At 58.9% G+C, this 55,223-nt stretch carries 59 protein-coding genes (1 of these 59 only partly in view); 25 read left to right on the top strand and 34 right to left on the bottom strand.

Annotated features, from left to right (window positions below):
* The 3 genes from uvrD to KT71_RS00850 all read left to right on the top strand — a co-directional run.
* Positions 1 to 674, top strand: partial view of a DNA helicase II gene (uvrD, locus tag KT71_RS00860; protein WP_008293408.1) — the final stretch only. The gene continues 1,480 nt to the left of window position 1, outside the view; 674 of the gene's 2,154 nt are visible here — the last part of the coding sequence; the start codon falls outside the window, past its left edge; its stop codon occupies positions 672 to 674.
* A gap of 60 nt (positions 675 to 734) precedes the next feature.
* Positions 735 to 1,904 (top strand): TRAP transporter substrate-binding protein, encoded by a 1,170-nt coding sequence (locus KT71_RS00855; RefSeq protein ID WP_023659762.1) that lies wholly within the window; start codon positions 735 to 737, stop codon positions 1,902 to 1,904.
* A gap of 183 nt (positions 1,905 to 2,087) precedes the next feature.
* Positions 2,088 to 3,833: a serine hydrolase domain-containing protein gene (locus KT71_RS00850; RefSeq protein WP_169729133.1), complete on the top strand. Its 1,746-nt coding sequence runs from the start codon at positions 2,088 to 2,090 to the stop codon at positions 3,831 to 3,833.
* 45 nt (positions 3,834 to 3,878) lie between these two features.
* Here KT71_RS00850 and KT71_RS00845 read toward each other — a convergent pair whose 3' ends face one another.
* From KT71_RS00845 to KT71_RS00835, 3 genes are all read right to left on the bottom strand, one after another.
* Positions 3,879 to 4,280: an acyl-CoA thioesterase gene (locus tag KT71_RS00845; protein ID WP_008293411.1), complete on the bottom strand. Its 402-nt coding sequence runs from the start codon at positions 4,278 to 4,280 to the stop codon at positions 3,879 to 3,881.
* A 107-nt stretch (positions 4,281 to 4,387) separates the two neighbouring features.
* Entirely contained in the window at positions 4,388 to 5,746 is a 1,359-nt protein-coding gene (locus tag KT71_RS00840) for a TRAP transporter large permease (RefSeq protein WP_008293412.1), read from the bottom strand.
* Positions 5,746 to 6,261, bottom strand: a complete 516-nt coding sequence (locus tag KT71_RS00835; RefSeq protein ID WP_040362571.1) for a TRAP transporter small permease subunit — start codon at positions 6,259 to 6,261, stop codon at positions 5,746 to 5,748. Before KT71_RS00835 ends, KT71_RS00840 begins: the two co-directional genes overlap by 1 nt.
* 137 nt (positions 6,262 to 6,398) lie before the next feature.
* Between KT71_RS00835 and yaaA the strand changes: the two genes are divergently transcribed.
* From yaaA to KT71_RS00815, 4 genes are all read left to right on the top strand, one after another.
* Positions 6,399 to 7,181 (top strand): peroxide stress protein YaaA, encoded by a 783-nt coding sequence (gene yaaA / locus KT71_RS00830; protein WP_008293414.1) that lies wholly within the window; start codon positions 6,399 to 6,401, stop codon positions 7,179 to 7,181.
* Positions 7,182 to 7,256: 75 nt separating this feature from the next.
* Complete coding sequence (locus KT71_RS00825) at positions 7,257 to 8,729, top strand: flavin-containing monooxygenase (RefSeq protein WP_023659760.1); 1,473 nt, start codon at positions 7,257 to 7,259, stop codon at positions 8,727 to 8,729.
* A gap of 2 nt (positions 8,730 to 8,731) precedes the next feature.
* Positions 8,732 to 9,334 carry a DUF938 domain-containing protein gene (locus KT71_RS00820; RefSeq protein ID WP_008293416.1) on the top strand — a complete coding sequence of 201 codons (603 nt, stop codon included), beginning with the start codon at positions 8,732 to 8,734 and terminating at the stop codon, positions 9,332 to 9,334.
* A 46-nt stretch (positions 9,335 to 9,380) separates the two neighbouring features.
* The gene (locus KT71_RS00815) at positions 9,381 to 10,376 is read left to right on the top strand and encodes an HAD family hydrolase (RefSeq protein ID WP_008293417.1); all 996 of its coding nucleotides are present in this window, start codon (positions 9,381 to 9,383) and stop codon (positions 10,374 to 10,376) included.
* A gap of 61 nt (positions 10,377 to 10,437) precedes the next feature.
* Here the strand turns inward: KT71_RS00815 and KT71_RS00810 are convergent, their stop codons facing one another.
* From KT71_RS00810 to KT71_RS00800, 3 genes are all read right to left on the bottom strand, one after another.
* Entirely contained in the window at positions 10,438 to 11,595 is a 1,158-nt protein-coding gene (locus tag KT71_RS00810; protein WP_008293418.1) for a GNAT family N-acetyltransferase, read from the bottom strand.
* Between the two features lie 13 nt (positions 11,596 to 11,608).
* A complete protein-coding gene (gene ubiA / locus KT71_RS00805) occupies positions 11,609 to 12,499 on the bottom strand; it encodes a 4-hydroxybenzoate octaprenyltransferase (protein WP_008293419.1) in 891 nt (296 codons plus the stop codon).
* 92 nt (positions 12,500 to 12,591) lie between these two features.
* Positions 12,592 to 13,209, bottom strand: a complete 618-nt coding sequence (locus tag KT71_RS00800) for a chorismate--pyruvate lyase family protein (protein WP_040362569.1) — start codon at positions 13,207 to 13,209, stop codon at positions 12,592 to 12,594.
* 145 nt (positions 13,210 to 13,354) lie between these two features.
* Between KT71_RS00800 and KT71_RS00795 the strand changes: the two genes are divergently transcribed.
* Entirely contained in the window at positions 13,355 to 14,734 is a 1,380-nt protein-coding gene (locus KT71_RS00795; protein ID WP_008293421.1) for an FAD-dependent oxidoreductase, read from the top strand.
* Positions 14,735 to 14,781: 47 nt separating this feature from the next.
* Here KT71_RS00795 and recG read toward each other — a convergent pair whose 3' ends face one another.
* On the bottom strand, positions 14,782 to 16,842 hold the full coding sequence (gene recG, locus KT71_RS00790) for an ATP-dependent DNA helicase RecG (protein ID WP_008293422.1): 2,061 nt from the start codon (positions 16,840 to 16,842) through the stop codon (positions 14,782 to 14,784).
* A 59-nt stretch (positions 16,843 to 16,901) separates the two neighbouring features.
* Between recG and KT71_RS00785 the strand changes: the two genes are divergently transcribed.
* Positions 16,902 to 17,789, top strand: a complete 888-nt coding sequence (locus tag KT71_RS00785) for a Rossmann-fold NAD(P)-binding domain-containing protein (RefSeq protein ID WP_008293423.1) — start codon at positions 16,902 to 16,904, stop codon at positions 17,787 to 17,789.
* Here KT71_RS00785 and KT71_RS00780 read toward each other — a convergent pair.
* The 5 genes from KT71_RS00780 to KT71_RS00760 form a co-directional block, all read right to left on the bottom strand.
* A complete protein-coding gene (locus tag KT71_RS00780) occupies positions 17,757 to 18,140 on the bottom strand; it encodes a RidA family protein (RefSeq protein ID WP_008293424.1) in 384 nt (127 codons plus the stop codon). The two genes, KT71_RS00785 and KT71_RS00780, sit on opposite strands and share 33 nt — an antisense overlap.
* Before the next feature lie 46 nt (positions 18,141 to 18,186).
* A complete protein-coding gene (locus KT71_RS00775) occupies positions 18,187 to 20,304 on the bottom strand; it encodes a RelA/SpoT family protein (RefSeq protein WP_008293425.1) in 2,118 nt (705 codons plus the stop codon).
* Positions 20,305 to 20,540: 236 nt separating this feature from the next.
* Positions 20,541 to 20,801: a DNA-directed RNA polymerase subunit omega gene (rpoZ, locus tag KT71_RS00770; protein ID WP_008293426.1), complete on the bottom strand. Its 261-nt coding sequence runs from the start codon at positions 20,799 to 20,801 to the stop codon at positions 20,541 to 20,543.
* 219 nt (positions 20,802 to 21,020) lie between these two features.
* Complete coding sequence (gene gmk / locus KT71_RS00765) at positions 21,021 to 21,641, bottom strand: guanylate kinase (RefSeq protein ID WP_008293427.1); 621 nt, start codon at positions 21,639 to 21,641, stop codon at positions 21,021 to 21,023.
* Between the two features lie 100 nt (positions 21,642 to 21,741).
* Entirely contained in the window at positions 21,742 to 22,605 is an 864-nt protein-coding gene (locus tag KT71_RS00760; RefSeq protein ID WP_023659757.1) for a YicC/YloC family endoribonuclease, read from the bottom strand.
* A gap of 75 nt (positions 22,606 to 22,680) precedes the next feature.
* On the opposite strand from KT71_RS00760, the gene rph reads away from it, so the two are divergent.
* Positions 22,681 to 23,403: a ribonuclease PH gene (gene rph, locus KT71_RS00755; RefSeq protein ID WP_023659756.1), complete on the top strand. Its 723-nt coding sequence runs from the start codon at positions 22,681 to 22,683 to the stop codon at positions 23,401 to 23,403.
* A 118-nt stretch (positions 23,404 to 23,521) separates the two neighbouring features.
* Here rph and KT71_RS00750 read toward each other — a convergent pair whose 3' ends face one another.
* Positions 23,522 to 24,283, bottom strand: a complete 762-nt coding sequence (locus KT71_RS00750) for an exodeoxyribonuclease III (RefSeq protein ID WP_008293430.1) — start codon at positions 24,281 to 24,283, stop codon at positions 23,522 to 23,524.
* Positions 24,284 to 24,379: 96 nt separating this feature from the next.
* Between KT71_RS00750 and pyrE the strand changes: the two genes are divergently transcribed.
* Both pyrE and KT71_RS00740 read left to right on the top strand, forming a co-directional pair.
* Positions 24,380 to 25,036 carry an orotate phosphoribosyltransferase gene (gene pyrE / locus KT71_RS00745; protein WP_008293431.1) on the top strand — a complete coding sequence of 219 codons (657 nt, stop codon included), beginning with the start codon at positions 24,380 to 24,382 and terminating at the stop codon, positions 25,034 to 25,036.
* Positions 25,037 to 25,072: 36 nt separating this feature from the next.
* Entirely contained in the window at positions 25,073 to 25,738 is a 666-nt protein-coding gene (locus tag KT71_RS00740; protein ID WP_008293432.1) for a hypothetical protein, read from the top strand.
* Between the two features lie 41 nt (positions 25,739 to 25,779).
* Here the strand turns inward: KT71_RS00740 and slmA are convergent, their stop codons facing one another.
* The 4 genes from slmA to coaBC form a co-directional block, all read right to left on the bottom strand.
* Entirely contained in the window at positions 25,780 to 26,505 is a 726-nt protein-coding gene (gene slmA, locus KT71_RS00735; RefSeq protein ID WP_008293433.1) for a nucleoid occlusion factor SlmA, read from the bottom strand.
* A gap of 90 nt (positions 26,506 to 26,595) precedes the next feature.
* The gene (argB, locus tag KT71_RS00730; protein WP_008293434.1) at positions 26,596 to 27,501 is read right to left on the bottom strand and encodes an acetylglutamate kinase; all 906 of its coding nucleotides are present in this window, start codon (positions 27,499 to 27,501) and stop codon (positions 26,596 to 26,598) included.
* Between the two features lie 45 nt (positions 27,502 to 27,546).
* Entirely contained in the window at positions 27,547 to 30,069 is a 2,523-nt protein-coding gene (locus tag KT71_RS20975; RefSeq protein ID WP_008293435.1) for a phosphomannomutase/phosphoglucomutase, read from the bottom strand.
* A 130-nt stretch (positions 30,070 to 30,199) separates the two neighbouring features.
* Positions 30,200 to 31,405 (bottom strand): bifunctional phosphopantothenoylcysteine decarboxylase/phosphopantothenate--cysteine ligase CoaBC, encoded by a 1,206-nt coding sequence (gene coaBC, locus KT71_RS00720; protein ID WP_008293436.1) that lies wholly within the window; start codon positions 31,403 to 31,405, stop codon positions 30,200 to 30,202.
* Between the two features lie 133 nt (positions 31,406 to 31,538).
* Between coaBC and radC the strand changes: the two genes are divergently transcribed.
* From radC to KT71_RS00695, 5 genes are all read left to right on the top strand, one after another.
* Positions 31,539 to 32,213 carry a RadC family protein gene (radC, locus tag KT71_RS00715; protein WP_008293437.1) on the top strand — a complete coding sequence of 225 codons (675 nt, stop codon included), beginning with the start codon at positions 31,539 to 31,541 and terminating at the stop codon, positions 32,211 to 32,213.
* Between the two features lie 237 nt (positions 32,214 to 32,450).
* Positions 32,451 to 32,687 (top strand): 50S ribosomal protein L28, encoded by a 237-nt coding sequence (rpmB, locus tag KT71_RS00710; protein ID WP_008293438.1) that lies wholly within the window; start codon positions 32,451 to 32,453, stop codon positions 32,685 to 32,687.
* A gap of 43 nt (positions 32,688 to 32,730) precedes the next feature.
* Positions 32,731 to 32,886, top strand: coding sequence for a 50S ribosomal protein L33 (gene rpmG, locus KT71_RS00705; protein WP_008293439.1), 156 nt, complete (start codon positions 32,731 to 32,733; stop codon positions 32,884 to 32,886).
* Between the two features lie 178 nt (positions 32,887 to 33,064).
* On the top strand, positions 33,065 to 33,877 hold the full coding sequence (gene mutM, locus KT71_RS00700) for a bifunctional DNA-formamidopyrimidine glycosylase/DNA-(apurinic or apyrimidinic site) lyase (protein WP_008293440.1): 813 nt from the start codon (positions 33,065 to 33,067) through the stop codon (positions 33,875 to 33,877).
* A 52-nt stretch (positions 33,878 to 33,929) separates the two neighbouring features.
* Entirely contained in the window at positions 33,930 to 34,313 is a 384-nt protein-coding gene (locus KT71_RS00695) for a hypothetical protein (RefSeq protein WP_008293441.1), read from the top strand.
* A 38-nt stretch (positions 34,314 to 34,351) separates the two neighbouring features.
* On the opposite strand, the gene coaD is transcribed toward KT71_RS00695, so the two are convergent.
* Positions 34,352 to 34,837, bottom strand: coding sequence for a pantetheine-phosphate adenylyltransferase (gene coaD / locus KT71_RS00690; protein WP_008293442.1), 486 nt, complete (start codon positions 34,835 to 34,837; stop codon positions 34,352 to 34,354).
* Between the two features lie 136 nt (positions 34,838 to 34,973).
* The gene (rsmD, locus tag KT71_RS00685) at positions 34,974 to 35,546 is read right to left on the bottom strand and encodes a 16S rRNA (guanine(966)-N(2))-methyltransferase RsmD (protein ID WP_008293443.1); all 573 of its coding nucleotides are present in this window, start codon (positions 35,544 to 35,546) and stop codon (positions 34,974 to 34,976) included.
* A gap of 87 nt (positions 35,547 to 35,633) precedes the next feature.
* On the opposite strand from rsmD, the gene ftsY reads away from it, so the two are divergent.
* The 6 genes from ftsY to trmB all read left to right on the top strand — a co-directional run bounded on the left by ftsY (position 35,634) and on the right by trmB (position 40,616).
* Positions 35,634 to 36,659 (top strand): signal recognition particle-docking protein FtsY, encoded by a 1,026-nt coding sequence (ftsY, locus tag KT71_RS00680; protein WP_008293444.1) that lies wholly within the window; start codon positions 35,634 to 35,636, stop codon positions 36,657 to 36,659.
* A gap of 52 nt (positions 36,660 to 36,711) precedes the next feature.
* Complete coding sequence (gene ftsE / locus KT71_RS00675) at positions 36,712 to 37,389, top strand: cell division ATP-binding protein FtsE (protein WP_023659753.1); 678 nt, start codon at positions 36,712 to 36,714, stop codon at positions 37,387 to 37,389.
* On the top strand, positions 37,379 to 38,368 hold the full coding sequence (gene ftsX / locus KT71_RS00670) for a permease-like cell division protein FtsX (RefSeq protein WP_008293446.1): 990 nt from the start codon (positions 37,379 to 37,381) through the stop codon (positions 38,366 to 38,368). Before ftsE ends, ftsX begins: the two co-directional genes overlap by 11 nt.
* A gap of 279 nt (positions 38,369 to 38,647) precedes the next feature.
* Positions 38,648 to 39,490 carry an RNA polymerase sigma factor RpoH gene (gene rpoH, locus KT71_RS00665; RefSeq protein ID WP_040362561.1) on the top strand — a complete coding sequence of 281 codons (843 nt, stop codon included), beginning with the start codon at positions 38,648 to 38,650 and terminating at the stop codon, positions 39,488 to 39,490.
* 39 nt (positions 39,491 to 39,529) lie between these two features.
* Positions 39,530 to 39,910, top strand: coding sequence for a DUF423 domain-containing protein (locus tag KT71_RS00660; RefSeq protein ID WP_008293448.1), 381 nt, complete (start codon positions 39,530 to 39,532; stop codon positions 39,908 to 39,910).
* A 4-nt stretch (positions 39,911 to 39,914) separates the two neighbouring features.
* Complete coding sequence (gene trmB / locus KT71_RS00655) at positions 39,915 to 40,616, top strand: tRNA (guanosine(46)-N7)-methyltransferase TrmB (RefSeq protein WP_040362081.1); 702 nt, start codon at positions 39,915 to 39,917, stop codon at positions 40,614 to 40,616.
* Here the strand turns inward: trmB and hemW are convergent.
* The 8 genes from hemW to KT71_RS00615 all read right to left on the bottom strand — a co-directional run bounded on the left by hemW (position 40,613) and on the right by KT71_RS00615 (position 46,906).
* Positions 40,613 to 41,797 (bottom strand): radical SAM family heme chaperone HemW, encoded by a 1,185-nt coding sequence (hemW, locus tag KT71_RS00650; RefSeq protein WP_008293450.1) that lies wholly within the window; start codon positions 41,795 to 41,797, stop codon positions 40,613 to 40,615. The two genes, trmB and hemW, sit on opposite strands and share 4 nt — an antisense overlap.
* Before the next feature lie 14 nt (positions 41,798 to 41,811).
* Positions 41,812 to 42,450, bottom strand: a complete 639-nt coding sequence (gene rdgB / locus KT71_RS00645; RefSeq protein ID WP_008293451.1) for an RdgB/HAM1 family non-canonical purine NTP pyrophosphatase — start codon at positions 42,448 to 42,450, stop codon at positions 41,812 to 41,814.
* On the bottom strand, positions 42,443 to 42,907 hold the full coding sequence (locus KT71_RS00640) for a DUF4426 domain-containing protein (protein ID WP_023659750.1): 465 nt from the start codon (positions 42,905 to 42,907) through the stop codon (positions 42,443 to 42,445). The genes rdgB and KT71_RS00640 overlap by 8 nt, the downstream gene beginning before the upstream one ends.
* 19 nt (positions 42,908 to 42,926) lie before the next feature.
* Positions 42,927 to 43,517, bottom strand: coding sequence for a methionine biosynthesis protein MetW (metW, locus tag KT71_RS00635; RefSeq protein ID WP_008293453.1), 591 nt, complete (start codon positions 43,515 to 43,517; stop codon positions 42,927 to 42,929).
* The gene (metX, locus tag KT71_RS00630) at positions 43,517 to 44,647 is read right to left on the bottom strand and encodes a homoserine O-succinyltransferase MetX (protein ID WP_008293454.1); all 1,131 of its coding nucleotides are present in this window, start codon (positions 44,645 to 44,647) and stop codon (positions 43,517 to 43,519) included. The genes metW and metX overlap by 1 nt, the downstream gene beginning before the upstream one ends.
* Before the next feature lie 15 nt (positions 44,648 to 44,662).
* Positions 44,663 to 45,250: a YggT family protein gene (locus KT71_RS00625; protein ID WP_008293455.1), complete on the bottom strand. Its 588-nt coding sequence runs from the start codon at positions 45,248 to 45,250 to the stop codon at positions 44,663 to 44,665.
* A gap of 82 nt (positions 45,251 to 45,332) precedes the next feature.
* Positions 45,333 to 46,151: a pyrroline-5-carboxylate reductase gene (gene proC / locus KT71_RS00620; protein ID WP_008293456.1), complete on the bottom strand. Its 819-nt coding sequence runs from the start codon at positions 46,149 to 46,151 to the stop codon at positions 45,333 to 45,335.
* A 65-nt stretch (positions 46,152 to 46,216) separates the two neighbouring features.
* A complete protein-coding gene (locus KT71_RS00615) occupies positions 46,217 to 46,906 on the bottom strand; it encodes a YggS family pyridoxal phosphate-dependent enzyme (RefSeq protein ID WP_008293457.1) in 690 nt (229 codons plus the stop codon).
* A gap of 119 nt (positions 46,907 to 47,025) precedes the next feature.
* Between KT71_RS00615 and KT71_RS00610 the strand changes: the two genes are divergently transcribed.
* On the top strand, positions 47,026 to 48,060 hold the full coding sequence (locus tag KT71_RS00610) for a type IV pilus twitching motility protein PilT (RefSeq protein ID WP_008293458.1): 1,035 nt from the start codon (positions 47,026 to 47,028) through the stop codon (positions 48,058 to 48,060).
* 51 nt (positions 48,061 to 48,111) lie between these two features.
* A complete protein-coding gene (locus tag KT71_RS00605; protein ID WP_023659749.1) occupies positions 48,112 to 49,221 on the top strand; it encodes a PilT/PilU family type 4a pilus ATPase in 1,110 nt (369 codons plus the stop codon).
* Position 49,222: 1 nt separating this feature from the next.
* Here the strand turns inward: KT71_RS00605 and ruvX are convergent, their stop codons facing one another.
* The 7 genes from ruvX to ahcY all read right to left on the bottom strand — a co-directional run bounded on the left by ruvX (position 49,223) and on the right by ahcY (position 55,135).
* Positions 49,223 to 49,624: a Holliday junction resolvase RuvX gene (ruvX, locus tag KT71_RS00600; protein WP_051403784.1), complete on the bottom strand. Its 402-nt coding sequence runs from the start codon at positions 49,622 to 49,624 to the stop codon at positions 49,223 to 49,225.
* Positions 49,625 to 49,647: 23 nt separating this feature from the next.
* Positions 49,648 to 50,217 carry a YqgE/AlgH family protein gene (locus tag KT71_RS00595; RefSeq protein WP_023659748.1) on the bottom strand — a complete coding sequence of 190 codons (570 nt, stop codon included), beginning with the start codon at positions 50,215 to 50,217 and terminating at the stop codon, positions 49,648 to 49,650.
* A gap of 65 nt (positions 50,218 to 50,282) precedes the next feature.
* Positions 50,283 to 51,134, bottom strand: a complete 852-nt coding sequence (locus KT71_RS00590) for an energy transducer TonB (protein WP_008293462.1) — start codon at positions 51,132 to 51,134, stop codon at positions 50,283 to 50,285.
* A 3-nt stretch (positions 51,135 to 51,137) separates the two neighbouring features.
* Positions 51,138 to 52,094 carry a glutathione synthase gene (gene gshB, locus KT71_RS00585; protein ID WP_008293463.1) on the bottom strand — a complete coding sequence of 319 codons (957 nt, stop codon included), beginning with the start codon at positions 52,092 to 52,094 and terminating at the stop codon, positions 51,138 to 51,140.
* Between the two features lie 58 nt (positions 52,095 to 52,152).
* Positions 52,153 to 52,890, bottom strand: coding sequence for a 16S rRNA (uracil(1498)-N(3))-methyltransferase (locus tag KT71_RS00580; protein ID WP_008293464.1), 738 nt, complete (start codon positions 52,888 to 52,890; stop codon positions 52,153 to 52,155).
* A gap of 9 nt (positions 52,891 to 52,899) precedes the next feature.
* Positions 52,900 to 53,736, bottom strand: coding sequence for a methylenetetrahydrofolate reductase [NAD(P)H] (gene metF, locus KT71_RS00575; protein ID WP_008293465.1), 837 nt, complete (start codon positions 53,734 to 53,736; stop codon positions 52,900 to 52,902).
* 7 nt (positions 53,737 to 53,743) lie between these two features.
* On the bottom strand, positions 53,744 to 55,135 hold the full coding sequence (gene ahcY / locus KT71_RS00570; protein ID WP_008293466.1) for an adenosylhomocysteinase: 1,392 nt from the start codon (positions 55,133 to 55,135) through the stop codon (positions 53,744 to 53,746).
* Positions 55,136 to 55,223: the final 88 nt, after the last annotated feature.

Here is a 55,223-nt window from a genome sequence, read left to right as displayed (position 1 = left end):
ACCACGAGAAAGAAAAGGGCGAGAAAGGTCTTGCCCGGGTGGAGAACCTTGAGGAACTGGTCAGTGCCGCACGGACCTTTGTTCCCGAGGGTGACGAGCTTTCGCCGCTACAGCAGTTTGTGGACAGCGCTGCGCTGGATGCTGGCGAGGGTCAGGCAGACCCTCATGAAGACAGCGTGCAGTTGATGACATTGCACTCGGCCAAAGGTCTGGAGTTTCCCTTGGTGATCCTGGCGGGCATGGAGGAGAACCTGTTTCCTCACCGTATGTCCATCGAGGAGCCGGGTCGTTTGGAAGAAGAGCGGCGTCTTTGCTACGTGGGTATCACCCGGGCTATGGAGCGGCTGATTCTCACTTATGCCGAGAGTCGGCGTTTGCATGGCAGTGACAGCTACAATCCGCCTTCGCGCTTTGTGCGGGAGATACCCTCGGAGCTGGTCAACGAGGTGCGCCTGCAAACGAAGATTAGTCGTCCCGTGAGTCAGTTGTCGGGCAGTACCCCGGCGGCTGATACGGGGCTGAACCTTGGTCAGCGCGTGTACCACCAGATGTTTGGCGAGGGCGTTGTTCTGAACTTTGAAGGACGCGGAAGCAATGCACGGGTCGAGGTGAACTTTGCCTCCGAGGGCACCAAGTGGCTGGTGGTGCAGTATGCAAAGCTGGAGGCGCTGTAAGCGCATCATTCTCCACAAAAAAATAAAAAGGCCGAAACAACGGCCCGAGGCAAAAGTGATATGAGTAAGGCATCAGGGATTAACCGCGAGGCGTTGGCAGTATTGTTACTGGCGGCGGCACTCGTATTGCTCATCGGCTTGTGGGCCTTCGAGCGGGTAGCCGATGATCGGGCGGCGGGGCCGGGAAATGACGGCCAGCTGGGTCAGGGTGGCGACAATATCGAGTGGAAGCTGGTAACCACCTGGCCCAAAAACCTGCCGGGCCTTGGGCACACGCCGGAGGTTTTTGCGCAAATGGTCCGGGAAATGAGCTCGGGTCGCTTGAACATTCGCGTATATGGAGCCGGTGAAATTGTTCCGCCCTTTGAAGTCTTTGACGCCGTGTCTTCCGGCGTTGCCCAGGTGGGTCACGGGGCCAGCTATTACTGGAAGGGCAAAATCCCCTCCTCGGTTTTTTTCACCGCCGTGCCCTTTGGCATGACCGCGCAGGAAATGAACGGCTGGCTTCACTACGGCGGCGGCATGGAGATCTGGCGGGAAGTGTACGCACCCGCGGGTCTGGTGCCCTTTGCCGGCGGCAGCAGCGGCGTGCAGATGGCGGGGTGGTTTAACCGCGAGATTAAATCCCTGGATGACCTCAAGGGATTGCGCATGCGTATCCCGGGTCTCGCCGGCGAGGTGTTCAGCGCCGCAGGCGGTGAAGCCGTGCGTATTCCCGGGGGCGAGGTCTACACCGCCTTACAGACGGGGGTGATCGATGCCGTGGAGTGGGTGGGGCCCTACAACGATCTGGCTCTGGGACTCCATGAGATTGCGGAGTATTACTACTACCCCGGCTGGCACGAGCCGGGCTCCATGCTTGAGTTTATTGTGAATGAGGATGCGCTTAACGCCCTCCCCCAAGATCTCCAGGCGATTGTTCGCTACGCCGCCCGGGCCGCCAATCAGGACATGCTCGATGAGTTCACGGCGCGCAATAATCGGGCGCTTCGCGAAATGATTGAGGTACATAAGGTAAAGCTTCGCAGGTTACCTGACGATGTGCTCGCTGCCCTTTATCGCGGCGGTGAAGAGGCCATGGCCCGAATGATCGAGAAAGACCCTCTGGCGGCCAGGGTGAATGCCTCTTTTCAGGCCTTTTTGAAAGATGTTCGCGCCTATCACGAGATATCCGAGCAGTCTTACATCAATGTTCGCAGGGATCTCATGGGGCCGTTGATTGACGAGTGATAAGCCATTGTCCCCGGGCTTGAGTCTGAATGCATTGCGACGGTCTGATCTTTAAACCCGTCGAGTCACCTGGCCCGGGAAGCATCTTCCCTCTACGATGCGTTGATGTTGTTCAGCCAAAGCTTCCACGCTCCGCAACGCAGACCTGTCCTTCTCGCCTCCTGGGGGTTTGTGCTGGTTCTTATGGCGCAACTTTCCTTTGCCCAGAAATCCCAGCCTCTTAATCTGATCCTCAAGGAAGAGGCGCTACCGGGGGTGGTTTGGGCAACGATTGATGAAAGCGAAGTCATAACCGGCGGTAGCGGTTACGCAGAGTTGTCCTCTAAAAAGCCCATGACGGCGGATAGCAAAGTGCAGGTGGGATCGGTCACCAAAACCCTCGTTGCTGTGGCGGTGTTGCACCTGGTCGCTGAAAAGCGCGTGAGCCTGGATTCCGACCTTGAACAAATCCTTCCATCTCTCAATTGGGACAACCCCTGGCGAGATGAGACGCCGATTACCCTAAGGCACTTGCTCGAGCATACGGCGGGGCTGGATAACCTGCGCATGTGGCAGTTTCTAAATTCGGCGGTATCGCCCGATACGCCTCTTGAGGCGGCCTTTCCCCAGGATCAAGACCGCCTTTTGCGCCTGCGTACACGGCCCGGCAGTCAGTATTCCTATTCCAATATGGGCTACGCCCTCCTGGGTCTTGTGATTGAAAAGCTCACACAAGAGCGATACGAGGATTATTTGAACCGTGAGCTACTTCAACCTCTGGATATGCATGACAGCAGCTTTTCTTTCATTACCCAGGACCAGGATTCCCGTCTTGCCATGGGGTATCTCGAGGCGGGTGTAGAGCAGCAATCGGTCCCGATGTTTTTGCGCCCCGCCGGGCAGTTCACCACCACCGCTGCTGACATGCAGAGCCTTCTTGGTTTCCTCCTCGGCGACGGTAGCCTGAATGGCGAGCCATTTATTGAAGCCCAGCACATGGAGAGTCTCGGGCGACCGTCGACCACTGATGCCTATAAGGCTGGCTTATCTATGGGGCATGGTCTCGCCTTGGCAAGGAGGGACAGACATGGCGTTATAGCTGAGTGCCATCCCGGCGAAACGTTTGGATTTCGCGCGCAGCTCTGCCTGTTTCCCTCGGAGGAAAAGGCGTTTTTCTACGCGGTTAATGCGGACGACGAAAACGCTGACTATGAACGCTTTACTCAGTACTTTATTAGTGCACTGGATGTGGAGCCGCCGCCCCCAACGCCGGTGACGCCCAATGCAGCCCTGGAGCCGTATGTCGGCCTGTATAAGTTGGCACCAAACAACATGGCAGAATTTGCCTGGCTCGACTGGGTGTTTAACTCGGTGTGGCTTAGCGTGGATCAAGGGCGTCAGGGTCTTGTCATGCACTCACTTCAGGGTCAGGAACGGCTGCTCCTGCCCCTGGGCGGTGGCCTGTTCCGTGATGCGGAGCGAAGCGTGGCCTCCCATATCTTTTTTGGTGATGAACAAACAACATTGAGTTATGGACTCACCACCTGGAAGAAAGCGTCACCCGTGTCGCTATTGCTTGCATGGCTGAGTCTCGCTGCGGGTATCCTGGGCTTGCTTTACATAGTACTGCGCGGCACATGGTTAAGCCGCCCCGGCACAGCGATGGCAGATAACGCGCTGCTGTTGCCGTGGATCTGCGTGCTGTCCTTTGCCCTTCCCGTGTATCTCTACGCCGGGCAGCCCTTTCTTCAATTCGGAGAACTCACGGCGGCGAGTGCACTTCTGGCGGTTATCAGTGGACTTCTGCCATTCTCCCTGGCATTCGCGGCTTACAGATTGCTGCGACGCAGCAAGCCGTTCCTCCCGGATCTCTTTGCGGTCCTGAGCGGTCTTCAGTTGTGTCTCGTGCTGGTTTTTGAGGGCGTGCTGCCGCTGATTTTCTGGCGTTAAGCGTGCTTTTTGCTGTAGCCCGCAGCGACGGTTTGGCGCCGGTAGCTAGCTCTGCTGGTGACTAATGGTTCGCGTTCTGCGCTGGTCATCAATGGCGACAAACACAAACTCGCCTTCCGTCACTTTGATGGGGTCGCCGTCGTGGGGAGAGTTGATCCATACCTCCACCATTATGCGAATAGACGAGCGTCCGATTTCGATGACGTCACAGAAGCAGGACACGACGGCGCCCACGTGCACCGGGGTGATAAACGCCATGCCATCGATGGCAACGGTGGCCACCCTGCCTTTGGCGACCTCTTCGGCGGTGATTGCGCCCGCGAGGTCCATTTGCGACAGGAGCCAGCCACCAAAGATATCTCCCGAGGCATTCGTGTCCTTGGGCATTGCGATGGTTTGTATGGCGAGTTCGCCCTGGGGTAGTGGTGTAGAGTCTATGTCGCTCATGATCTGCTTAATCTGCGTTGGTCTGAGTTTGTGGTTTGTAGCTAAAAGCTGTTCAAACGCCGAATTTCAACGCAGTTTAGCCGTCATTGCGAGCCAAGGTATAGCGTTTAGAGCTTTGAAGGTAGCCAGGTAGCCAGTTCGGGCCATATCCAGAGGGCTGCGAGCATCAACAGCTGGATACAGATAAACGGTATCACGCCGCGATAGATAGCCGCTGTGGGTACCGAATCCGGCGCCACGCCGCGAAGATAAAAAAGCGCAAAGCCAAAGGGTGGCGTCAAAAAAGAGGTCTGAAGGTTTATCGCTATCATGATGCCCAGCCAGATGGGATCGACGCCCATCAGCAATAATATGGGTCCCACGATGGGCACCACCACGAAGGTGATCTCGATAAAGTCCAGGACAAAGCCCAGGGCAAAGATGACAATCATCACCAGCAGCGTGGCAGAAAACACCCCGCCCGGGAGCTCCGCAAAAAACGCCTGAATCAATTCCTCGCCACCAAAACCACGAAAAACCAGGGAAAACACCGCGGCGCCAATGAGAATCATAAAGACCATGGCCGTGGTTTCCAGGGTGCTGATCACGATTTCCTGAAGCTTTGAGCGATTGACCTCGCCGCGGAATGCGGCCAGGAGCAATGCACCGGTGGCGCCGACTCCCGCGGCCTCCGTGGGCGTCGCGGCACCTGCGAGGATGGAGCCGAGAACCACGGCGATAAGGATCAGCGGTGGCACCAGACCGTGGAGCAATTTGCCCCAGGACATGGTCCGGGTTTTGATCGGGGGGACGCTGTCGGGGCGTAACAGAGCCATCCCCAATATGTACAGACAGTACAGTCCGACGAGCAATAGCCCGGGAATAATTGCACCCACAAACAGATCGCCAACGGATACGGTCTGGGGATTGAATACATCCAGCTTGAGTTGCGCCTGCTGATAGGCACTGGAGAGAATATCGCCGAGGAGAACGAGGGCAATGGACGGAGGAATAATCTGACCCAGGGTACCCGTGGCGCAGATGGTGCCGGTTGCGATGCTGGGGCCATAGCCTGCCCGCAACATGGTGGGCAGCGACAGCAGTCCCATTGTCACCACCGTTGCACCTACGATGCCGGTGCTCGCCGCCAGCAACATACCCACGATCACTACAGAGATCGCCAGTCCCCCCGGAAGGCGACCCAGGAGCGCGGACATGCTCTCCAAAAGTTCCTCGGCCACCTTCGACTTCTCGAGAACGACACCCATCATCACAAACAGGGGTACGGCGATGAGGGTCACATTGCTAATCGTGCCAAAGAGACGACCGGGCAGTGCTTCAAGAAAGGATGGATCAAAGCCGCCGGCGATGGTGCCCACGGCCGCGAACAGTAGAGCGGTGCCCGCGAGGGTGAAGGCCACGGGGTAACCGAGCATCAGCAGACCGCAAACCGCAGCGAACATCCATAGCGCGACGGATCCGTCCATCAGGAATTCTCACCCCAGATAAGCAGTTGGGCATTGCGTGAAATATCTGCGATTCCCGCTATCGCAAGATTAATTGCCATAAGAGGCAACAGGGTTTTGAGCAGATACAAATAGGGGATTCCGCCGGGCTCCGGGGAGCTTTCACGGATGGCCCAGGAGTCAGCGACATAACCCCAGCTTACAAAGACGATTACCGCGCACAGGGGGAGAAGAAACACGATACCTCCAAGGGCATCGACCCAGGCCCGGTGCCGGGCACTGAAGCTGCGATAGAAAATGTCCACGCGCACATGGGCGCCGGTCTTTAATGCATAAGCCACACCCAGCATAAAAAGGCTGCCGTGAAGATAGGTAACGGCTTCCTGCATAGCGATGGCGCCGGTGGCAAAACCATAGCGCAGGGTAACCACGGCGGCCGTGAGCAGTGCCATGGCCAACGCACACCAGGCGAGAAGACGTCCAAAGAACAGCGTAAAGCGATCAACCGCCTGAATAAAAGACGTCCAGTTAAGCACCTTTTTGCTGCCTTTCTTAATGCCGGAAGGCGAGGGTATCATAGCCCACCGCGCGGTCTCTCCTTTGCATAAGGCCTTGAGATCCCAGCCAAAACGCGGACACGGCAACACTTCATCAAGCGGCAAGGATACGGACAATGTTGAGCGTTATTTCACCGGCCAAAACTCTGGATTACGATTCGCCCGTTACCACCAGGAAGGCTACGCAACCGGAATTTCTGGAGCGCTCCGAGGCTCTGGTTCAGGATGCCCGGCGGCTGGATCCTGCGGATATCCGGTCGCTCATGGGCGTGTCCGAGAACATTGCCGCGCTCAACCATCAGCGATTTATGGACTGGCATCGGCCTTTTGACAAAGACAATGCGCGGCAGGCGATCCTGGCTTTTAAGGGCGATGTCTACACGGGTCTCGAAGCCGAGACCATGAACGCCACGCAGCTGGCTTATGCGCAAAAGCATCTGCGTATTCTTTCGGGTCTTTATGGTGTGCTCCGCCCCCTGGACCTTATGCAGGCCTATCGCCTGGAAATGGGGCTGCGCTTTGAGAATAGCGGCGGTAAAAATCTGTATGAATTCTGGGGCGATGCCGTCACTACCAGCCTCAACAAGCAACTGAAAAAAACCGGCACCTCCGTGCTTTTAAATCTGGCTTCCAACGAGTATTTCAAGGCGGTGCAGCCCGGTGCTCTGGACGGTGAGGTGATCACGCCGGTATTTAAAGATCTCAAAAACGGCAAGTACAAGATCATCAGCTTCTTTGCCAAGAAAGCACGGGGACAGATGGCGCGGTACATCATTGAAAAAGAGATCAATGACGTGGCGGCACTGAAAAAATACCGCGTCGGCGGGTATCGCTATAACGCGTCGGAGTCATCGGCCCGGGAGCTGGTTTTTACGCGGGACGAAGCCCCCCTTAGCTGATTACCCCCATCCACCGGTGGAAGCGCGGTGGCCCGCGACCAATAAAGCGACCAATCACAAGGCAGGAAGCCAGAAATGAGTGCAGATAAATCCACGCACCAGGTAGTCATTATTGGCGCAGGCATGTCTGGCCTGTGCATGGGAATTAAGCTTCGCGAGCGTGGTATCACCGACTTTGTCATCCTTGAAAAGTCCCCGCAGGTTGGCGGAACCTGGTATGACAACACCTATCCCGGCGCCTGCTGCGACGTCGCCTCGGTGTTGTATAGCTACTCCTTTGCACCCAACCCTGATTGGTCGCACAAGTTTTCTCCCCATAACGAAATCCGCGCGTATTTTCAGCGCTGCGCTGAAGAATTTGGTCTCCTGTCCCATCTGCGCCTGAGTACGGAGGTCGCGGACGCGAAGTGGCAGGAGGACTCCGGGCGGTGGGAGATTCGACTGGCAAACGGCGAGACCCTCAGCGCCCGAAGCCTGGTGAGTGGCCTTGGCCAGCTCAATTTACCCAATATTCCTGATTTTCCCGGACGCGATACCTTTCAGGGGCATAGCTTTCACTCTGCCCGCTGGGACCACGACTATGATTTGAAGGGAAAGCGCGTGGCGGTCATTGGCAATGCGGCCAGCGCGCTGCAGTTTATTCCGCATATCGCTAAGGAGGTGGAGCAACTCCACGTTTACCAGCGCAGCGCGAACTATGTCATCAAGCGTAACGATCGGGCTTACAAAGACTGGGAAAAGTGGGTTTTTCGCAACGTTCCCCTGGCGCAAAAAGCCCTTCGGGCCATGGTTTATCTTCGCGGGGAGTGGCTTTTCTATCCCGTGCTAAGGAACAGCTCAACCTGGCTGCTTAAGCAGTGGGAAAAATGGTGCAGGGACTATCGCGAGGAGGAGATCGAGGATCAGGAACTGCGGGATAAGCTCACGCCGGACTATCGCCTGGGCTGCAAACGCATTCTGATTTCCGATGACTTTTTTGGCGCCTTTGTACGCGACAACGTGGAGCTGGTGACCTCCCCCATCACGGGCATGGATACCGCTGGCGTGTGCACGGAGGATGAGCTTGAGCGCCCCGTGGACGCGATTATTTATGCGACGGGCTTCAACACCACGCAAATGCACAGTGCCGTGGACTTCAAAGGCGTAAACGGGCTTTCTCTGCAGCAGGCCTGGCGCGATGGCGCAGAGGCTTATCGTGGTGTCTGCACCCATGGTTTCCCGAATTTCTTTATGCTCTATGGTCCCAATACCAATCTTGGGAGCAACTCTATTATTTTTATGGTAGAGCGGCAGGTGGCCTATGTCGTCAATTGCATTGACAAGCTTCTGAGCCATGATCTGGCGGCGCTGGATGTGAATGAAGAGGTGCAGGTGGCCTACAGCGCGCGTATGCAGGGAGAGCTGGCGCAAACGGTATGGGTGGCAAACTGCGAAAGCTGGTACAAGAATGCCGCGGGCAAAGTGACCAACAACTGGCCCCGGTCCACGCTTACCTATTGGTGGCATATGCGAAGCCCTGACTTCGCTGATTTTGATATGCGCGTGTAAGCGTGCAGGATCTGCCCTTTTCTCAGGCTGCGGAAAACAACTGCGCCCCGATCCTCCGTGAGCTCCAGAGCCTGCTGGCAGGCTCTAGATCGGTTTTAGAAGTGGGGGCCGGCACCGGGCAACATGCAACCGCCTTTGCTGCGGCTATGCCGCAACTCCGGTGGCAAGCCACTGAGCATCCCCGTTCTATGGCGATGCTGCGCCCCCGCTGTGAGCTGGCCAAGCTCGATAACCTGCTCCCACCCATAGCGCTGGATGTTTCTGAGACCCCCTGGCCCGAGCCCTGGCCCGATGCCGTGTACACCGCGAATACTCTGCATATTGTGTCGAAAGCATTGGTAGAGCGCTTTTTTGGCGCCTGTGCTGCTCAGGGATCAGAGGGCTCTCTGTTGATCGTGTACGGACCCTTTAACTACGAGGGTAAGTTCACCTCGGAATCCAACGCCGATTTTGATCGCTGGTTGAAGGACCGCGACCCCGAAAGCGGTATTCGCGACTTTGAGTGGGTAGACTCTCTTGCACGTCGGGCCGGCTACCGCTTACAGGAAGATATTGCGATGCCGGCTAACAATCGTTTAGTCGTATGGAAGCTGCAAAGAACCTAGGGACTTCGCAAGCTGCGATGTAACAACTTCTGGAAAGGAATGAATAATGAGCATGCCCAAAACACTGTTGCTGTCACTGGCGTTTTTCGTACTCGGTAGTGCTGCGGTATCTGCCGACACGACGGACCCCTTGCCATCCTGGAACGACACGCAGTCCAAACAGTCGATCATGGCTTTCGTAGAAAGGGTCACTCGAAAAGGGTCTTCTGACTTCGTCCCCGTATCCGAGCGAATAGCGACCTTTGATAATGACGGCACGCTTTGGGCCGAGCAGCCAATGTACTTCCAGCTCTTCTTTGCCGTTGATCGGGTCAAGGCTCTCGCAAAAGAGCACCCGGAATGGAAGACGGAAGAGCCCTTTGCTTCGCTCCTTGCCGGGGATGTGCAATCGGTGCTCGCCGGCGGTCTCGAATCGGCTGTGAAGATTGTCATGGCAAGTCATGCGGGAATGACTACGGAAGAGTTTGAGGAAATCGTGAACGAGTGGTTGGAGACCGCAAGACATCCCGTGACGGGGCGTCCCTACACGGAAATGGTGTATCAACCTATGCTCGAACTACTGAGCTATCTGCGTGCCAATGAGTTCAAGACCTTCATTGTGTCCGGGGGCGGTATTGAGTTTATGCGGCCCTGGACAGAGAGGGTTTATGGCATACCGCCGGAGCAGGTCGTCGGAAGCAGTATTAAAACCGAGTTTGCGATGGAGGATGGCAAACCGGTTCTGCGGCGTCTGCCTGAAATCGACTTTATTGACGATAAGGAAGGTAAGCCCGTGGGGATCAATTCACATATTGGACGTCGCCCTGTTTTTGCGGCAGGTAACTCCGATGGTGACCTTCAGATGCTGCAGTACACCGCGGCGGGAGAGGGTCCGCGACTGATGCTGTATCTTCACCATACGGATGGAGAGCGGGAGTGGGCCTACGATCGGGAGTCGAGCATTGGCAAACTCGATAAAGGCCTTGATATCGCAAAGGAGCAGGGCTGGACCGTTATCGACATGGCTCGGGATTGGCGCAGGGTTTTTCCCGCGGGCAGTTAGGGGAATCGATCTGGCTGCTAGCAGCCGGTGTTATGGCGGATTGTGAATACCGGTTTGAGCGTCAGGGGTCCTCTGTCGAAGACGCTTTAAACGGGAGCATGGTCATGGCGTCCCGGCGGTATTCCTCCACATGTGTTTGTTCCTCACGGGTAAAGTTGCCCACAGCGTGATCGAGTTCCGGCTGAGCGACCCAATGGCAGGATAGGGTTGTGGTGGGCTCGAAGCCCCGCTGGATTTTGTGTTCCCCCTGGGCACCAGGATCAAAGCGTTTCAAGCCGTGGCGAATGCAATACTCGATGCCCTGGTAGTAGCAGGTTTCAAAGTGCAGGCAGTCGTATTCACGGCTGCAACCCCAGTAGCGACCGTAGAGCGTGTCTCCATCACGAAAGTAGAGGGCGCCCGCCACGGGTACACCCTCTTTCTCGGCCATGGCCATGAGCACTTGCTCTCCCATGTTGGCAGCCACCTCCAAAAAGAACTCCCGAGTGAGGTAGCCACCGTGACCGCTGCGTTTTGCATAGGTCATCTGATAAAAACGGTGGAAGACTGCCCAGTCTTCTTCCGAGAGCTCGGTGCCGTCACGCATGCTGAGACTAAGGCCCTGTTCGCTTACGCGGCGACGTTCTTTTCGCAGGGACTTGCGCTTGCGACTGGAGAAGGTGCTCAGAAAATCGTCAAAGTCCTTATAGTCACGGTTATACCAGTGAAACTGCACCTGATGACGGGTATGGAGTCCCGCTGCCGCCAGGGCCCGGGCATCGTCCGCCCGGGGAAACAGCACATGCCAGGACGATGCACCGAGGCTCACCGCCAGTTCCGGCATCTGCTCCCGAAAGCTTGCCCAGAGAACATCAGGATCAAGATCCGCCGCATGGAGCAGGCGTGGACCCGTCGCCGGCGTAAAGGGCACCGCCGTCACGAGCTTTGGGTAGTACTCAAGACCCATACGACGCCAGGCATCCGCCCAGGCCCAGTCAAAAACGTATTCGCCGTAGGAGTGACTCTTCAGCCACGCAGGGAGAATCGCGAGGGTGCGGTCCTGATCTTTTAGCCGGATATGCGCAGGGGTCCACCCCGCAGCAGGCGTGGTGCAGTCAGCCTGTTCGAGGCCCAGGAGAAAGTCGTGACGGAAGAAGGGGTAGTCATCGCGCCGCAGGGCATCCCACTCCGTGGGAGATAGCCGGCTAACGCTGTTCAGTACCTCCAGAGAGAGGCTCATGGCTCTGGCAGCCTCAGGCCTCTAGGGCGTAGTTGGCGACGATGCCCAGAAAGATGGTCAAACCGACCCAGTTGTTGTGCAAAAATGCGCGGAAACATGCTGCCTCTTCGCGTTCGCGAATCAAGTACAGGTGGTAGCCAAACAGACCGGCGGTGACCAGCAGGGACAGAAAATACGGCCAACCCAGACCGAACTCTCTTCCCGCCAATGCCAAAGCCGTGAGGCACAGTACCTGTAATACGGCAATGACGCTGCGGTCGGATTCCCCGAAGAGAATGGCGGTGCTCTTTATGCCGATTTCCAGGTCGTCTCTGCGATCTACCATGGCGTACTTGGTGTCATAAACCACGGTCCATAACGCACTGCCGGTAAACAACAGCCACAGCGCGGGGGGAAGGTTGTTTTGCTGCGCGGCAAAGGCCATGGGGATGGACCAGGAAAATGCCAACCCCAACACCACCTGGGGCAGATGGGTGTAGCGCTTCATGAGGGGATAGCAGGACGCGAGCATCAGCGCCGGCACCGACAACATGATGGTCATGAAATTGGTCATCATTACCAGGCCAAAAGCCATGAAGCACAGCACGGCAAAAAAGGCGAGGGCTTCGCCCACGGTGACGTCCCCGGTGACCAGAGGCCGATTGCGTGTGCGGCTTACACCGCCATCGAAATTTCTGTCCGCCAAATCGTTAATGATGCAGCCGGCGGAGCGCATGAGCAGGGTACCCATGCCAAAGATCAGCAGCAGCTTGAGATCCGGAACACCCTCCGCCGCAATCCACAGTGCCCAGAGCGTGGGCCACAGCAGCAGCAGGGTACCGATGGGTCGGTCCCAGCGAATCAGCTGCAGCAGCGCCGTAAACTTACTCGTCTGCCTGCTGGTGGATGACATGGTGGTGCTCATGGATGACGAATGGTCTCTTCGCTGCGTGGGTTGCTTATTCTATCGGGAATCAGGCCTGTTTCACGGCAGGGGCAGGACTTATTTCTTGGGATTTAAGGCCGTTTTGATCCGATTGTAACGCTCACCTGCCCCCGTCGGGAACGATGCAGGGGCGTGGCTGATTTCCAGCGGGGAAAGGCCTCCAGGAACACTTCGCTGACCAGCATGGGTTTGCCGGCAACCTGAAAACAGGAGCGTCGTGCCCAGGCTTTATCGTTCTGGTGGAGCTGATCCGGCAGATAGGCATCATCGCCGCGAAGAAAAGCAACCTGAAACGGACTGCGTCGCATATCCGGTCGGGAGAATAAAAAGCTGCCCAGACTTTTGTTCTGGAGTCGCCGTAAACGCAGCAAAGGGCCGTCCAGGGTGCTGGCGGGAAACACCGACCGCGCGTAAACCACCGCCTCACCATCCAGACGCATGACTATTTGACGCACCATCGCCAACTCTCGATGGGCCATAGCGAGGAGCCTTCGTTCATCGGGCCTGGGGGCTTCCCAGCATTGGCGCCAGCGCTCCAGGGAGAAAGCTCTGCCCGTATTCAGTAGGTGTTGCGTGAGTGAGCCGTCGTCGAGCAGCCAGCTCCGCACCGGTGCCAATAGAGGTCCGGGGATCTGTTCTTCACGTCGCCAACGGGGGGCGCTTGCGCTGCGGTGGGCTTGCGGAGTCATAGAGTTCGCGTTGATGGGGATGGCGAGAATGCGTGATGTTTCCCGGCCATGCAAGTCGCAGCGCGCCTTTTCAGCCGCGCGGCAGAGCGTGTTAATCTTCCGGCCCTTCAGGAAAGCAGTGCCTCGTAAAAGGAGTGGGTCTGGCATGCGTAAGTGGGAATGTATCGTTTGTGGGCTGATCTACGACGAGGCCAAGGGTTGGCCGGACGACGGCATCGCCGCGGGTACGCGCTGGGAAGATGTGCCCGAAGACTGGTTATGCCCGGACTGCGGTGTGGGTAAAGAGGATTTCGAACTCATCGAAGAAGCGGTGGAAGAGGACGCTCCCCATCATCAGACTCCCGGCACCGAGGCTCAGCCCGCACCAGTGGTGATTATTGGCACCGGGCTGGCCGGCTACGGCCTTGCCCGGGAGTTTCGCAAGCATGACAGCGACACACCGCTGCTGTTGATTACCGAGGACGATGGCAGGGCTTACTCCAAGCCCATGCTGTCTACGGGATACACCAAAAACGCCGACGCTGCAGCCCTTACCCAGAGTGATGCCGGCACCATGGCCGCCAACCTCGATGCCAGTATCTGGACCATGACCCGCGTACAGGCCGTGGATACCGCGCGTAAAGTGCTGCGTCTGGCGGACCGGGAAACCGAGGTGCATTACACGGCACTGGTGTTTGCCACGGGCGCCAGCGTGATCCGTCCTCCCCTGGGCGGAAACGCCCTGGAGCGCGTCTATTCGGTAAACGATCTCATGGACTACGACGATTTCCGAACCGCCATGGAGCGCCTGGCCGTGAAGCGTGTGGCCATTATTGGCGGTGGTCTTATCGGCTGTGAGTTCGCCAACGATCTGCTTAACGGCGGTTTTGAGGCGGATGTCATCGATCCGCTCCAGCACTGTTTACCCACGCTCCTGCCCGAACCCTGCGCCCGAGCGCTTCAGGCAGGCCTGGAAGCCAAGGGTGCCCGTTTTCACTTTGGTCCCCTGGTCACCGAGGTGAACTACCCTGCCGGAAGCACGGATACGGTGCAGGTCTCTCTCAGCGACGGCAGCATGCTGGATGCGGATATTGTCGTGTCTGCCGTGGGTGTTCGCCCCAATATAGAGCTCGCGAAGAGTGCGGGCATCGCCGTAAACCGGGGCATTGTTACGGACCGCCTGCTCAAGACCAGCGCGCCCGATGTGTATGCTCTGGGTGATTGTGCCGAGGTAGAGGGCCACGTTCTGGTCTATGTCGCACCGCTCATGGCCGCCGCCCGCGCCCTGGGCAAAACCCTGGCGGGAGAGCCGACCACGGTGAGCTACCCCGCGATGCCGGTGACCATCAAGGTGCCCGCCTGTCCCACGGTCGTGGCACCCCCTGCGGAGGACGCCGAGGGTGAATGGCAGTTCTCCCTGGATGGCACGAACACCCAGGGCGAGTACCGAAACGAAGCGGGAGATCTGTTGGGGTTTGCCCTGACCGGTGAAGCCACCAAACAGAAGATGGCGCTGCAAAAGCAGCTACCGCCGATTATGGCCTGAGGGAGATGATCAAGGCGGCGCCGGGATTTTGACCCCATGGCCGGTCCCTAGACGTTGGCGAAGGCCTGGCGGTCTCCTGCCCAGCGACGGATCAGGGCCTGCACCCACTGGGGATGTTCCTGTTGCAGTGCTTCGGCGATCTCCTGTACCTCTTCCAGGAGGTGCTCATGTTCCGGCAGTCTCGCCACGCGAAACTCCATCAGCCCGGTCTGGCGGGTGCCCAAAACCTCGCCCGGCCCCCGCTGACGCAGGTCCTCTTCGGCAATGTAAAAACCATCGTTGCTTTCCCGCATCACCTGAAGGCGAGCGCGGCTTTGCTGGCCCAGGGGTGATTGGTACAGGAGTACACAGTGACTTGCGGCACTCCCCCGTCCCACGCGGCCCCGCAGCTGGTGCAACTGTGCCAGCCCCAGTCTCTCGGGGTTTTCGATAATCATGAGCGTGGCATTGGGTACGTCAACGCCCACTTCGATCACCGTGGTGGCGACCAACAGCTGATAGTGCCCGGCTTTGAAAGCGCTCATGACAGCATCTTTTTCCTTCGCCTTCATGCGGCCGTGGACCATGGCGACGGCAATGCCGTCCAGGGCCTCCGCGAGTTCCGCAAAGCTGGACTCTGCCGCCTGGGCCTGGAGCGTGTCGCTGTCTTCAATGAGGGTGCACACCCAGTAAACCTGGCGACCCTCCCTGCAGGCGATGGCAACCCGCTCAATGATTTCCTGGCGCCGTTGGTTGTCGATGAGGACGGTACCCACGGGCTGCCTCCCCGGCGGCAGCTCGTCGATGATGGAACAATCCAGATCTGCATAGGCGACCATGGACAGGGTGCGGGGAATGGGGGTCGCCGTCATGATCAATTGATGGGCACGCCATGCACCACCGGTTTTCTCGCTCAGGGCCAGTCGCTGATGGACGCCAAAGCGATGCTGTTCATCGACGATGACAAGACCCAGGTGCGCAAACTCCACGCCATCCTGAAACAGCGCATGGGTGCCAATGACCAGAGACGCCTCGCCGCTTTCAATAGCCGCAAGGGCCTGTTCTCGCTTCTGTCCCTTAACGCTGCCTGCGAGCCACATTTGCGAAATGTTCAAGGGGGAAAACCAGCCTGCGAAGTTGCGACGATGCTGCTCCGCTAAAAGCTCCGTGGGCGCCATGACCGCAACCTGGTAACCGCTGGCGATGGCAATCAGTGCCGCGGCGGCGGCGACCACGGTCTTCCCCGAACCCACGTCGCCCTGCACCAGGCGCAGCATGGGTTTTTCCGTGGCGAGATCGGCAGTGATCTCTTCCATAACTCGCAGCTGAGCCGCCGTCGGCTCGAAGGGCAGAGCTTTCAGAAAATGCTGACTCAGGGCTTTGCTGTCTCTGAGCACCGGGGCCGCGCGCTCGCGACTTCGGGCACGCATTTCCCGCATGGACAGCTGGTGCGCTGTGAGCTCCTCGAGAGCGAGGCGAAGCTGCGCCGGGTGGCGGCCATCCCTGAGGGCCTGTTGATCCGCCTCGGGAGGAGGCCGGTGCAGAAAACGCAGGGCGGAGCTCAGACCGTAGTCGTTTTCACGAACGGGTAGCAGTTCCTCCGGCGGATGCTTTGCGAGAACGCTCAAAGCCTGATCGGAAAGTTTTCGCCACTGCCCCTGGCTGACCCCCTCGGTGCTGGGGTAGATGGGTGTTAGGGACTCCTCGTTGTCGCTGATGTGAATGCTTCGTCGGTACTCCGGATGAATCATCTCCGCCTGCTGTGCGCCGCGACGCACGGTGCCGAAACAGCGCAGGCGATCACCTTGCTGCAGGGCATTTTTCTGTGCCTGGGAGAAGTGAAAAAAACGCAGGGTGGCGGTGCCCGTGCCGTCCTGCAGCTTGACGATCAAAGAACGTCGTCGCCCCCCGCCACTGACACTCACGAGGGCCACATCACCCTCAATCACCACCTCGGCGCCGTCCTGCAATGCGCCAATGGGTGTTACCTGCGTTCTGTCCTGATAGCGCAGAGGTAGGTGGAACAACAGGTCCTCAACATTGCTGATGCCATAGCGTTGGAGGCGTTCTGCCATTTTGGGTCCCACGCCGCGCAGGGACTCCAGGCTTTGTGTGACAATTCCGCTCATGGGCGGCGCAACTTCTGGCCGCAAAAAAAGGGTCGCTGAATCTTGGGAGAGACGCAGGCATGGAGAAGAAAACTATAGCGATCATCGGTTTCGGTGACCTCGGGGAGCGTCTTAGTGGCCTGCTCCCTGCGGATACCTGGCATTGTCTGGGTCTCCGGCGCACGGCAAATGCCGTGCCCGAGGGTGTGGAGAGTATTGCTATCGATCTCGAAGATGCCCCCAGCCTGGGCGTACTTGCACAGCGCCGGCCCGATGCCCTGGTCATTGCGCTCAGCCCCTCGGATCGCAGCGCTAAAGGCTATGAGGCGGGCTTTGGAGACGCCATGGCGGGGATTGTCGCGGGCCTCGGCGCTCATGTGCCCGAACGGGCCTTCTTTGTGTCGAGCACACGGGTCTACAGCGAGGCGGACGGTGGCTGGGTCGACGAGGACAGCGCTACCGCCGAAGATGACCCCCATGTAGCAGCCATTCTTGCTGCGGAGCGGGCGTTTCTTGATGGGGTTGAGAATAGTGTTGTTTTGCGCGCGGGTGGGCTCTATGGGCATGGCCCCGGACCCTTGCTCAAGCGGGTCACCAGCGGTCGGCTGACACCGGCGTCGCCGCCCCGCTACGGTAACCGCATCCACCGCGATGACGTGGCGGGCTTTATGGCGGCGGTGCTTCAGGGACAGGCCACCGTGGACGCGACCGTCATCAATCTTGTCGACGATGCCCCGGTTCCCCTTCAGGACGTAGAGGCCTGGCTTTGCAGGGAGCTGGGAGTGCCCTACGCACCTCCGGGTCCCGCCAACTATGGCGAGGCGCCCGGGCACAAGCGCATCCGTAACGGGCGTTTGCACCGCAGTGGTTATTCCTTGCAGTTTCCCGATTATCGGCGGGGTTATGCGGCGGTGCTCCATCGCTGGATGGCACACTCAGAGCGCGAGGATGGCCTCGATCTCCACTGATACGCCCTTGGGCAAGCCGGCCACTTCAACACAGGCACGTGCGGGATAAGGCTCATTGCAGAAGGTCTCCATGACCGCATTTACCGCTGCAAAGTCCTGCATATCCGTCAGGGAAATATTGATCTTTACCGCATCGTTGAGGCTACCACCGGCGGCCTCTGCGACCGCAGCCAGATTACTGAATGCCTGCTTTGCCTGGGCCGTGATACCCCCTTCAACGACGGCCATAGTCTCGGGGTCGAGGGGAATCTGCCCTGACAGCCATGCGGTATTTCCTACCTTCACTGCCTGGGAATAGGGTCCCAGGGCTGCGGGGGCCTTGGGTGTCGCGATAATGGCGCGGTTGCTCACGGGTGACTCCTTTCGTTGCTCTGTGCTGGCTGCTTTGAGGGTAAGGCTAGTTGCGCACGCGGCTGACACGCCGCACGCTGTCGATACCGCGAAGACGGCGCATGATGCGCGCAAGATGCACACGGCTTTCGACGTGGAGGTCCAGGTCGACATAGGTGAACTGGTAGTCTTTATCCGTGGAACTGATCTTGTCGATATTGACGTTCATGCTGTTGATACGCGTAGCGATGGTCGCGATGGCGCCGCGGCGGTTTTCCGTCTCGATACGTAGTTCGGCGAGGAACTCACCGCTGACCTGGTCATCCCAGCGCAGGGGAATCCACTGTTCGGGTTTCTCCCGCATGTCCGCAAGATTCCGACAACTTTCCCGGTGCACGATTACGCCGCGTTCGGAGTTGATATAGCCCGCGATGGCATCGCCGGGAAGGGGTCGGCAACAGCGGGCGTAGCTCACCATAAAACCTTCGGTGCCGCGTATTGCCAGGGGTGTATCGCTGCCCGGTTGCGGCGTGGGTCCTTCCGTATGGGTCTCCCCCGCCAGCTGGCTCGCGATGACGCCAGGTAGGCGTTTGCCCTGAGCAAGCTCCGCCAGAAGTTCATCCAGGGAAGTAAGACCGGCGCTCTCCAGGTAACTGTTCAGGCGCGCCTCAGATAGTTCCGTGACACTGAGTTCGAAACTGGCGAGGGACTTGTCCAACAGGCGACGACCCAGGGCCGCGGCATCTTCCTGGGTCTGATGCTTGAGGTAGTGGCGAATGTTGCTTCGAGCCTTGGCCGTGATGGCGTAGTTGAACCACGAAGGATTGGGTCGCGCTCCCGAGGCGGTGATGACTTCTACGGTCTGACCGCTTTGCAGGGGCTCGGATAAGGGCGCAAGGCGCCGGTTGATGCGGCAGGCTACGCAGGTGTTGCCCAGTTCCGTGTGCACGGCATAGGCAAAGTCCACGGCGGTAGCGCCCCGGGGCAGTTCCATGATGCTGCCTTTGGGCGTAAAAATGTAGATCTCATCGGGAAACAGGTCGATTTTGACGTTCTCGATGAATTCCAGACTGTTCCCCGCCCGTTGCTGCATCTCTAACAGGCCCTGCACCCACTGGCGCGCCCGGGCGTGGGAGCCGTTGACGGTGTCGGAATCGGTTTTATACAACCAGTGGGCCGCGATACCGTTATTGGCCATGTCCTCCATTTCCCGGGTGCGGATCTGGATCTCGATGGGCACGCCGTGCATGCCCATGGTCACCGTATGCAGGGACTGATAGCCATTAGCCTTGGGAATGGCAATGTAATCCTTGAACTCTCCCGGAACCGGTTTGTAGAGCGAATGGATGCAGCCGAGGACCCGGTAACAGCTGTCCACGGAATCCACGACTACACGGAAGGCATAGATATCCATGATTTCGGAGAAGGATTTCTTTTTCGCGCGCATCTTTTTGTAGATGCTGTAGAGGTGCTTCTCCCGACCTATGACCGTGGCTTCGTAGCCGTCCTGAGCCAATGCGTTTTCGATCTGGCTGCGCATCTTATCGACAAGCTCGATTCGGTTGCCCCGGGCGGAGCGGCGCGCGGCCTCGATGCGCCGGGCGCGCATGGGATACAGCGCGGTAAAGCCCAGATCCTCAAATTCCATGCGCACGGCATTCATCCCGAGGCGCATAGCAATAGGCGCGTAGATATCCAGAGTTTCCTTGGCAATGCGCCGGGCCTTGGCGGTGGGCAATACGCCCAGGGTGCGCATATTGTGCAGGCGGTCGGCGAGCTTGACGAGGATGACGCGGATATCCCGCGCCATCGCCAGGGCCATCTTCTGGAAGTTCTCGGCCTGCTTTTCTTCGAGGGTGTCAAACTCGATTTGCGTGAGTTTACTCACACCATCGACGAGTTCGGCCACGGCTTCACCAAACTGGGATTCAATGGCAGTTTTGTCAATGCCCGTATCTTCGATGACATCGTGGAGCATCGCAGCCATGAGGCTCTGATGATCCATGTGCATGTCAGCGAGGATACCGGCTACCGCGAGGGGATGCGTTACGTAGGGCTCACCACTGCGGCGCTGCTGCCCGAAATGGGCTTGTTCGGCGAAGTAATAGGCGCGTCGCACCAGGGTGCTTTGCTGCTCATCGAGGTAGGAGCGGAGATTGGCGTCGAGAGAGTCGATGGTCTGCATGTCAGGCGACTCTTTTTTCCGACGTTTCTAACGTTTCTGACTGTTCAAACGTTTCCGAAAATTCCGAGGAAGCGGCGTACGCCGCCACTAGCGACCCGGGTAATTCTGCAGAATGTTTTGCTCGTACAGGTCCGCCGATAAACCGACGGGCACGACCAGAACCGGTCGGGCGCTTATCTGATGGCAGGCCCCTGCGCAGGCCCCCACAATGGTGGGGACTGCGATCAGGCAGGGGTTTAGAAGCTTTCGCTTGCACCCATCACTTCGGCGAGTTCTTCCTCGGCGTCCAGCTCGTCTTCCCGGTTCAGCATATCCGGTGTTACCAGACCTTCCGCAATTTCGCGAAGCGCGATCACCGTGGGCTTGTCGGATTCTTCCTGCACGAGAGGATCTTTGCCGCCCGTAGCCAGCTGACGGGCGCGCTTGCTAGCCACCATTACCAGCTCGAAACGGTTGTCTACGGACTCAAGGCAATCTTCTACGGTAACGCGTGCCATATTTCTTCCCATCTACGATTTAAATAAATTCTTGAAGCAGCCATCGAGCGTCGAAGCATCTGCCTGCCCCGGTCCATACCGACGTATGCACCGGATAGCCGGCCATTATAGCCTAAAGCAAGAAAAAAATAGCCCCGTAAAACAGGTAATCTTCAAGGGTCCGGGCGATGCCGCGATGGCTCCGGGGGGGGGGGGCGCGACTACTTCCAGGTCCTCGTTTTACCCGAGGAGCGCCCCAAGCTGCGCCGCGTGGCGATGGGCCTGTTTGTGCGTTTGTAACCGCTGGGAGCGAACGATAGCCTGGAGCTCCAGCAGAGCCTCCTCGAAGACGTCATTGATCACCAGGTAATCGGCTTCAACGTAGTGGGACATTTCTGACTCCGCAGCGGCCATGCGATGTTCGATGGTGTCCTCGTCGTCCTGGCCGCGCTGGCTGAGGCGCTCCCGCAGCGCCGCCTCCGAGGGGGGCAAGACAAAAATCGAGCAACTGGCGGGCAGCAGATTTTTGACCTGTCGGGCGCCCTGCCAGTCGATTTCGAGAATCACGTCGGCGTCGGCGGCCAGCTGCTCTTCGACAAAATGCTGCGAAGTTCCATAAAGATTACCGAAAACTTCGGCATGTTCGAGAAATGCACTTTCCGCCAGCATGCTCTCAAAAGCCGGACGGTCACAGAAATGATAGTTCACACCGTCCATCTCTCCCGGTCGGATAGGCCGTGTGGTGTGGGACACGGAGACCTGCAGACTTGGCTCCGCATCGACCAGGGCCCGGACGAGACTGGTTTTACCAGCGCCTGAGGGTGCGGAAATAGTAAAGAGTGTGCCTGATTGTGCTTGCATAGTGAGGTTAGTGCCCGGGACGGATCATGCTGTGACGGAAAATGTCGTGAGGGATAAGGTTACGGGAGAGCACCGTTTTTTGCGACAGGGGCGACTCCGATTATTCGATGTTTTGCACCTGCTCGCGCATTTGCTCGATGAGAACCTTTAACTCCACGGCACTCTGGGTGGTGTCGTTGGTGGTTGCTTTGGAGGACAGGGTATTAGCCTCACGGTTGAGTTCCTGCATGAGAAAGTCCAGACGGCGGCCACAGGGACCTCCTTTATCGAGAATACGCGTGGCTTCTGCTATGTGCGCGTCCAGGCGATCCAGTTCTTCGTCTACGTCGGCTTTTTGCAACAGCATCACCAGTTCCTGCTCGATGCGGCCCTCATCCAGGGTCATCTCGAGCTCCTCCAGGCGGCGCCGGAGTCTTTCCTCCTGTCGCGCCCGAAGCGCCGGCAGGGCTTCGCGGAGGGCACCGACCTCTTTTTCGATGGCGTCGAGGCGACGCCGGAGGAAGGTTTCCAGCTGCTGTCCTTCCCGGGCGCGGCTTTCCTGCAGGTTCTTAAGGGCAAGCTCGAAACGTGACCAGGCGGCGCTTTGTACCGTGGACTCCTCAACGCGCTCGGCATTGCATACACCGGGGAACTGCAACAGGGCCAGAGGATCTGCAGGTGCGAGAGTGTCCGAAAGCCTGCCGACCTTGTCCAGGGCTGCAAGAACCGTTGCGAGACGTTCCTCGTTAATCTCCAGGGTGTCTTCGCTGTCGCTGTCCGCAACTCTTATCTGGCAGTCCACCTTGCCGCGCCCAATGGTTTTGGCGATGGCCTCCCGGAGGCGGGTTTCCAGAGTCCGAAGACTGTCCGGCAGTTTAAAATGACAATCAAGGTAGCGATGGTTGACGCTGCGTAGCTCCACAATCAGGTTCACGGGCGATGTTTCGGCCTCTCTGGCGAAAGCGGTCATGCTATGCAGGGTCATTTCGGTCCTTGGGGTCTCGGCGGTGGTCGCGTCAGCGTATACTGCGCCCTCTCCCAAAAACAAGGAACCTTCCTCATGCCGAGACCCAGTGGCCGGGCCCCCGACCAACTGCGCGACATCAGTATTGAGCGCCAATTTACCTGCCATGCCGAGGGATCGGTGCTGGTGAGTTTTGGCAATACTCGCGTTATCTGCACTGCCAGCGTTGAAGACAGTGTCCCGCGATTTTTGCGTGGCAAAAACTCCGGCTGGATTACCGCGGAGTACGGCATGCTGCCCCGCTCCACCGGTTCCCGCATGGGTCGCGAGGCGGCGCGGGGTAAACAAGGGGGTCGTACCCAGGAAATTCAGCGACTCATCGGCCGCTCTCTCCGCGCTGCGGTGGATTTATCAAAGCTCGGCGAGCATACGATCACCCTTGATTGCGACGTGATTCAGGCCGATGGAGGCACGCGAACCGCCTCGATCACCGGTGCCTTTGTGGCGTTGGTGGATGCCATCAACGGTCTCCAGCGGGATAAAAAAATCAGCACGGATCCCCTTCGACACTTTGTCGCTTCGGTATCCGTCGGTGTATACCAGGGCGAGGCGGTGTTAGACCTCGATTACCCCGAGGACTCCAAGGCGGATACGGACCTGAACGTGGTGATGGCCGAGGGAGGTGAATTTATCGAGGTGCAGGGCACCGCGGAAGCGGCGCCGTTTTCCCGTACCGATCTGGACAAGATGCTTGACCTGGCGAGCGGTGGCATTGCCACGCTCATCGACTGTCAGCGAGCTGCGCTGGCGACGGGTTAAGCGTCCGCGGCCGGTTGGTAAAGCGCCCGCGGCGGGTTGGTAAAGGCCTGCTGCGGGCTTGTAGAGCGCCCGCAGCGGACTTGCATAAAACCGACAGCCGGCGGGGCCTTATCCTGATTTAAAGATCGATGTCGTAGTCGATGATGACCGGCGCGTGGCGGGAAAAGCTCTCGCCGGTATAGATTGCAGCGTGTTCGACACTGTACTGCAGCTCTTCCGAGATGATCTGCAGATCAATCCGCCAACCGTCTTCGCCGCGTTCGCCGGGCCAGTAGCTGAAGGCGTCGCTATCATTGCTTACCTGACGGAAGGCGTCGCGATAACCGTTCTCCAGGAGTGCGTCCATCCACTGGCGTTCCTCGGGAAGGAATCCCGAGCGATTGCTGTTTTCGGCGCTGTTCTGCATATCGGCGGCGGTGTGAGCGATGCGCCAGTTTCCACAGATAAGGAATTTGCGCCGCTTGTTGCGAACCTTTTCCAGGTGAGCGCCCAGAAGCGAGAAAAACTCGTTTTTGGTCTTTTGCTCTTCCACGGCACCATCGTTGGCAACCGGCGCGAGAAGGCAGCCAACGGACAGCTCGCCGTAATCCGCCTGGATGTAACGGCCCTGCATATCGAAGTCCGCAAATCCCAGGCCTGTCATGATGGCTTTGGGAAGGGCGCGGCAATAGATGGCTACGCCGTTATCCTTGCCGTTAACGTCGTCAAAAAAGTAGGCGTTGTAGTCGCTGGGGAAAAAGACGTCATCCTGTAAGTCGTATTCGGAACAACGGATATCCTGAATACAGATGAAGTCGGCGTCCTGGCGTGACAGCCAGTCGTAAAACCCCCGTTTTGCGGCTTCACGCAACCCATCTGCGCTGAAGCTGATGATTCTCATTGCAAACCTCTGATATTTCGAGGCGCTATGATACAGAAAGCCCAGATGACAGAATACACTGTCAGATCAACTTTCCGCCCAATGCCTGGATCTCCTATGCAAGCCTACCAACGCGAGTTTATTGACCTGGCCCGCCGCTGCGATGTCCTCCGATTTGGTGAGTTCACCCTCAAATCAGGGCGTCAAAGCCCCTATTTCTTCAATGCGGGAGCCTTTGACAGTGGTGCCGCTCTCGCTGCCCTGGGGCGCTTTTACGCCCAATGCATCGTAGATTCCGGCGTCGAGTTCGATGTGCTCCTGGGGCCGGCCTATAAAGGTATCCCTCTGGCGACCACCACGGCCGTGGCCCTTGCCGATCATCACGGTCGGGATGTGCCCTTTGCCTACAACCGCAAAGAAGCCAAAAGCCACGGAGAAGGTGGCGTTCTCGTCGGTGCCGAACTCCGGGGTCGGGTGCTGGTGATTGATGACGTGATTACCGCGGGGACCGCCGTGGCGGAAGTCATCGATATGATCAGGGTCGCCGGCGCGGAACTTGCCGGGGTGGTGATTGGTCTTAACCGACAGGAGCGGGGCAAGGGCGAGCTTTCCGCTATTCAGGAAATTGAACAGCGTTGGGGAGTGCCGGTATTCAACATCATCGCTATGGAAGATCTCATTGTGTATCTGGAGGACAGGGGACCCGACGCCATGGAAGTTCCCGAGGGTGCCCTGGAAGCCCTGAGAAGCTACCGGGAGCGCTACGGGGTCTGACTTGTGATGCCCGTCCTCCAAGCATATATTAGCCCGATGAAGCCGAACCGAAGCACATGTGCCGCAGCGGGTTTGACGCTCGTCGCTACCCTGTTTGCCCAGGGCGCGGCAGCGCAAGAACGTCAGATGTACCGCTATACCAACGCGGAAGGCCACGCTGTGGTGGCCTACCAGGTGCCGCCGGAGTTTGTAGCCAACGGTTACGACATCCTCAGCCCCAGCGGCGCCCTGGTGGCCGTTGTGCCCCGCACTCTCGATGAGGGTGAACGGGAGGGGCTGGACAGCGAAGCCCGCCGCGAGCGCGAGGCAGCGGAAGAAGTCGAGCGTCTGCGTCGCTGGGACGAGTCACTTCTCCTGCGTTACAGCACCATCGAAGACATCGAGGCGGCCCGGGACCGGGAACTTAGAGATCTGCGTATCCGCGTGAGTATTCTTAAAGGAAAACTGCGTTCTCTGAAGCAGCAGGTGGAGAATTATCAGGCTCTGGCGGCGGATCAGGAGCGTCAGGGCAATGCCGTCAACGTGGAGCACCTCGCCGCCATCGATGATCTCCAGGCGGAGATTGGTTCAACGGAGCGTGCGGTCGCCGACCGTCAGGAAGAGATTGCCTCCGTGGAGGCTGATTATCAGAAGGACGTAGAGCGTTTCAGCAAGCTGTTGGATATTGTTGAGATGCGAAAGACCATGTCTGCTGAGAGTTGATGTCTGCTGAGAACTGACATCGGTCAAAAAAAACCTCTGGCCTAGGAGAAACCCCCGCCAACGTTTCCCCGCTCCGTTGATGATCGGGTATCGGTCTCGTTAAAAGCCTCGTCACTGGCAGAACTCGTTTCAGTCCCCCTGTCACCGACCCTATTCCCCGCAACGCTGCCAGCCGATGGTACTTCGCGGAAAAAATCCCCCATGAGGAAACCGTACTGCTGCTCCCAGCCCTCGCTGGGACTTCGTTTGAACTCGCTGCGTACAAACTGAGAAATACGCCCCTCGGCGCAGGAAAACAGCAGGTTGGCGGCTTCAGGCAGGGGCAGCATGGGCCGCAGGGCCTCCCGTAGTTCCGCTTCCCGCAGCACCTGGCGAATCTGTGTTTCTACCCGGTCGAGCACCTGGTTGACGCGATGACGAAGGCGCTCCGTTTCACCGGTGAGGGCTTCACCCGTTAACAGGCGGCTGATCCCGGGGTTGCGCTCCGCGAAGGTGATCAATAGATAAAGAATATGATTACAGCGGGCGACGGCCTCGTCTTCTTCCTGAAGAATCAGGGTAATGCGTTGAAACAGCGTGTCTTCGATGAACTGAATCAGCTCTTCAAACATTTTGGCTTTACTGGGAAAGTGACGGTAAAGGGCCGCTTCGGACACCCCTACTTTCGCAGCCAGTCGAGCCGTGGTGATGCGGTCGCCGGGATTGTCTTCCAGCATTTGCGCCAGGGCCTCGAGGATCTGCTGACGGCGCTGGACATTTCTCGGCATGGGTAACTCAAAAGAAGACTGGAACAAACATCCTAGCGACTGCCCACCATGGGGGCAATACGCGAGGGTCAAACTGGGTGGACGAAAGCGCTAATCTTCCCCGCGAGGCGTGATTTTCGTGCCCATGCCCTCGTCGGTGAAAATCTCCAGGAGCACCGCATGGGGCACCCGTCCGTCCACGATGTGTGCCGAAGCTACACCGGACTTCACCGCGTCAAGGGCGCAGCCTATTTTTGGCAGCATCCCGCCGTGTACCGTGCCATCGGCGATGAGTTCGTCCACCTTCGCCGTGGACAGGCCTGTGAGCACCGCGCCATTGGCATCCAGAAGACCTTCGACGTTGGTCAGGAGCATGAGCTTCTCTGCCTGCATCACCTGGGCAATTTTCCCCGCCACCAGGTCCGCGTTGATGTTGTAGGTATTGCCCTCGTCATCAGAACCCACAGGGGCGATGACGGGAATGAAATTGCTGTCCAGGATGACATCCAGGATTTCCCGGTCGATCTGCCGCACCTCGCCGACCTGGCCAATATCAATGATTTCCGCCGCATCCATGCCCGGTGACTGACGGGTGACGTGCATGCGCTGGGCGCGTATGAGCCGGCCATCCTTGCCCGATACGCCGATGGCCTTTCCGCCATTTCTGCTAATGGAAGAGACAATCTCCTTGTTGACACTACCGCCAAGGACCATCTCCACAACGTCCATGGTCTGGGCATCGGTGACGCGCATGCCGTCGATAAACTCACTTTCGATGCTGAGTTTTTTTAACAGCTCGCCTATCTGTGGCCCGCCGCCGTGGACCACCACGGGGTTCATCCCCACCAGCTTCATAAGCACAATGTCCCGGGCGAAGCTCTCATGGAGCGCGGGGTCGACCATCGCATTGCCGCCGAATTTCACCACGATGGTTCGGCCGGTGAAACGTTGGATATAGGGCAGGGCTTCGGTGAGAACGCGCGCGGCGTTCATGGCGGAGTCCGGTGTCAGCGACATGTTGTTTCCTTAAAGAGAGCCCCAAAAATGATTTGGGTAATGCTTTTAAAACGGAATGTTCAAATCCGGTGCCACCGCGGCAAGCTGCTCGCGGAACAGACTGCGGATTTTCTCAAGACCCGCCTCATCTCCCGCCTCAAAGCGCGCTGTGAGCGCCGGGCCCGTATTGGATGCGCGCAGGAGGCCCCAGCCATCCTGAAAATCGACCCGCAGCCCGTCCAGGTCATTGGGTTTTCCATCGGCGAAGCGCGCGGATTCAATAAACTTTTGCATGAGCGCGAACTTCTCGTCATCGGGGACGGGAATGATAATTTCCGGTGTGCTTACGGCGACAGGCAGGTCGGAAATGAAGTCATCAATGCTCTGATCCTGGGATGACAGGATTTCTGCCAGGCGTCCCGTGGCATACATGCCGTCGTCAAAGCCATACCAGCGTTCGCCAAAGAAGATGTGCCCGGAAAACTCGCCCCCCAGGAGGGCGCCGGTTTCCACCATTTTCTCTTTCATGAGCGCATGGCCGGTCTTCCACAGCACCGGACGCCCGCCGAGGCCGGTGATCAGCTGCGCCAGGTTGCGACTGCATTTCACGTCGTACACGACGTCTGCGCCTGGATTGCGGGTGACCACATCCCGGGCAAAAATCATCATCAGGGTGTCGCTGCGAATGATCCGACCGCTGCCCGTAACTACGACCACACGATCGCCATCGCCGTCGTAGGCCACACCGAAGTCCGCTGCGTTCGAGAGCACCTCCCTGACCAGGGCGCTTAGGTTGTCTTCGTTACCCGTGTCCGGTGAGCGGTTCGGAAAGCGTCCGTCCACGTCGCAAAATAGCGGTATCACCTCGCAGCCCAGCTCCTCCAGCAGTGCCGGTGCAATATGCCCCGTGGCGCCGTTGCCCGCATCGACAACGATTTTGAGGGGCACCGCGATGGCAATATCGCTGACGACCTCATCCAGGTAATCGCTGACTACGTCCCGTTGGATGGCGTGTCCCGTGCCCTTGCTGAAGCGCCCGGTCTGGGCGATGTTGCGAATCTTTTCAATGGTGCCTTCGGCGATGGTCTGTCCTTTGAGCACGATCTTCAAGCCGTTGTATTCGGCGGGATTATGGCTACCGGTAATCATCACACCGGATTTGGCCTCCAGCAGCGAGGTCGCAAAATACAGCAGGGGCGTGGGGACCAGACCGATGTCGATAACGTCCCGTCCCGCCTGCAAAACGGCTTTTTCGATGACGCCTTTAATGCGGCTGCTGCTCGCCCGACCGTCGTAACCGATACACAGGGTCTGCTCGCCGAGCTCCCCGGCGATGGTCGCGATGGCGCTACCGATGCGATAGACGGTTTCATCATCAAGATCTGTGTCTGCGACGCCGCGGATATCGTAGGCCCGGAATATATGTGGCGATAAACCCTGGGTAGCCGGCCCGTCTACGGCGGTCATGGCCGTGTTTGTGTGTGCTGCGCTGTGTGTATCTACCGCCGGTACGATATTGCTGGTGTTCCCCATGCGCGCCCGGCGGAGCGTGAGCTTGCGTAGATCTTTTGCCAGGGGCACCAGTTGAGGAATATGCACATCCAGGGGTGTGCGATGTTCGGCGCCGTCGATGATGCGCTCCAATTCGCTGTCGAGAGCTTTACTGCTGCGTTGCAATGCGAAGACAAAGCCGAAGATACAACACAGCATCAGAATACCCAGCACCCCATAGGGGGGGCTGACATGGCTGCTGACCTCGTTCACGAGGGCAGACGAGGGTACAAAAAGCACCCGCCAGGGGGTGTCATTTACCTTCGCAGTGCTCGCGGGCGCATCGGCCCCGCTGCCCTGGCTGGCGATGCGGATATCCCGGTCCGCACCTTCGCTGTAGACCCTTTGCTCCAGAGCGAATTCGCCCACCATGCCCTCGGGGTGGTTCAGCATGGCCTCAAAGGTGCTGGTATCGAGGGTCAGCAGAACCACGGCGCGTCGGGAGCTTATGCGCGGATGGGTTGCGACCTGTGCCAGGGACACAAGCCACTGACCCTCAAACTGGTAGGCCTCGGGTTCTGCGGGCTCGTTGTTGCTCACCCGTCGCACCAGGTCCACCTCGATATGATTGCGAAGTCCCTGAAAACCCCCGGCTAGATCGGCCGTTCCCATGTCACTGAGGGGGAGGAGACGAAGGCTCACCGCCTGGGGAAAGTAGTCCAACATCGCCTGTTCCACCAGGCGGATATCGGCGGGGTTTTGTTCCGCAATGGCCTGCAGCGCCAGGGGAGAGCCCACGGCGGATTCCACCCGCGATCGCAGCGCTGCAACACTATTGCCAATGTAGCGCGCCTGTTGCGACGCATAGCTATCTGCCACGCGCTGGATGAGCGCGCTTTTTTCCAGAGGGGCGTGAAGCAGGGCGAGGTAGGCGGTGGCAAGAAGAAGCGGCACCAGAACGATTAAAAACCCAAGGAGCAGCGCGCTTCGGAGCGTATTCCCGCGGGCACTCACGCCCTGGGTGTTTCGCTGTTCGTCCGACGTGGCTTTTGTGGGTTTGCCCGGCTTCGGGTTTTTCTTCCCGGGGAGTTTAAGCATAATCTAGCCGTCCCTAGCGTCAGCTGCGCGGGGCGCATTTATTGTTGATTCCATCATAGTCCTTCGCTGGTCCCCTGGGAAACGTGTTCCGGTGAGCCGTTAACCATCCTCCGATGATACAAAAGCGCTCTCACCCTTTGAGCGAAGCAATCTGCGCGATCACCACGGCTGCCAGGACGTCTTTGGAACATTGCTCAACTTCGCGCTCACGGACACCGGCGTCATCTCGCCACAGCAATAGCGCCGCGTTGTTTTCGCTGTTAAAGCCGATGCGACTGTCGCTCACATCATTGGCCACTATCATGTTCAGGCCCTTGCGTTCCAGTTTGCCCAGGGCGTGTTCCCGGAGCTTTTCCGTTTCGGCGGCAAAGCCTACGCTGAAGGGTTTGGGTGAGTGACCGGCGACCCTGGCGAGGACATCGGGATTTTTTACCAGTTGCAGGGAGACCTCGTCGGCGGACTTTTTGATCTTTTGCACCGCGGCATCAGCAGGTCGATAGTCAGCCACAGCCGCACAGCCGATAAATATGTCGCAGTTGTGAAGAAGTCCCAGGCTCGCTTCCAGCATTTCCTGGGCGGTGCCTATGCGGTGGAGCTTTACGCGATCCGGGGCGGAAAGCGCTACGGGTCCCGATATAAGATCCACGCTCGCACCCGCCTCCACAGCAGCGCGGGCAAGGGCGTAGCCCATTTTCCCCGAGGAGTGATTCGAGATATAGCGGACAGGGTCCAGAGGTTCCCGTGTGGGGCCGGCGGTAATCACCACGCGCTGCCCGGCTAACACGCCACTTTGAAACAGGGACTGGGCGTGCTCAATGATCAAGGGCGGATCCAGCAATCGCCCGGGGCCCACATCACCACAGGCCTGATTACCGCTATCGGGTCCTGCAAAATGCATCCCCCGCTCTGTGAGCGTTGCCAGATTGCTCTGGGTCGCCGGGTCTTTCCACATTTGCTGATTCATGGCGGGAGCCAGGAGCATGGGCGCGGCGGTCGCCAGCGCTACGGTGGTGAGCAGATCGTCGGCACGGCCCGCCGCCAGGCGAGCCATACAGTCGGCTGTGGCGGGCGCGACAATCATCAGGTCCGCCCAGCGGGCAAGCTCGATGTGTCCCATGCCCCGCTCCGCCTCTTCGTCGAGGAGACTGTGATGCACGCTGTGCCCTGACAGCGCCTGGAGCGTCAGGGGTGTGATGAACTCCTGGGCGCCGCGCGTCATGATCACCCGGACTTCGGCTCCGTCATCTTGCAGTTTGCGCACGAGCTCCGCTGATTTGTACGCGGCGATGCCACCACATACCGCCAGAAGCACCCTGCGATTGTTTAGATGTCCCATTTACCTGGGTACCTTGGGAAAATGCAGCAATTCAGAAGATACCATTTGCGCCTGTGGATGACACGAGTTGCCCGGGCGGTAAAAGTCCGCTCCTGAGAGCCAGGCGCAGGAAACACCCGGGGAGGGGTGAGCTATGTCTGATTGCAACGCAGCCTGCGGAGAGTCACCCCGGGAAAAACTCCTGGGTCGCGGGCCCCAGGCCTTGTCTGATGCCGAACTGCTGGCTCTGCTACTCCCCCGGGCGGGTGGTGGTAACTGTCCGACGCGCTATGCCGCAGCTTTACTCCAAGGTGCCGACGGCCTGGCCGGGCTGCTCGCTGCGGATCGGAGGGCGCTGCTTCAGGAGCGGGGATTGGGACCGGCATCCGTGTCGCGTTTGCTCGCGGCGGTAGAGCTTGCCGCACGCTGCGCCCGGCAACCCCTCACGCGGCGGGATGTCATGACGAGCCCGGAGAAAATTCGCCTGTTTTTACAGCACCATTTGGGTAGTCGCAGTCGAGAGGTGTTTTGCTGCCTGTTTCTTGACTCCCAGCACCATCTTTTATGCTGTGAAGATGTGTTTTCAGGCACCCTGGACGGTGCGGCAGTTTATCCACGGGAGGTGGTCCTTCGAGCGCTGCACCACAGGGCCGCTGCGGTGGTGCTCGCCCACAATCATCCCTCGGGACTCACGCATCCCTCAAGCGCCGATCGCCATATCACCCAGCGTCTCCGGGACGCCCTCGCTTTGGTGGATATCCGCGTTCTGGACCATTTTATCATCGGCCGGGGCAGGTCTTACTCCTTTGCCGAAGCCGGGCTGTTGTAGCGGTGAGTCGGCGCACACCTGCCTGCGTAACACCGTTTCAGACGCCCGGGAGCAGCCCTTATCTCCTTGAGCTTTTTGCTTGCTCCCCAGGGGCGCTTCTGGTATAAAGTCGCGCTCCGCGAAGTGGGGAGCCACCATCTAACTGCTCCAAACCGCGTAACTTATTGATTATTAAAGATTTTGCCTGAGTAAGCGGCCGCCCCAGGGGCGTTTCGGCTCGGGTCCAGCGAGGAAATCATGGCCAGAGTCTGTCAGGTCACCGGTAAGCGTCCGGTCACCGGTAACAACGTATCCCACGCGAAGAACCGCACCCGCCGTCGGTTTTTGCCTAATCTGCACCAGCATCGCTTCTGGGTTGAGTCAGAGAAGCGCTTTGTGCGTTTGCGCGTTTCCAGCAAGGGCATGCGTATCATCGACAAAAAAGGTATCGATACCGTGCTGGGTGAACTCCGCGCGCGGGGCGAAAAAGTCTGAGTTCGCCACGCGGCTCACGGAAATAGTTTAGAGAGGCAGCATCATGAGAGAAAAAGTTCGCATGAACTCCAGCGCAGGTACCGGGCATTTTTACACCACGGACAAGAACAAGCGCACCACCCCGGACAAGCTGGAAATGAAAAAATACGATCCCGTGGCGCGTAAGCACGTCATGTATAAGGAAGGCAAAATCAAGTAAAGCTTTTGTCCTGGGCGTTGGCTGTATGGCAACGCGCACTGAGAACCCTGGCAGCCGCCGGGGTTTTTTGTGTCCGCAGTTTTGTTTTTACTGACATTGTCTGGGACGCTTCATGGTTCCGGTCGCTGCGAAGCGAACGCGCCCACCTCCAATGACTTTTTGGGAGATCCCTTAGCTGATGCCGGAATTACCCGAAGTTGAAACCACCCGACGTGGTCTTCGCGCCCACTGTGAAGGACGCTGCGTCACCGCCGTGGTGCTTCGGGATACGCGCTTACGCTGGCCGGTGACACCGCTGCTCCCGGAGATCCTGAACGGGCAACGGATCCTGAAACTCGAGCGTCGTGCCAAGTACCTTTTGTTTCGTATGGAACGCGGGACCCTGCTGGTGCATCTTGGTATGTCCGGGTCATTGCGGGTGCTTCTGAAACCCCAGCCCGCCGCCAAGCACGACCATATTGATATTGAGCTCGAGAGCGGTGCGGTGCTGCGCTACAACGACCCGCGCCGCTTTGGCAGTTTTCAGTGGTTTGTCGCCGGTGAGGAATTCACGCCCCTCTCTCGCCTGGGACCTGAGCCCCTGTCGGATGCCTTTGGCGGCAAGCGACTTTTTGAGCTCTCAAGGGGGCGAAAAGTTGCGGTTAAGCCCTTCATCATGGACGGTGCTACGGTGGTTGGCGTCGGTAATATTTACGCCAGCGAGGCGCTGTATCTCGCCGGTATACGTCCGGACCGCGCTGCACAGCGTGTATCCCTTGCCCGGTACCAGCGTTTATCGGAGCACATAAAGCAAGTGCTTACTAACGCCATAGATCAGGGGGGAACTACCTTGCGGGACTTTGTAGGGGGTGACGGCAAGCCCGGATACTTTGCCCAGCAGCTCTTTGTTTATGGTCGTTCCGGCGAGCCCTGCAAGGGCTGTGGCCGTGTCCTCCGGGACAAAGTCATTGGTCAGCGTGCCAGTGTTTATTGCATAGCCTGTCAGCGTTGATCTGGGTACACTTGGAGCGGGCTCAGTTAGTCCCTATTGCGGAGGAAACAACGTGTTAGCTCATATATCGCAAGTAAAACGTCAGATAGGTCTGGTCCTCATTGCGCTCCTGCTGGCGCCTTCGGGATTCGCGCAGAGCTCCATCGATGAAAAACCAAATGCCTTTGCCATGGCGGGTGACCTTGTCGTCGCGCGGCCCATCGGGCTGGTAATGACCGCCGTGGGTGGTGCAGCGTTTGTGGTTTCCCTGCCCTTTACCGCGCTGGCGGGTTCCGTGTCAGAGTCGGCGGAGAGCCTGGTGCTGGGTCCGGCGAAGGAAACCTTTGTGCGCTGTCTCGGATGCCGTGTATCCGGCTACAGCTACAAGGATGCGGAGCGACGCCGGCAACGCAAGGCAGAGGAAGCAGAACAGGCCGCAATGGCGCAGAAGCAATAAGCCGCACACTGTTTGGCCTGCAACTCGGGCCCTGAGAATTACTGCTGGAACTTCTCCTCGAGGGCTTTGCTCACGTTTTCCGGCACGAAGGGCGTGATGTTACCGTTGAGTGCCGCTATCTCCCGCACCAGCGACGAAGAGATATAGGACAGGTGCTCGCTGGGGGTGAGAAAGATGCTCTCGAACTCCGGATACAGCGCGCGATTCATGTTCGCCAGCTGAAACTCGTATTCAAAATCTGCCACGGCACGCAGTCCCCGCAAGACACAGCGTGCGTTCTCGCTGATGACAAAGTCTGTCAGCAGGTTACTGAATCCCTTTACCTCGACGCCGTCGATGCCCGCCAGTGCCTCGCTGCACAATGCAACACGTTCTTCGAGGCTGAACAAAGGGGTTTTCTTTTCGCTGAAGGCGATGGCAACCACGACCCGGTCAAACAGCTTTGACGCCCGTTCCACCAGATCCACGTGGCCGATGGTAATGGGATCGAAAGTCCCGGGGTAAATAATCGTTCGATTGTCCACTATAGGCTTCCGTTATCCCAAGAGAGGGGATACTAAACAATCGACCTGCCCCTCTCAATCAGTACCTGGCCCCAGGTACGCCAAAGGGGCCCCACCCCGTCTTTCTAGTTTTCTATCTAACGTTCTTTGCTTTTCCTCACTTCTTCACACAATAAAGTGCGTAGCTCACATCGCCGCTTTTCTTGCTTCGGTGTTGTTCCCAGGGACCGGGAATTGAGGGGCTGTGATCAGAGGCACACTCTACGTAGACGAGGGCTGCCTCCGCCAAAAGAGCACTGCTCTCCAACTCCTCAAGAACGATATCCAAAAGATCACTGGCAAAAGGCGGATCCAGAAACACCAGATCATATTTGCCCGTGCCGCTGCCCTGGAGGAACTGTCGGGCATCACCCTGCCATACATCGCTACGGTCGTTGGCGCCCAGTAGCGCGAGGGACTCATTGAGGAGCTTCGCGGCCCGGGACTGCTGCTCCACGAACTGGCAATGAGCAGCCCCACGGGATAGTGCTTCCAGTCCCAGGGCACCAGTTCCCGCAAACAGGTCAAGACAACGGGCCTCCGCCGTGTGGGGGGCGAGCCAGTTAAACAGGGTTTCGCGACTGCGGTCCGTGGACGGTCGCAGCCCGGGGAGGTCCGCCACAGGCAGTTTTCGGCCACGCCACTCGCCGGCAATAATCCGCAGCTTCCCCGTGCCTTTTGTTGCTCCCAAGATGCCTGTCCCATCGCAGCGTGAATCCCCGCGATGATACGATAGACACCCGTTAACAACACACGCCAATGCCAGACGTTCCTATTAATGAAGTTTTTTAAATCCAAGCCTGACGCGGAAAAATCCGAAGCCCCATCGACAGACCCGGTTGTTGCGGCAGGTGGGGCATCCAGGACGGCTGAGGACACCACGGGGCCGGGGTTCTTTGGCCGCCTGAAGCGCGGACTTGGTCGCACCAGCGATAGCCTTGCTGCGGGCTTTGGCAACCTCTTTCTGGGCCGTAAAACCATTGATGCCGAATTGTTGGAGGAACTGGAATCCCAGCTACTCATCGCGGATGTCGGTATCGAGGCGACCAGTGAGATCATCGAGCATCTTACGGAGCGGGTATCGCGCAAGGAGCTGTCCGATCCCGAGGCCCTGATGCAGGCCCTTCGCGAAGAGCTCCAGAGTATTCTGCTGCCCTGTCAGCAAAGCTTTGATGTTAGCGTTGGGACGCCCTTTGTCATCCTGATGGTAGGTGTTAACGGCGTGGGCAAAACCACGACTATCGGCAAGCTGGCCCGGCGTTTTCAGGACGAGGGCCGTTCCGTAATGCTGGCTGCGGGAGACACCTTTCGCGCCGCGGCCGTGGAGCAGTTGCAGCACTGGGGCGAGCGTCACGATGTGCCCGTGATAGCCCAGCATACCGGAGCCGATAGTGCCTCGGTGATCTTTGATGCCCTGCAGGCGGCGACGGCCCGGGGTATCGATGTACTCATCGCCGATACCGCCGGTCGTCTTTCCAACAAGAGCCATCTCATGGATGAGCTCAGTAAAGTGGTACGGGTACTGGGCAAGCTGAATCCCGAGGCCCCCCATGAGGTGATGCTGGTTCTTGATGCGGGCACGGGGCAGAACGCCCTTGCCCAGGCGGCGCAGTTTCGCGAGGCGGTGGGGGTCACGGGACTGACCCTGACCAAGCTCGACGGCACGGCAAAGGGGGGCGTCATCTTTGCCATCGCGCGGCGCCTGGGGCTCCCCATTCGGTTTATCGGCGTTGGCGAGTCGGCCGAGGATCTTCGGCCATTTGTCGCCGAGGAGTTTATTCAGGCACTGTTTGACCGGGATTGACTATCGCGAAGAGAAAGCGAAGAGAAAGCCAAGACAAAGCAATGACAAAGCCATGATCAGCTTCGAGCGCGTCAGCAAACGCTATGACAACAGCCATGATGCGCTGCGCGAAGTCAGTTTTTCCATCGACCCCGAGGAGCTGGTATTTCTCACGGGGCACTCCGGTGCGGGAAAAAGCACCCTCCTGCGTCTCATCATGCTCATGGAGCGCCCCAGCCGCGGCCGCGTTGTGGTCGGCGGCGCCGACCTGTCCAAATTCAGCCGTCGCAACATACCCCGGCATCGGCAGTCTATCGGCGTGGTGTTTCAAAATCACAAGCTGCTGATGGACCGGCCGGTGTATGACAACGTGGCCCTGCCTTTGCAGATCGCCGGGTTTGAATATCGGGATATTGATCGCCGGGTTAACGCTGCTCTGGATAAAGTGGGTCTTCTTGATCGCGTCCAGGCCATGCCCATGAGCCTCTCCGGTGGTGAGCAGCAGCGCGTGGGTATCGCCCGCGCCGTGGTGGGACGCCCCGCCATTCTCCTCGCCGATGAGCCCACGGGTAATCTGGATCCCCAATTGTCTGCCGAAATCATGCAGCTCTTTGTGGATTTCAGTCAGGTGGGCGTCACGGTATTGATTGCGAGTCACGATCTGGCGCTCATATCTCGCCTGCGCCACCGTATTCTCACCCTCAAAGACGGACGCCTGGTGTCCGGCGGGGTGTCCATCGATGCCCCGTAAAAGCCGTAATAGCCGCAAAAGCAACGCTCCGGGGAACGCCCGACCCCGGAGGATCCGCTGGGCCGAGCGCTGGCGCGGCTGGCGCCGTCACCACAGTCAGTCCGCAGCGGAAAGTCTGGCAAAGGTCCTGCAACAGCCGCTGTCCAGCTGCATGACCTGGCTGGTGATCGGTATCGCCATCGCTCTCCCCAGCGGTTTGTGGGTGGTATTGGATAACGTGACGCAGTTGGGCGATCAGCTGGAGCGACCGGCCCAGCTATCGCTGTTTCTAAAAGCGGACGTGGAGGCGGATGAGGCTTCCCGCCTCGCCCTGGACCTGGCCCTGCGCGAGAACATCCTCAGCACAGAGTTCGTTGATCGGGACGAGGCCCTGGCAGAGTTTGTGGCGCGTTCGGGCATGGGAGAACTGGCGCAGGGTTTGTCGGAGAATCCGCTACCCCATCTTTTACTGGTGGTTCCCCTGCCGGCATCGCCGGAGGCGCTGGGTGCGTTGCGCGGGGAACTTGAAGGCCTCCCGGCGGTGGAGGAGGCACTGCTGGATACGCTCTGGCTACAGCGCCTGCAGTCACTGATGACCCTGGGCCGCCGGGCCGTGCAGTTACTGGCGCTGCTCCTTCTCGCTGCGGTGGTGCTGGTACTGGGCAACACGATTCGCCTGGCCATCGAGAGCCGGCGGGATGAAATCGTGATCGTGAAGCTCGTCGGAGGCAGTGATGCCTTTGTGCGACGACCTCTCCTGTATACGGGGCTGTGGTTTGGCCTGGGAGGCGGCGTCGTGGCTGCCTTACTGGTCGCCGCGGGGACCTTTGCCCTTGCATCGCCGGTCAATGCCCTTTCCGCGGCCTACCAGAGCACCTTTGTGCTCCGCGGTCTGGGTATCGTCGATAGTCTGCAACTGGTGCTTGTGGGCGCCGCTCTTGGCCTGGGGGGTGCGTGGCTGGCCGTGGCGCGCCATTTAAAGGCGATAGAACCCCGGTGATTATCTGATCCGCAGATATAACAAAATCGTATAAAGAACATAGAAAATTGAACTTTCCCGGGTTTAGCAGTCTAATCATTAGAGTGCTAAAATCCCTGCCCCGTTATGGAGGACACCGTGACTGTAGCGACGACGGAAGCGACGACGGAAGCGACGACGGAAGCGATAACAGGAGCGATGACAAAAGCGATGACCACGACTATGACAGCAACCGCCACAGGAAGTTACGACGCCTATCTTAGCGATGACCTGGGTGATTCCTCAGTGCCCGGCACGCAGATGCTGGCCGTTGATCAGATGGTACCCGGAGCCAATCTCGCTGCCTACGTACAGGCCGTGGCTAAAGTGCCTGTTCTCAGTGCCGATCGAGAGCACGAGCTGGCAGAGAAGCTGTTTTATGATGGTGATGTACAGGCGGCCCGCGAACTGGTCATGTCTCACCTGCGATTTGTCGCGCACATTGCCCGCAGCTACCGCGGTTACGGTCTGGCGGAAGCGGATCTGATTCAGGAAGGTAATGTGGGACTCATGAAGGCGGTGAAACGCTTCGACCCCACCAAGGGTGTGCGCCTGGTGTCCTTTGCCGTGCACTGGATCAAGGCCGAAATACACGAATACATCCTGCGTAACTGGCGCATTGTGAAGATTGCGACGACCAAGGCGCAGCGCAAGCTGTTCTTCAATCTACGAAGCGCGAAGAAGAGCCTCGCCTGGTTGAGCGCTGATGAAGCGAAAGCCGTCGCCGACGATCTTGGCGTAGATGTTCAGGAAGTGCATCGCATGGAAGGGCGCTTGAGCAGCCATGATGTTGCTTTTGACGCCCCCGTAGGCGCTGACGACGAGGAAGGCTGGCAGGCACCGCAGTACTACCTTGAAGATCAGTCAGTGGACCCCGCTACGAATGTAGAAAACAGCGAGTGGCAGGCCGATAGCCAGGCACAGCTCCACGCGGCGATTGCCGAGCTTGATGAGCGCAGCCGTAATATTCTTGCGCAGCGCTGGCTTACGGACGACAAAGCCACCCTGCATGAGCTGGCGGCGGAATATGATGTGTCTGCCGAGCGCATTCGCCAGCTTGAGCAGGCCGCCATGAAAAAAATACGCAAGGTACTCGTCGCCTGATTGACCCAGGTCCGTGATGCGTTAGCGCCGGAGTCTTGTATGGCACAGCTTGGATTTTTCCTCGGCGCTCTGGGTGGACTGTTGAGCGTTGCCTTTGGGGCTTTTGGTGCCCACGCTCTCCGTGACCGCCTCGACGCCTATTCCCTGGGGGTCTTTGAGACCGCCGTGCAATATCAGTTCTATCACAGCCTCGCGCTTTTGATTGCGGGGCTGCTTCTCATTCAGTTTCCGGCCTCCATGCTGCTCAAATCCAGCGTCGTGCTCTTCGTGCTCGGCATTCTCGTCTTTTCCGGCAGTCTCTATATTTTGAGTCTTAGTGGTGTGCGCTGGTGGGGCGCGGTAACACCCCTTGGCGGCCTGGCGTTTATTGCGGCCTGGGCCTGCATGGCCACCGCCGGCTGGCAGCTCCTGGGTTCCTAAACCCATGAACGAGTCTTCGCAGCATCCCCAGCGGCGCATTAAAAGCTTTGTATTGAGAGCCGGACGCATGACCGAGGCTCAGCAGCGCGGCTTTGATGAGGGCTGGTCGCAGTGGGGCATCGATTACCGCCCCGAGCTTCTGAACTTCGATGAGCTCTTCGGGGGCCCCGGTGAGCGGGTATTGGAGATCGGTTTTGGCATGGGCCAGTCGCTTCTGGACATGGCCGCTGCCCGACCCTCAAGTCATTACCTGGGGGTGGAGGTTCACCGGCCCGGTGTCGGGCGACTGCTCCACGGGGTTCAGGAGCTGGGGCTCAGTAATGTGCGGGCGATGTGCCACGACGCCGTGGACGTGCTGGAAAACTGCATTGCTCCGGGCTCCCTCCAGCGCATTCAGATATTCTTCCCGGACCCCTGGCATAAAAAGCGCCATAACAAGCGACGTCTCATTCAGCCGGAATTTACCGAGCTTCTGGCCAGCCGTCTGAGCCCCGGCGGGATCCTCCATCTCGCGACGGATTGGGAACCCTACGCCGAGCACATGCTGGAAGTCCTCAATAACTGTACGGCGCTGGAGAACAGCGGTGAAAACGGCGGCTTTGTACCCCGCCCGGAAGAACGACCCCTGACCAAGTTTGAGCTTCGCGGTCAGCGCCTGGGCCATGGCGTCTGGGATCTGCTGTATCGCCGCGGGTCTGCGGCCTAGTCTTTTTCCGTCGTTGATTGCTCCCCTTCGGGAGCGTCGGGAAAGTCTGGAGAGTCGGGAAAGAAAGCAGCGACCACATCATCCAGAAAGCGCCGCCCCAGGTCCGTGGTGCGGACCTGCTCGCCGTCCCGGGTGAGTAAACCGAGGTCCGCGAGCTCGTCGATGGTGGGTCTGACGCGGTCGGCGTCGAGACCCGTGCGGGCTTCGAAGAGCGTCAGGCTGAATCCTTTGGCAAGGCGCAGGGCATTGAGCATAAATTCTCCCTGGCGGTCGGCGCTGTCCAGCGTGCGCAGATTGCGGCGCTCGCGGCCGCCGGCTGCCAGGTAATCATCCGGCTGACGGGTTTTGGCATAGCGAAAGACCTCGCCCTGCGCCGTACTGAGCTTGCCGTGCGCCCCCGCCCCGATGGCCAGGTAGTCGCCGAAGCGCCAGTAATTGAGATTGTGCTGGCATTCCTCTCCCGGCCGGGCCCAGGCCGAAACCTCGTAGCGGTGATATCCTGCCGATTGAAGTACACGACAACCCTCTTCCTCCAGGCTGCCCAGAATCGAGTCTTCGGGAAGCCTTGGCGGTTGCGAGTAAAAGCGCGTGTTGGGTTCGATGGTGAGTTGGTACCAGGAGAGATGGGGCGGACTCAGTGCGAGCGCTGTGCGGATATCATTGAGTCCCTCCCCGAGGGTTTGCGCCGGGAGTCCGTGCATTAAATCAATGTTGTAGCTTGCTGCGCCGGATCCCTGGGCTGCCGCCGCTGCCCTGCGCGCCATCTCCCCATCATGAATTCGGCCCAGGGCCTGGAGGGCGCCGTTGCTAAAGCTTTGGATCCCCAAAGAGAAACGCGTGACTCCCGCTTCCGCATAGCCCTTGAGGCGGCCCGCCTCGACGCTACCCGGATTGGCTTCCATGGTGACCTCCGCCCCCTTTGCCAAGCCAGCGCTCTTTACCGCCTCCATGAGTCGGCCGATGGCGTCGACACTGAACAGGCTGGGCGTTCCACCACCGATAAACATGGTGTCTATTTCCCGGCGTTGATCGTTTATTTCTGCCTGTAAATCAAGGATAAGGGTATCAATATAGGCCGCTTCCGGTATTACGGACGCTTCATGGGAATTGAAATCACAGTAGGGGCATTTACGTTCGCACCAGGGAAGATGCACGTAGAGGCCCAGTTGGGGTGCTTCCATCAGGGGAGGCGGACTCAGCCTGCGTCGAGGAGCGCCAGCATCCTCGCGGCAGCCACGCCTCGGTGGCTGATGGCATTTTTTTCGGCGGCATCCAGCTCGGCCGCGCTGAGTCCGTGGCTGGGAACATAGAACAGCGGGTCGTAGCCAAAACCGCCCTCGCCCTGGGCCTCGCGAAGAATCACGCCTTCCCAGCGACCCTGGGCAATAAGAGGAATGGGGTCCTCCGGGTGTCGCAGGAGCACGAGCACGCAGTGAAAACGCGCCTGGCGGGCATGGTCCGGAGTATCCGCCATAGCCTGGAGCAGCTTGCTTTTGTTGGCCTCATCATCGCCGTCACGGCCCTCGGCGTAGCGCGCCGAGCGCACGCCCGGTGCGCCCCGGAGCGCATCCACGGCAAGACCCGAGTCATCGGCAAGGGCGGGCAAACCGGTCTGCGCTGCAACGGCTCTCGCTTTGAGGATGGCGTTCTCTACAAAGGTGAGTCCGGTCTCTTCGGCAGGAACGACGCTGAACTCCGATTGGGGGCGCAGATTCACGGGCAGATGCCCGAAGAGTCGTGCGAGCTCGGCAACCTTTCCCTGATTACCGCTGGCCACCACGATGTCTCCCGAGAGCCAGGAAGGCGTTGAGGGTGCTGAGGCCGCGTCAGTCATTGATGTACATCTGTCGTTTGAAATCAATGTTCAGAGTTTCTTCGGAGCCTTCGGGCGTAAAACTGATATCAAAGAAGCGCCATTCGCGATTGATGAATTTGAACTCGCCGATGTAATACAGGGCAGGACCCTCGCGAACTTCAATAAAGTCAAAGTCCACCTGTGCCTGGGTGAGGTCCCAGCTGCGTCCATCCAGGTCCATTTCTCTGGCCACGGTACTGCCATCCTCTAAATGCTCCCGCAGAGAGAGGTTGATAATGGCCCGGCGACTGCCCCGGGCGAGGCCATACTGCGCGGCCACTTCGGGTTCGATAAAGGTGGTGTTTACAACACTGTAATGCAGCTCGTAGTCACCGAAACGCTCGGAAAGCTGCGCCTGTGCGGCGCTGCAGAGGGCGACACAGAGCATGAAAAGTGGTGTGAGCCACCGGCAAAAAGGGGCGGAGAGTTTGTTCATGGTTCAGCACTCCTGAAAGTCATCGGCTGATGTGGTAGATCGCCGTTGTTGCAAAAAGGTTGGGCCAGCGCCGCGCGAGACTGGTTCCCTGATCATTGCCGCCGATCATGTCCCGACCGAGAATTTTGATGCCCCGGTGCGCACAGAGGGTTTCAAAGTCCCGGACGGTGCAGAAATGGATGTTCGGTGTGTCATACCAACTGTAGGGCATGAATCGCGATACGGGCATGCGCCCCCGGGTGGCCAGGTGTAAGCGGCTGCGCCAATGTCCGAAATTAGGAAAAGTCACCACGCATTCGCGACCGACGCGGAGCATCTCCTCCAAAACCTGGTCGGGATAGTGCACCGCCTGCAGCGCGTGAGCCATGACCACCATGTCAAAGCTCTGGTCAGGAAAGTTGGCAAGACCACCATCGAGGTTCTGCTCGATAATATTGAGCCCGCGACTCATGGCCTGGGTAATCGCGTCCGGGTCGATTTCGATGCCCATAACACGGGCACGACGCTCTTTTTGAATGAGTGCCAGAAACTGCCCGTCGCCACAGCCCAGGTCAAGGACGCTGGCCCCGGATTTTATCCAGCGGAGAATGTGCGTGAGGTCCTGACGCATCAGACCTCTACTCTTTTCAGGTAGGCGTCGAGCACCGCCAGGTAGCGGGGTATGGGCAATAGAAAGGCATCGTGTCCTTCATCTGCCTTGATCTCCGCGTAGCTCACCGGTCGCTCTGCGGCGAGTAAGGCATCGACAATCTCCCGGGAACGCGCCGGAGAAAAGCGCCAGTCCGTAGAAAAAGACAGCACCAGATAATCGCAGCTCGCCTTTGCGAAAGCGGCAACGGCGTCCCCGCCATAAGCGGCGGCGAGGTCAAACAGATCGAGGGCGCGGGTCATGAGCACATAGCTGTTGGCGTCGAATACGGAAGAGAACTGCTGGCCCTGATAGCGAAGATAGCTCTCGATCTGAAACTGCGGTGCCCCATCCGCCGTATCGTCTTCGCTCCCCGGCTGCAGCTCCCGTCCGAAACGTGAGGCCATGGCATCGTCGGAAAGATAGGTGATATGACCCACCATGCGGGCAAGGGCCAGCCCCTGGGTGGGTTGTTTCCCCTCACGGAGATAATAGCCCCCGGCGTAGCCCGGATCCGACATGATCGCCCGGCGGGCAATTTCATTGAAGGCGATGTTTTGCGCGCTGAGTTTCATGGCCGCGGCGATCACGACGCAGTGACGCAGGCGCTCGGGGTATCGCAGGGACCAGGCCATGGCCTGCATGCCCCCAAGGCTGCCTCCCACGACCGCTGCCCAGCAGTGAATACCCAGCCGGTCCGCCAGTCGTGCCTGGGCATCTACCCAGTCATCCACCTGGGGCTGGGGAAATTCAGGACCAAAGACTTCGCCCGTTTGGGGGTTCTCACTAGCCGGGCCCGTGGACCCGTGGCAGCCGCCGAGATTATTCAGAGATACCACGAAGAAACGACGGGTATCGATGGGCTTGCCCGGACCTATACAGGCGTTCCACCACCCTGGCTTGCGATCGGTCTCGCTGTGATAGCCCGCAGCGTGGTGGTGTCCCGAAAGGGCGTGGCAGATCAGTAAGGCGTTGCTGGCGGAACTATTGAGTTCGCCATAGGTTTCATACACCAGCTCATAGGTCGGCAGGCTGCCCCCGCCGGTAAAGTGCAGGGGCTCCTCGAAACGTTCGATACGGGGACTGACAATGCCAAGGTCGTGTTCCTGCACGGTGCATTCCCGACCTTAGATGCCCATCACCAGAGCGGGATGGAGTCCCAGGCCTGCGGCAAAATTGCGCAGGGCGATCTGAATGATATTGATCAGGATAAATACCAGGATCGGCGAGAAGTCCATGCCGCCCATGGCAGGCAGCACGCGCCGGAACGGGGCCATGACCGGTTCCGTAATCTGAAACATAAGGTACGCGGCGGGGTTGGAGGTACCCGGCGCGATCCAGCTCAGAATGATCATGCCCAGAAGAGCAAAAAAGTAGATCTTCACCAGGAGGCCGATAACGCTCACGGCGGACCAGGCCAGGAGCAGACTCACGGGAGGCAGACCCACGCCGTTGAGGAGCAACATGGCCACAATGCCCAGGAGCTGAATCACGATCGCGAGCACGAAGGAGGCGAAGTCCAGCCTGCCCCGCGCGGGAATAACACGCCGAACGGGGATAACCAGAGGGTTCGTCGCACGCACCAGGAACTGGCACACGGGATTGTAGAAATCTGCCAGGGAGAGCTGCAGAACAAAACGCATGAGCATGATCAGCAGATAGATGCCCAGGAGCGTTTGAACCAGGTAAATTGTGATTTCGTTAAATGCGTTCATAGTCTTCCGCTGTGATTGACAGGCATTGGCATTGGCATTGGCATAGGCATAGGCGACGACGCTCGCCGGGGGTTTCCATGACTCAGGAAAACTCCTGCGCCAACTCCTCGGAACGGGCCGCGCAGGCCTCCATGGCTTTGCTGACGAGTTTGTCCAGGCCGCCGGCGCTAAAGGCGTCGACGGCACGCTCCGTGGCGCCGTTGGGGCTGCACACCCGACGCCGCAGTTCTGCAGCATCCACATCGCCCTCGGCCAGCATGCGTCCCGCGCCGATACAGGTTTGAGCACAGAGTGTACGCGCGCTCTCCTCATCCAGACCCATACGTCCGGCCTCGGCAATCATGGCTTCCATGAACTGAAAGAAATATGCCGGGGCAGACCCGGCGACGGCGGTAACCGCGTGGAGCAGGGGCTCCTCCTGTACCCACCGGACCACGCCTACGGCGCTCATGACTTCCTCGGCGCGCTGACGGTTGGCGTCGCCCACGGAGGCCCGAGCATAGAGGCCGCTGGCGCCGGCTCCGATCTGGGATGGAGTGTTGGGCATGCAGCGCACAACCTCGCCTTTCGAACCGAGCCACCGGTGGATGTTGTCGGCGGTAACACCTGCCGCTACGGAGATCACCAGGTGGTCATCGCGAATCACCGGAGCCAGCTCTTCACAGACCGCCTGAATGAGCTTTGGCTTGACTCCAAGGACCACGACATCAGCATTCCCGACCACTTCAACGTTACTGTGGCCGAGCTCCGTCAGGCCGAGTTTCTCCAGCGCCTCGAGGGGCCCCTTGCTCGGATTGCTGGCGCTTACGGATCGGGGGTCGACGCCGCCCGCCACCAGTCCGCCGATGATGCTGCGTGACATATTGCCGGCACCGATAAATGCCGTCGTAAATTCGCTCACGGAAATGCCTTGATTAGCTGTGAATTAAGGCGCGACAGTATACATCCTGGCCCCCGGGTACTTCATCACCGCCGGGCACCGAAGATCGCCGTACCGATGCGCACCATGGTGCTCCCGGCGGCCACTGCCGCTTCCAGATCCGCCGACATACCTATGGACAGGGTGTCCAGGGTCGGGTGCTCTTTCCGGGCGTCCTCAAACAATGATGCCAGGCTGTCACAGGCTGCCTTCTGTGCCCCAAAATCCTCAGCGGGTGCGGGGATGGCCATGAGGCCTCTCAGGCGAATATTTGGCAATTGCGTGGCCAGGGCCAGAATCGGCGCCAACTGCCGGGGGGTGATGCCGGACTTGCTGTCCTCTCCTGACACGTTGACCTGGATACACAGGTTCAGGGGTGCCATAGAAGGGTCCCGCTGCTCGCTGAGTCGGCGCAGGATTTTTTCCCGATCGACGCTGTGTACCCAGTCAAAATGCTCGGCGATGGCTCGCGTCTTGTTGGACTGAATGGGGCCGATGAAGTGCCAGGTCAGTGCGAGATCCGCGCAGCTCTTGATTTTCTCCAATGCTTCCTGGAGATAATTTTCACCAAAATCTGTCAGGCCGGCGGCCGCCGCGTCTCTCACGGCCTCGGCGGACTGGGTTTTGCTGACCGCCATGACCCGGACGCTGTCAGGCGGGCGCTGGTATTTTTCCTGCGCACTACTTACCTGTTGGAGTACCTTTGCTATATTGGCGGCAATAAGATCGTTGTCCATACCGCTATGGTAGCGGAGCTGAGCTGCAGCGACACTAGTGCTGTCTGCCTGGCTTTCACTGGGTCAACTTTTAAAAGATCACCTTTCACCGGGTCTAAAGGGGAGTGTACGGGCGGCTTATGGATATTACCGAACTGCTGGCGTTCAGCGCCAAACAGGGTGCTTCTGATTTACACCTCTCCGCGGGATTGCCTCCCATGATTCGTGTCGACGGCGATGTGCGACGCATCAACCTGCCGCCCCTGGAGCACAAGCAGGTGCACGACCTCATCTACGACATCATGAACGACAAGCAGCGCAAGGACTTTGAGGAGTTTCTGGAAACGGACTTTTCCTTCGAGGTTCCCGGTGTAGCGCGTTTCCGGGTGAATGCCTTTAACCAGAACCGCGGCGCAGGCGGTGTGTTCCGGACTATTCCCTCCAAGGTGCTCAGTATGGAGGACCTGGGCATGGGGCAGGTGTTTCGGGATATCAGCATGATGCCCCGGGGACTGGTTCTGGTGACGGGTCCGACGGGTTCCGGCAAGTCAACGACCCTTGCTGCGATGATCGACTTCATCAACGATCACAAGTACGAGCACATCCTCACCATTGAGGATCCGATCGAATTTGTCCACGAGAGCCGCAAGTGTCTGGTTAACCAGCGGGAAGTGCATCGGGACACCCTGGGTTTTGCCGAGGCCCTGCGCAGTGCCCTGCGGGAAGACCCCGACATCATTCTCGTGGGCGAAATGCGGGACCTGGAAACCATTCGTCTTGCCCTCACCGCAGCGGAAACGGGACACCTGGTATTTGGCACCCTGCACACGACCTCCGCGGCCAAGACCATCGACCGCGTCATCGACGTGTTCCCCGCGGCAGAGAAATCCATGGTCCGCTCCATGCTCTCGGAATCTCTTCAGGCGGTGGTCTCCCAGACATTGATGAAGCGTACCGCCGGCGGGCGTGTGGCCGCCCACGAAATCATGCGTGCTACCTCGGCGATTCGAAATCTCATTCGCGAGGACAAGGTTGCGCAGATGTACTCTGCCATTCAGACCGGTCAGGCCGTGGGTATGCAGACCATGGATCAGTGTCTGAAGGAGCTGGTGGACAAGCGGGTGATTTCCCGCGACGTTGCGCGGGAGAAAGCGCGCATGCCGGAGAACTTCTGAATCATCGTGCGTTAATGAGTGCCTGATACTAATGACCGGGGAGTGGAGCTGATGCAAATTGACGAGCTGTTGGCCAGGATGGTGGAAGCTGGGGCATCGGATGGCTTTATCACCGCACGGGCTGCACCCTCCATCAAGGTGGACGGCGAAATCCGGTCCATTGGTAAAGACGGATTGACGGAAGATCAGACCCGCGCCATCGTTCTGGAAACCATGTCGCCTGCCCAGCAGCAGGAGTTTCTCCGCCATCAGGAGTGCAACTATGCCGTGCACTCGGACAAATACGGGCGATTCCGTGCCAGCGCGTTTGTGCAGCGGGGGCAGCATGGGCTGGTGCTGCGACGTATCAAGGACGAAATTCCCAAGATTGCGGAGTTAGGTCTTCCACCGATTGTTTCGGAGCTTGCCATGGCCAAGCGGGGCCTGGTGATCTTTGTCGGGGGCACCGGTACGGGTAAGTCCACGTCCCTGGCGGCCATGGTGGGTCATCGCAACCGCAATAGCCGGGGGCACATTCTGTCCATTGAGGACCCCATTGAATTCGTCCACGATCACGCCGGCTGTCTGGTCACCCAGCGGGAAGTGGGTATCGACACGGACACATTCGAAGCGGGTTTGCAGAATGCCCTGCGTCAGGCGCCGGACGTTATTTTGATCGGCGAGGTTCGTTCAGCGGAAACCATGGCCCAGGCTCTGACCTTCGCGGAAACCGGGCACCTCTGTCTGTGCACCCTGCACGCCAACAACGCCAACCAGGCCATCGATCGCATTTTGAGTTTTTTCCCCGTGGCGCGTCATAACCAGGTGCTCATGGATCTCTCGCTCAACCTCAATGCCATGATCGCGCAGCAGTTACTCCCCACCGCCACCGGTGACGGGCGGGTGCCGGTCATGGAGGTGCTGCTCAATTCGCCCCTGATCTCCGATCACATCCGTAACGGTCAGATACATCTCATCAAGGAGGTCATGGCCAAGTCCACGGAGCAGGGTATGCAGACTCTGGATCAGTCCCTGCTTGCCAAGTACTGTGATGGCGAAGTGACCGCCGAAGAGGCGATCCGCTGTGCGGACTCGGCAAACGAGGTCCGTCTGGGCATCAAGATGTTCGACAAGCGCCAGAGCAGTCATGCCAACACTGTAAACCTGCAGGTAGATCGCTGAATCAGCGCTGGCGTAGCCAGTCCTTCAGGATCAATTCCGCCGCCAGGTCATCCACGGGGCTCTCGTGATAATCACCGGAGTGCCCTGCTTCTCTCTGCTGCTGCTTGACTTCAAAACTGCTCAGGCGTTCGTCGACCATTTCAACGGCGATGCCCAGGCGCCCTTCCAGACGGCGGGCGAATTTTCGCGCACGCTGGGCAAAATCGCTCACCGTGCCATCCATGTTCAGGGGATCCCCGATGAGCAGCAGATCCGGTTCCCACTCCTTGCACAGCGCCGCAACCTGCGTCCAGTCGGGCTGACCGTCGCGGGCCCTGAGAATCGCCAGGGGTTGCGTCGTTCCCAGCGCTGAATTGCCCACGGCCACGCCAATCTGGCGCAGTCCGTAGTCAAAGGCGAGAATCCGGCGGGGAGCGTTGCTTGCGTTCAGGCGTGGCCCGCCTCTGCACTCATAAGATTCATATCGATGCCCAGGGCTGCGGCGGCCGCCGCAACGCGATCTTCGATAGCCGTATGAAAAATGATGCGCTTATCCGCGGGCAGGGTAAGCCAGCTATTGTTGGCAATTTCTTCTTCCAGCTGTCCCGCGGACCACCCCGCATAGCCGAGTGCCACCGCATAGTCTTTTGGCCCCTCGCCGGCAGCGATGGCACTCAGTACGTCCCGGGAGGTTGTGAGCTGTACCTCGGGCGTCACCCGCAGGGATGAGTCCCAGGTCTGCTCGCCCCGGGGGTGGAGCACAAAACCGTGATCGATTTGCACGGGACCCCCGGCGAGCACCACCTGGTCCTGAAAGCGGGGCGCGCAGTCGATCTCCAGGTGATCAAAGATTTCGCCGAGGGACAGATCCAGGGGCTGGTTGATCACGATACCCATGGCGCCGGCCTCGCCATGCTCACAGATATAGGTGATGCTGCCGCTGAAAAGCCCCGAGTCCAGACCCGGCATCGCCAGGAGGAAATGGTCCCGAAGGCTGTCACTGCTCGATATCTTCAAGCTTTTGCCTCCTGCGATGCCTTTGCGCTTGCGTCTCTTGCCGGATGATTTGAAGGAAAATCACTCTAATTTGAGCTTAGCGGGTTCTGCTCGAATTGCCATATGCGCACGATTTCCAGCTTGTCTGTCGTGGCACGCAACTCATCGGGAAAGGGCGAGTAGGGGGCAGCGAGACGCACGATGCGCATGGCGGCTTCGTCCAGTACCGCATAGCCCGACGACCGCAAAATATCGATGTCTTCAAGACTGCCGTCCTTGCGCACGGTGACCAGCATTTCAAGGCTCCCGTAAATGCCGTAGCGCAGGGATGCTTCCGGATAATACTGATTGCCGACACTCTCTACCCGGGAGCGCCAGTCTGCGAGATAGGCGGCGTCCACGGCTGCACTGGCGGAGACGGCGGTAAGACGTCTCACCCGGGGCTGGTTGGAATACTGCTGACGCTGGACATTGAGGTCTGCCTGGAGCTGCGCGAGCTTCTGCTGAAGGCGGGCGAGTTCTCTCTCGGCCTCGGGCAGATCCTCCAGGTTTTGCTGTTCACCCCTGCGATCGACGACCTTGCGTTCTCCGTTGGTGGACGTCACTGCCGGAGCCGCGAGTCTCTCGCGTCCCGCATTAGCCGTGGTCTGGCGCTGAGCGCTCTGGGCAATGGGCTGCGGTAAGGCGCTTTTTGCGCCCGAGGCGCGATCTCTCAGGGCTTCGGAACCGCTCCCCGTCTGGTCTGCCTGGGCAATATGGTCGGCCGTCACGGGCCGCCGGCCGGGGGTTTGCACCAGGGTGACCTCTACCTGATGGCGCGCTTTCTGGCCGCGCCAGACATCGAAGCTCACGCCAAAGATCAGCAGCACATGCAGCGTGCTGGCAATGAGCACTGCCAGCATGAGTCGGTCGTTGCCATCGGCTACCGCTGTGGTCATTCCTCAGCCGCGGCTTGCCAGGCGTTTTTCGATGGCGTTCATCAGCTTGCCGGCGATGTCCGTGTCATAGGCCGCATCGATCTCCCGGATACAGGTGGGGCTGGTGACGTTGATTTCCGTGAGGTAATCACCGATGACATCAAGCCCTACAAAAATAAGTCCTCTTTCCACCAGGGACGGACCCACCTGGGCCGCGATCCACAGATCCCGCTCGGACAACGGCTGCGCACGACCCGACCCGCCGGCAGCGAGATTGCCCCGGGTCTCCCCCTTGATGGGCAGACGGGCAAGACCATAGGGGATGGGCTCCCCTTCAATCATGAGGATCCGCTTGTCGCCGTCCTTGATTTCCGGGAGGTAGCGCTGGGCCATGATGGTCTGAGTGTTGAGTTCCGTGAGCGTTTCGAGAATGACGTTGAGGTTGGGGTCATCCTCCCTGACGCGGAAGATCGACGTGCCGCCCATGCCGTCCAGCGGTTTGAAGATCACATCACCATGAGTTTGATGAAAGGCCTTGAGCTGCGCGGTATCGCCGCTGACGAGAACCGGTGGACAGCAATCGGGAAACTGCGTGGCAAACACCTTTTCGTTGCAGTCACGAAGGGACTGGCAGCGATTGACGATGAGCGTGCCAAGACGCTCCGCGGCTTCGAGGATATAGGTGGCGTAGACATACTCGTTGTCGAAGGGCGGATCCTTGCGCATAAGAATCACGTCCAGGTCCGCGAGAGAGCGATGGCTTGCCTCGCCGAGCTCGAACCAGTGATCAGGGTCTTTGAACACCTGAAGCTCGGCCATGCGGCCCAGGGGTGCGCCCTGGTCCAGGGAGAGATCGCCGGGCTCCATATAGTAGAGGGACCAGCCGCGATCGGCGGCCGCCCAGAGCATGGCCATGGTGCTGTCTTTCTTGTAGCTGATCGCGGAGATGGGATCCATCACCACGCCTAGTTTGATGCTCATGCCGTTGTCTCGATAGTTAAAAACTCAATCTACGAGAAGCCACCCATGGTCGCAAGCATCACAGGCTTATATCGCCCCAACGCGCCTGTGCCAGGGCCAGTCCTACGAGGGGTGCCGTCTCTGTACGCAGGATGCGCGGCCCCATTTGCAGGGCGCAAAAGCCCTGATCAAGGGCAGCAGTGACCTCTTCGTCACTAAAGCCTCCCTCGGGTCCCACGAGGAGCGTGAGGGACTTGCAGTGGGTCGGTAGAGGGCTGGGATGGGCGCTCGTGTGGAGGATAAGGCGAAGACTATCGTCCCCCTTTGCTGCCCGTTGGAGGGTTTCTTCGAAGGAGGTCGGTGTTTCCACCGTGGGGAGCCGGTTGCGGCCGCACTGCTCACAGGCGCTGATGGCGATGCGTTCCCAATGCTGTCGTTTCCTGGCCAGACGTGTCTCGTCCAGACGCACCCCCGTGCGCTCGCTGATCATGGGCCAGATCTCGGTGACACCGAGCTCCGTGGCTTTTTGTACCACGGTATCCATGCGGTCACCCCGGGACAGGGCGATGATCAATACCGTGTCTAGCGGCGACTCGCGGGTTGGCTGCTGGATGCTTTTAACAATGACCGACACCTGGGATTTATCGAGATCGCTGATCTCCCCGTGGGCTTCAATGCCGCTGCCGTCAAACAGGCAGAGGGAGTCTCCCGCGCGCATGCGCAGGGCCTTTGCAATATGCCGTGAGGGCTCTTTTTCCAGCGTGAGGGTACTGCCCTCGCTCAGGGTTTGCGCGGTGAAAAAGCGCGGACGCAGCATGGCGTCCGCTTATAGTCCGAGGTTTCTGCAGATCTGCAGAGTCGGTTGCGCCTGATTCATGGTGTAAAAGTGAATACCCGGCGCGTCGCTCTCCAGCAGCGTCTGGCAAAGCTGCGTAACGACATCGATGCCAAAGGCGCGAATGCTCTCCTGATCATCGGCGAAGCCCTCCAGGCGTTTGCTGATCCACCGGGGAATTTCCGCGCCACAGTTTTTGGAAAACCGCGCAAGGTTGGCGTAATTGGTAATGGGCATGATGCCCGCGTAGATAGGCTTGTCGATGCCGATGGCTGCACAGCGATCCAAAAAGTAGAAGTACGCCTCTACATTGTAGAAGTACTGGGTAATAGCGCTGTCCGCGCCCGCATCAAACTTGCCCTTGAGATAGTGAATATCGGATTCGTAGCTTTCCGCCTGGGGATGAATCTCCGGGTAGGCTGCCACTTCGATATGAAAATGATTGCCCGTGTGTTCGCGGATAAATGCCACCAGCTCATTGGCATAGACCAATCGAGCGCCGCCGCCGGCGCCCGATGGCAAATCACCCCGCAAAGCCACGAGTCGTTTAATACCCGCCGCTTTGTAATCCTGTAACAGCGCTGCAATCGTTGCCTCGTCATCGAGCCCAAAGCTCAGGTGCGGCGCGACGTCCAGACCCTGGGCGTTAAGCCCTTCGACGATGCCCCGGGTGTTGTCCCGGGTAGAGCCCCCGGCACCATAGGTCACCGAGTAGAACTCGGGACCCACGGCCTGTAACTCCGGGGTCGTAACGTTGAGCAGCTTTTCCCGTCCCGCATCGGTTTTAGCAGGGAAGTACTCAAAGCTGATTGCTGCAGACTTGCTCATGCTTGCCTCAGTACTTGTAGTCCTGACCTTTGAACGGGCCATCAACGGATACGTGAATGTAGTCAGCCTGCTCCTTCGTGAGCCTGGTGATTACGCCGCCGAAGCCTGCCACCATGTGCGCGGCGACCTCTTCGTCCAGCTTCTTGGGCAGTACTTCGACCTTCACAGCCGATTCCTTCATGTTGGCTTCCAGGTCTGCGAAGCGACGCTCGAACAGGTAGATCTGTGCCAGCACCTGGTTGGCAAAGGAGCCGTCCATGATGCGCGAGGGGTGGCCCGTGGCATTACCCAGGTTCACCAGGCGACCTTCCGCCAGGAGAATCAGGTGGTCGTTCGTCGCCTGGTCACGATAGACCTTGTGTACCTGCGGCTTGATCTCTTCCCACTGCCACTCACGACGCATGTAGGCCGTGTCGATTTCATTGTCGAAGTGACCGATGTTGCAGACCAGTGCTGCGCTCTTGAGGGCGCCGAGCATACGGGCGTTGCAAACGTTGTAGTTACCGGTGGTTGTTACCAGCAGGTCCGTTTTCTGGAGCAGTTCGCGATCGATGCACTCGTCGCTGCCGTCATCGATACCATCGATGTAGGGCGATACCACCTCGTAGCCATCCATGCAGGCCTGCATGGCGCAGATGGGGTCGACTTCGGTGACGCGAACGATCATACCTTCCTGACGGAGGGACTGGGCAGATCCTTTACCCACATCGCCATAGCCGATGACCAGGGCACGCTTACCGGAGAGCAGGTGGTCCGTGGCGCGCTTGATGGCATCGTTAAGACTGTGACGGCAGCCGTACTTGTTGTCGTTCTTGGACTTGGTCACGGAGTCGTTCACGTTGACCGCAGGTACCTTGAGGGTGCCGGCTTCGAGCATTTCGTAGAGACGGTGAACACCGGTGGTGGTCTCTTCGGTAATGCCGTGGATGGTGTCCAGCATCTCGGGGTACTTGTCGTGGAGGATAGCCGTGAGGTCGCCGCCATCATCCAGAACCATGTTGGCATCCCAGGGCTGGCCATCCTTGAGGATGGTTTGCTCGATGCACCACTCGTATTCCTCTTCCGTCTCACCTTTCCAGGCAAAGACCGGTACGCCGGACGCCGCAATCGCTGCTGCTGCGTGGTCCTGGGTAGAGAAGATGTTGCAGGATGACCAGCGCACTTCCGCACCGAGATGCGTCAGGGTTTCGATGAGGACACCGGTCTGGATGGTCATGTGGATACAGCCAAGGATCTTCGCGCCGGCAAGGGGCTTGGAATCGCCGTACTGCTCACGGAGCGCCATAAGCGCCGGCATCTCGCCTTCGGCGATCTCCAGTTCGCGACGGCCCCAGTCTGCAAGACTGATGTCGGCGACGCGATAGTCGGGGGTAGTGTTTAACTTGGTTACGGTGCTCATAGTACTGCTCCTGATGACTTCTTAAAAAAGTATGTGACTTGTGGTTTGTTCATCTCGGTTGGCGCGCCAGGGGCTTTTGGGAGACGCT

It is taken from the genome of Congregibacter litoralis KT71 (assembly GCF_000153125.2).
Lineage (GTDB): Bacteria > Pseudomonadota > Gammaproteobacteria > Pseudomonadales > Halieaceae > Congregibacter > Congregibacter litoralis.
Note: the sequence above shows the minus strand (reverse complement) of the source record. Positions and strands in the feature narration are given on the sequence as shown.

What these genes read in the sequence shown, in the direction of transcription:
- KT71_RS00855 (WP_023659762.1), top strand. Translation starts at nt 735, where the DNA reads ATGAGTAAGGCATCAGGGATTAACCGCGAGGCGTTGGCAGTATTGTTA.
- KT71_RS00850 (WP_169729133.1), top strand. Translation starts at nt 2,088, where the DNA reads ATGGCGCAACTTTCCTTTGCCCAGAAATCCCAGCCTCTTAATCTGATC.
- KT71_RS00845 (WP_008293411.1), bottom strand. Translation starts at nt 4,280, where the DNA reads ATGAGCGACATAGACTCTACACCACTACCCCAGGGCGAACTCGCCATA.
- KT71_RS00840 (WP_008293412.1), bottom strand. Translation starts at nt 5,746, where the DNA reads ATGGACGGATCCGTCGCGCTATGGATGTTCGCTGCGGTTTGCGGTCTG.
- yaaA (WP_008293414.1), top strand. Translation starts at nt 6,399, where the DNA reads ATGTTGAGCGTTATTTCACCGGCCAAAACTCTGGATTACGATTCGCCC.
- KT71_RS00825 (WP_023659760.1), top strand. Translation starts at nt 7,257, where the DNA reads ATGAGTGCAGATAAATCCACGCACCAGGTAGTCATTATTGGCGCAGGC.
- KT71_RS00815 (WP_008293417.1), top strand. Translation starts at nt 9,381, where the DNA reads ATGAGCATGCCCAAAACACTGTTGCTGTCACTGGCGTTTTTCGTACTC.
- KT71_RS00810 (WP_008293418.1), bottom strand. Translation starts at nt 11,595, where the DNA reads ATGAGCCTCTCTCTGGAGGTACTGAACAGCGTTAGCCGGCTATCTCCC.
- ubiA (WP_008293419.1), bottom strand. Translation starts at nt 12,499, where the DNA reads ATGAGCACCACCATGTCATCCACCAGCAGGCAGACGAGTAAGTTTACG.
- KT71_RS00800 (WP_040362569.1), bottom strand. Translation starts at nt 13,209, where the DNA reads ATGACTCCGCAAGCCCACCGCAGCGCAAGCGCCCCCCGTTGGCGACGT.
- KT71_RS00795 (WP_008293421.1), top strand. Translation starts at nt 13,355, where the DNA reads ATGCGTAAGTGGGAATGTATCGTTTGTGGGCTGATCTACGACGAGGCC.
- recG (WP_008293422.1), bottom strand. Translation starts at nt 16,842, where the DNA reads ATGAGCGGAATTGTCACACAAAGCCTGGAGTCCCTGCGCGGCGTGGGA.
- KT71_RS00785 (WP_008293423.1), top strand. Translation starts at nt 16,902, where the DNA reads ATGGAGAAGAAAACTATAGCGATCATCGGTTTCGGTGACCTCGGGGAG.
- KT71_RS00775 (WP_008293425.1), bottom strand. Translation starts at nt 20,304, where the DNA reads ATGCAGACCATCGACTCTCTCGACGCCAATCTCCGCTCCTACCTCGAT.
- rpoZ (WP_008293426.1), bottom strand. Translation starts at nt 20,801, where the DNA reads ATGGCACGCGTTACCGTAGAAGATTGCCTTGAGTCCGTAGACAACCGT.
- gmk (WP_008293427.1), bottom strand. Translation starts at nt 21,641, where the DNA reads ATGCAAGCACAATCAGGCACACTCTTTACTATTTCCGCACCCTCAGGC.
- KT71_RS00760 (WP_023659757.1), bottom strand. Translation starts at nt 22,605, where the DNA reads ATGACCCTGCATAGCATGACCGCTTTCGCCAGAGAGGCCGAAACATCG.
- rph (WP_023659756.1), top strand. Translation starts at nt 22,681, where the DNA reads ATGCCGAGACCCAGTGGCCGGGCCCCCGACCAACTGCGCGACATCAGT.
- KT71_RS00750 (WP_008293430.1), bottom strand. Translation starts at nt 24,283, where the DNA reads ATGAGAATCATCAGCTTCAGCGCAGATGGGTTGCGTGAAGCCGCAAAA.
- pyrE (WP_008293431.1), top strand. Translation starts at nt 24,380, where the DNA reads ATGCAAGCCTACCAACGCGAGTTTATTGACCTGGCCCGCCGCTGCGAT.
- KT71_RS00740 (WP_008293432.1), top strand. Translation starts at nt 25,073, where the DNA reads ATGAAGCCGAACCGAAGCACATGTGCCGCAGCGGGTTTGACGCTCGTC.
- slmA (WP_008293433.1), bottom strand. Translation starts at nt 26,505, where the DNA reads ATGCCGAGAAATGTCCAGCGCCGTCAGCAGATCCTCGAGGCCCTGGCG.
- argB (WP_008293434.1), bottom strand. Translation starts at nt 27,501, where the DNA reads ATGTCGCTGACACCGGACTCCGCCATGAACGCCGCGCGCGTTCTCACC.
- KT71_RS20975 (WP_008293435.1), bottom strand. Translation starts at nt 30,069, where the DNA reads ATGCTTAAACTCCCCGGGAAGAAAAACCCGAAGCCGGGCAAACCCACA.
- coaBC (WP_008293436.1), bottom strand. Translation starts at nt 31,405, where the DNA reads ATGGGACATCTAAACAATCGCAGGGTGCTTCTGGCGGTATGTGGTGGC.
- radC (WP_008293437.1), top strand. Translation starts at nt 31,539, where the DNA reads ATGTCTGATTGCAACGCAGCCTGCGGAGAGTCACCCCGGGAAAAACTC.
- rpmB (WP_008293438.1), top strand. Translation starts at nt 32,451, where the DNA reads ATGGCCAGAGTCTGTCAGGTCACCGGTAAGCGTCCGGTCACCGGTAAC.
- rpmG (WP_008293439.1), top strand. Translation starts at nt 32,731, where the DNA reads ATGAGAGAAAAAGTTCGCATGAACTCCAGCGCAGGTACCGGGCATTTT.
- mutM (WP_008293440.1), top strand. Translation starts at nt 33,065, where the DNA reads ATGCCGGAATTACCCGAAGTTGAAACCACCCGACGTGGTCTTCGCGCC.
- ftsY (WP_008293444.1), top strand. Translation starts at nt 35,634, where the DNA reads ATGAAGTTTTTTAAATCCAAGCCTGACGCGGAAAAATCCGAAGCCCCA.
- ftsE (WP_023659753.1), top strand. Translation starts at nt 36,712, where the DNA reads ATGATCAGCTTCGAGCGCGTCAGCAAACGCTATGACAACAGCCATGAT.
- ftsX (WP_008293446.1), top strand. Translation starts at nt 37,379, where the DNA reads ATGCCCCGTAAAAGCCGTAATAGCCGCAAAAGCAACGCTCCGGGGAAC.
- rpoH (WP_040362561.1), top strand. Translation starts at nt 38,648, where the DNA reads ATGCTGGCCGTTGATCAGATGGTACCCGGAGCCAATCTCGCTGCCTAC.
- KT71_RS00660 (WP_008293448.1), top strand. Translation starts at nt 39,530, where the DNA reads ATGGCACAGCTTGGATTTTTCCTCGGCGCTCTGGGTGGACTGTTGAGC.
- trmB (WP_040362081.1), top strand. Translation starts at nt 39,915, where the DNA reads ATGAACGAGTCTTCGCAGCATCCCCAGCGGCGCATTAAAAGCTTTGTA.
- hemW (WP_008293450.1), bottom strand. Translation starts at nt 41,797, where the DNA reads ATGGAAGCACCCCAACTGGGCCTCTACGTGCATCTTCCCTGGTGCGAA.
- rdgB (WP_008293451.1), bottom strand. Translation starts at nt 42,450, where the DNA reads ATGACTGACGCGGCCTCAGCACCCTCAACGCCTTCCTGGCTCTCGGGA.
- KT71_RS00640 (WP_023659750.1), bottom strand. Translation starts at nt 42,907, where the DNA reads ATGAACAAACTCTCCGCCCCTTTTTGCCGGTGGCTCACACCACTTTTC.
- metW (WP_008293453.1), bottom strand. Translation starts at nt 43,517, where the DNA reads ATGCGTCAGGACCTCACGCACATTCTCCGCTGGATAAAATCCGGGGCC.
- KT71_RS00625 (WP_008293455.1), bottom strand. Translation starts at nt 45,250, where the DNA reads ATGAACGCATTTAACGAAATCACAATTTACCTGGTTCAAACGCTCCTG.
- KT71_RS00615 (WP_008293457.1), bottom strand. Translation starts at nt 46,906, where the DNA reads ATGGACAACGATCTTATTGCCGCCAATATAGCAAAGGTACTCCAACAG.
- KT71_RS00610 (WP_008293458.1), top strand. Translation starts at nt 47,026, where the DNA reads ATGGATATTACCGAACTGCTGGCGTTCAGCGCCAAACAGGGTGCTTCT.
- KT71_RS00605 (WP_023659749.1), top strand. Translation starts at nt 48,112, where the DNA reads ATGCAAATTGACGAGCTGTTGGCCAGGATGGTGGAAGCTGGGGCATCG.
- KT71_RS00590 (WP_008293462.1), bottom strand. Translation starts at nt 51,134, where the DNA reads ATGACCACAGCGGTAGCCGATGGCAACGACCGACTCATGCTGGCAGTG.
- gshB (WP_008293463.1), bottom strand. Translation starts at nt 52,094, where the DNA reads ATGAGCATCAAACTAGGCGTGGTGATGGATCCCATCTCCGCGATCAGC.
- KT71_RS00580 (WP_008293464.1), bottom strand. Translation starts at nt 52,890, where the DNA reads ATGCTGCGTCCGCGCTTTTTCACCGCGCAAACCCTGAGCGAGGGCAGT.
- metF (WP_008293465.1), bottom strand. Translation starts at nt 53,736, where the DNA reads ATGAGCAAGTCTGCAGCAATCAGCTTTGAGTACTTCCCTGCTAAAACC.
- ahcY (WP_008293466.1), bottom strand. Translation starts at nt 55,135, where the DNA reads ATGAGCACCGTAACCAAGTTAAACACTACCCCCGACTATCGCGTCGCC.